Genomic DNA, 56,711 nt, shown 5'->3' on the forward strand with positions numbered 1-56,711 from the left:
GTGTCGATCAGCGCCTGATACGGTCCCACCGCCCGGGTACCCAGTCGGCGCAACGCCGCCCACATGGTCACCTGGTTGGCCGAAATCACCGGTATGCGCAGTTCCGCCTCCAGCTGCGGGATCACGTCGTAGGTCGGCAGGTTGGTGCAGGACAGGAACAGCGCGTCCGCCGCGCCGAGCCGGCCGCGCACCGCCGCCCGCCGGGCCATGTCGACCACCTCGCGGTAGGCGACCTTCCATATCTGCCGGGTCAGGCCCATGTACGCGCAGCCGGTGACCGTGACCCCGGCCTGCGCCACGTACTCCTCCAACGCCCGGGTCACCGACACGGTGTAGGGCGTCACCAGCGCCAGCCGCCGTACGTCCAGCTCCACCAACGCCTCCAGCAGTGCGCCCGAGGTGGTGATCGCGGGGACCGAGCCGGCCCTGCTCATCGCCTCGCACATGGCGTGCTCGCCCATGACCCCGCCGACGAAGCTGCCCGACGTACAGGCGTACGCGACGACCTCGGGGGTGACCTCGGTGAGGGTGCCCACGGCGTTCTGGAGGGTCTCGTGTTCGCTGATCATGCGGGCGAGGTCCAGGCTCACCTCGACCGGCACGTACGGCGTCCGGGTGACGTGCAGGGACACGTCGTCGGGCGCCCACCGCCACAACTCGCGGTCCAGCGCGAAGTCGAAGGGGGCGACCACCCCGACACCGCGCTGCGGGCCTGGTCCGCCGAGAAAGGAGACGTCCATGTCAGCACCGGCCTCACGGTGAGAGACGAGCACGCAACGGTTCGTGCAAACGACCGTGTTGACGACGGTAGGTTCGGGGTGCCAGCGTGGTCAATCCGTACATCTCAGACTTCCGGTCCTGCGGGGGAAAGGCGGCCATGACCTCTCCTCGGACGACCCCCTCGACCGGCCCTTCGACCGGCCCCTCGACCGGCCGTTCCCTCACCCCCGGGACCGCTTCCGTGCCCCTTCCCACGCTGCTCGTCCTGGACGCCGATCCGCCGCCCCGGCTGGGCCGGCTGACCGGCAGGGTCCGCGTCGAGCACGCGGACGCCTCGACGCTCGCCGAGCGGCTTCCGTCCGCCGACGTGCTGCTGGTCTGGGACTTCACCTCGCACGCGGTGCGCGCCGCCTGGCCGGGCGAGGGCCCCAAGCCGCGCTGGGTGCACACGGCGAGCGCGGGCGTGGACCATCTGATGTGTCCGGAACTCGCCGTCTCCGACACGGTCGTCACCAACGCGCGCGGTGTCTTCGACCGGCCGATCGCCGAGTACGTCGCCGCGCTCGTGCTGGCGATGGCGAAGGACCTGCCGCGGACGCTGGCGCTCCAGCGGGAGCGGACCTGGCTCCACCGCGAGTCGCGCAGGGTCGCCGGGACCCGTGCCTGCGTCGTCGGGTCGGGGCCGATCGGCCGGGCGGTCGCCGGCACGCTCGAGGCGCTCGGCGTCACCACCGCACTGGTCGGCCGCACCGCGCGCGCGGGGTCGGACGGCACCGCGGCCGTGCACGGCGCCGAGGACCTGGACCGGCTGATCGCCCGCGCCGACTGGGTGGTCGCCGCCGCGCCGCTCACCGAGCAGACCAGGGGCATGTTCGACGCCCGCCGGTTCGGGCTGATGCAGCCGTCCGCCCACTTCGTCAACATCGGCCGCGGACCGCTGGTCGTCGAGGACGCGCTCGCCGAGGCGCTGGAACGGCGCCGGATCGCGGGCGCCGCCCTGGACGTCTTCACGTCCGAGCCGCTCACCCCGGACAGCCCGTTGTGGGACGTGCCGGGACTGATCGTGTCCCCGCACATGAGCGGGGACACCCTGGGGTGGCGGGACGAACTCGGTGCCCAGTTCGTGGAGTTGTACGAGCTCTGGGCCGCCGGCAAGCCACTGGTGAACGTGGTCGACAAGCAGCGTGGGTATGTACCCGGACACTGACCCGCCCGGCGCCCGCCGGCACCCCTGACCACTCGGCACCCCTGACCACCCGGGAGCGTGGATGACCCGAGGCACCGACCACACCGACCGCACCGCCCTCACGTCCCTCACCGCCGTGCGGCTCCTCGACGGCTACCGCACCGGCGCGTTCGGTCCCGTGGCGGTGACCCGCGCGGCGCTGGAGCGGGCACGGGAGATCCAGCCGGAGGTCAACGCGTTCGTCCGGCTCTTCCCCGATCAGGCGCTGGAACAGGCCGCCGCGTCCGAGGAGCGGTGGCGGCGCGGCGAGCCGCACGGGCTGCTCGACGGGGTGCCGGTCACGGTGAAGGACATCCTGCTGCTGCGCGGCGCCCCGACCCTGCGCGGCTCGCGCGCCGTCGACCCGGCGGGCCGCTGGGACGAGGACGCGCCGTCGGTGGCCCGGCTGCGGGAGCACGGCGCCGTCTTCCTGGGCAAGACGACGACCCCCGAGTTCGGCTGGAAGGGCGTGACGGACTCCCCGCTCAGCGGCGTCACCCGCAACCCGTACGACCCGGCGCGCACCGCGGGGGGCTCCAGCGGAGGCGCGGCGGCTGCCGTGGCGCTGGGCGCGGGGCCGCTGGCGCTGGGGACGGACGGCGGGGGCAGTGTCCGCATCCCGGCGGCGTTCTGCGGCGTCTTCGCGTTGAAGCCGACGTACGGGAGGGTGCCGCTGTATCCGGCGAGCGCGTTCGGCACGCTGGCGCACGTCGGCCCGATGACGCGGGACGCGGCGGACGCGGCACTGCTGATGGATGTGATCAGCGGCCCGGACTCCCGCGACTGGTCGGCGCTGGCCCCGGCGCCCGGCTCGTTCCGGGAGGGGCTGGGCGGCGGGGTGCGGGGGCTGCGGGTGGCGTACTCGCCGTCGCTGGGCGGGCAGGTGGCGGTGGCTCCACAGGTCGCGGCGGCGGTACGGCAGGCGGTGGAGCGGCTGGCCGCGCTCGGCGCGTACGTGGAGGAGACCGACCCGGACTTCTCCGACCCGGCGGACGCTTTCCACACCCTGTGGTTCGCGGGGGCCGCGCGGGTGGTGCAGCACCTCACCCGTGAGCAGCGCGCTCTGCTGGATCCCGGGCTGCGCGAGATCTGCGCCACCGGGGCGCGCCGGTCGGCGCTGGACTATCTGGCGGCGGTCGATGTCCGGATGGATCTGGGCCGGCGCATGGGCCGCTTCCACGACACCTACGACCTGCTGGTCACTCCGACCGTGCCCCGCACCGCGTTCGAGGCGGGCGTGGAGGTGCCGAAGGGGTCGGGACACCGGCGGTGGACGGGCTGGACCCCGTTCACCTACCCGTTCAACCTGACCCAGCAGCCCGCGGCGACCGTCCCCGTCGGCACCGACGCGGCCGGGCTGCCGGTCGGCGTCCAGCTCGTGGCCGCCCGTCATGCCGACGCGCTGGTGCTGCGGGCGGCCCACGCGCTGTACGAGTCCGGGGCGGCCGGGGAGTCCTGGGCGGCCGGGGGAACCGGGCTCACGCCCGCCGGAAGCTGAGGCTCTCCCCCGCCGCGCCCGTGCGCCACAGGTCGTTGCACCCGTCGGCCATCTCCGCCAGGCCTTCGACGACCTGGCCCCAGACGATGCCGGGCACCCAGCCCACGTCGCCGTTCAGCAGCAGGTTGTTGCGCTCGTAGAACAGGGCCAGGTCCACGACCGTGGCGCCGGGGCCGACCTCGCGGTCGTAGCCGTAGGCCTTGGTGCCCAGTTCCGCGCCCGCGAAGGAGAAATAGCAGAGATCTCCCGGAATGGGGGTGACCGTCGGGTTCTCCAGCGGCGGCTCGGACGGCGCGAAAGGCGGGAAAAGGGCGTAGATCTCATTGCGGGCATATTTGGCGTGATAGACGTCGCCGGACAGGGGCAGGGAGTCCCAGACGGCCGCGCAGGTGACCGGCGCGCGATCGTCGAGCAATCGGGCCGTACAGGTGATTCCACGTTTGACCAGGGAGACCTCGACATATCGGTGAATCATGTGCCCCATCGTCCCGCATCGGTCAAGACCGCCCGACCGCCGAACGGGGCCGAAACTGGCGGGAATACTCGGCATCGATTCGGGTAGCCGCGCCGCCATGGCTCCACCACTGGGAAAACCACTGAGACGACGCGGGGAAGCGTTCGCGCCCGTCGGGCCCTCCCGCCGGTCGCTGCTCGCGGGGGTCGCGGCGCTCGGCGCACTGGGCGCGGCGGGCTGCTCGCGCGTACCCACCGAGACGAGCACGGGCGGCGGTGAACAGCTCGAACGGCTCAAGGCGGCGGGTGTGGTCCGCCTGGGAATCGCCGGCGAGATCCCCTTCGGCTACATCGACAAGGACGGCAACCTGACCGGGGAGGCGCCGGAGCTCGCGAAGGTCATCTTCAAGCGGCTCGGCGTGGATCGGGTACAGCCCGTGCCCACCGAGTTCGGTTCGCTGATCCCGGGTCTGAACTCGCAGCAGTTCGATGTCGTGGCCGCCGGGATGTACATCAACCCCGACCGCTGCGAGCAGGTCATATTCTCCGACCCCGACTACCAGATGCTCGATTCTTTCATCGTGCGCAAAGGCAACCCGAAAGGGCTGACCAGCTACAAGGACGTCGTCGAGAAAAAGGCGAAATTCGCCACCGGCACCGGATACGCGGAGATCGCGTACGCGGTCGAGGCCGGATATCCGGAGGGCGACATTCTGATCGTCCCCGACCAGGTCGCCGGACTGAACGCGGTGGAGGCCGGGCGGGTCGACGTCTTCGCCGGTACGGCGCTCACCACCCGCGAGGTGGTGAAGAAGTCCGCAAAGGCGGAGGCCACCAAGCCGTTCCATCCGATCGTCGACGGAAAGCCGCACACCGACGGCGGCGGTTTCGCGTTCCGCCCCACCGAGACGAATCTGCGCGACGCCTTCAACGAGGAGCTGGCGAAGCTGAAGGAGAGCGGCGAGCTGCTGCGGATCCTGCGGCCGTTCGGTTTCACCGAGGACGAGATGACGGATCTGACCGCGAAGGAGCTGTGCGGCGGATGACCTCAGGACTCTGGGAACTCGTGCTCAAGGGCGTCTGGGTCACGATCCAGCTGCTGGTGCTCAGCGCGCTGCTCGCGGCCGCGGTCTCCTTCGTGGTCGGCATCGCGCGCACCCACCGGCTGAAGTTCGTCCGCTTCCTCGCGGGCCTCTACACCGAGGTGTTCCGCGGCACCTCGGCGCTGGTGATGATCTTCTGGGTGTTCTTCGTGCTGCCCCCGGCCTTCGGCTGGCAGCTGGTGCCGCTGTGGGCGGGCACGCTGGCGCTCGGCCTGACCTATGGCGCCTACGGCTCGGAGATCGTGCGCGGCGCGCTGGCCGCCGTCGATCCGGCGCAGCGTGAGGGCGGGATCGCCCTCAGCTTCACGCCCGCGCAGCGGATGCGGCTGATCATGCTGCCGCAGGCGGTGCCGGAGATGATTCCGCCGTTCTCCAACCTGCTGATCGAGCTGCTCAAGGGCACCGCCCTGGTGTCGATCATGGGCATGGGTGATCTGGCGTTCAGCGCCAACCTGGTGCGTCTGGCGCTGCAGGAGAGCGCCGAGATCTACACGTACGTCCTGCTGATCTACTTCGTGATCGCCTTCCTGCTCACCCGGATCATGCGTGGCCTGGAGAAGAAGCTGAAGGCCGGCGTCGGAAAGAAGCCTGTGCCCGAACCCGATCTGGAACTGAAGCGGGCCGAGACGACCGGTGTCGGCGGGGGAGGTGTCTGATGAAGTGGGACTGGAGCGCGGTCTCCGACTTCATGCCGTATTTCTGGGACGGTCTGCTGGTCACCCTGCAGATCCTGGTTCTCGGCTCCCTGATCTCGTTCGTCCTCGGCCTGGTGTGGGCCCTGCTGATGCGGGTGCCGTCCCGCTGGGTGACCTGGCCGGTCGGCGCGGTGACGGAGTTCGTCCGTAACACTCCGCTGCTGGTGCAGCTGTTCTTCCTGTTCTACGTGCTGCCCGAGTGGGGTGTGACCTTCTCGGCGCTGACCACCGGCATCTTCGCCATCGGTCTGCACTACTCGACGTACACGATGCAGGTCTACCGTGCGGGCATCGAGGCCGTGCCGGTGGGCCAGTGGGAGGCGGCGACGGCACTGAACCTGCCGCTGCGCCGGACGTGGACCGCGGTGATCCTGCCGCAGGCCGTACGCAGGGTGGTCCCCGCGCTCGGCAACTACGTCATCTCGATGCTGAAGGACACGCCCCTGCTGATGGCGATCACCGTGCTGGAGATGCTCGGTGAGGCCCGCCTGTTCTCCCAGCAGCACTTCCAGTTCACCGAGCCCCTGACGGTGATCGGCTTCGCCTTCATCGTCATCTCCTACCTGGCCTCCCTTGCCCTGCGAGCCCTGGAGCGACGCCTTGTCCACTGACAGCACCCAGCCCAGCACCCCTCCCGTCCCCGGCGACGGCCCCGGCCCCGAGAAGGCGGCCGACCCGGCTGTCGGCACCGCCCGCGCCGCCGGCAGCGAGCTGATCCGGCTGGAGAGGGTCACCAAGCGGTTCGGGTCCAACACGGTCCTGGACAACCTGGACTTCTCCGTGGACGCCGGAAAGCACGTCACCCTGATCGGGCCGTCCGGGTCGGGCAAGACGACGATCCTGCGGCTGCTGATGACGCTGCTGAAGCCCGAGGAGGGCACGATCACCGTCGACGGGGACCAGTTGTTCCCCGCGCAGGAGAAGCAGGTCCGCGAGATCCGCAAGAAGATCGGGATGGTCTTCCAGCACTTCAACCTGTTCCCGAACATGACCGTGCTGCGGAACATCACCGAAGCGCCGGTCACCGTGCTCGGCCTGCCCAAGGACGAGGCCGAGGAGCGGGCGCGGGAACTGCTCGAGATGGTCGGGCTGACCGAGCACATCGACAAGCACCCCTCGCAGCTGTCCGGTGGTCAGCAGCAGCGGGTGGCGATCGCGCGGGCGCTGGCCATGCGGCCGCAGGTGCTGCTCCTCGACGAGGTGACCTCGGCGCTCGACCCGGAGCTGGTCGCGGGTGTCCTGGACGTGCTGCGGGACATCGCCCGCTCCACCGACATCACGATGCTCTGCGTCACCCATGAGATGAACTTCGCCCGGGACATCTCCGACCGCGTCCTGATGTTCGACCAGGGCCGGATCATCGAGTCGGCCCCGCCGGAGAAGATCTTCAACGAGCCCGAGCACGACCGGACCCGGGAGTTCCTCAGCGCGGTCCTGTGACGGCGGGGCGATGTCAGGGGGCGGGCGGTGTCCGGGGCGGGCGGTCCCGGGGCAACGCCCGAGGTCCACATGCCGGGACATCCCCTTGGCATATGCCCGTGGACCGGCGCCGCAGTTGGGAGAGCCGAAATCTCGTCAACACCCGCTCCATGAAAGCCGCTTGACGGCTATCGTGGAGAGGATTCGCTGACCGGATTGCGGCACCATGAGCGAGCGCAGGGGGAAACCGTGGCGCTGAAGCACAAGCCGACCGCCCCGCACCATTCGGTCCAGGACGCCCTGCGCGTCCTGGACACGGTGGCGCGGCACACCACCGGAGTCACCGACACCCAGCTCGCCCGGGAGACCGGCCTCGGCCCGGAGCGACTGACCACGCTCCTGCCGATGCTGCGCCGCGAGGCCTACGTGGAACAGGGCGCCGACGGCGCGTACGTCGCCGGGGAGGCCTTCACCCGCCTCGGCTCGGCCCATGAACACGAAGCGGCACTGCACAGCAAGATCCAGCGCACCCTGGACCGGCTCCGCGACCGCGTGGGCGCCGCCGTCTACATGAGCCGGTACGTGGACGGCGAGGTGAAGGTCACCCAGTACGCGGCCGGGCCGTCCCTCCCGAAGGTCCACGAGTGGGTGGACTTCCGCGACGCGGCCCACGCCACCGCCGTCGGCAAGAGCCTGCTGACCCAGCTGGACCACAACGGCCGGCGTGAGCATCTCGCCCGGCACCGGACGATCCGGCTCACCTCGCGCACCATCACCAGCGACCATGTGCTGCTGTCCCGGCTGGCGGCCCACCCGCCCACGGTGCCGGTGCTCGACCTCCAGGAGTACGCGATCGGCACGGTCTGCGCGGCGGTCCCGGTCACCGCCGGTTCCTCGGTGGGCTGCCTGGCCCTGTCCCTGCCCGTCGAGCACGCCCACCGCCTGCGCCAGGCCGCCGAAACCCTCAACCGCAACGCGGCCCAGGTGCTGCTGTCGCTGACGATCTAGGGAGCGGGGCGTGGGGGGCATGGGGGACATGGGGGGCACCGGGAGGCATCGGGCCGGCGCGCGGTCGGAAGCACCCCCCGGGAGCGGGTAGTATTTTCCGCGTCGCCGACCGCGAAAGCGGACGGCGGAGTCATGCGCCGCTAGCTCAGTTGGTTAGAGCAGCTGACTCTTAATCAGCGGGTCCGGGGTTCGAGTCCCTGGCGGCGCACAGTGAAGGGCCTCTCGTGTGAGCGAGAGGCCCTTTTGCGTGCCCGGCCGGGCGCGGATCACACCCGGCCGGGGTGCGGCGTCGGGGCTCGGTGCCGGACGGGTGACGCCGGAGAGCGCGTCAGAAGGTGACGTCCGAGCAGGCGTAGAACGCGTTGGCCGTGTCGGCGACCGACCACACCGCGAGGATGACGTGGCGCCCGCTCAGCCCGGACGGGAGCGTGCCGCTGTGCGAGAGCGTCTGCGGCGGGCGCTGTCCGTTGTAGGGCACCTTCAGGAACGGGGTGAGGTTGAGGTCGGACCGGGCCAGGTTGTGGTTCTGGTTCCAGCCCGGCTTGGTGATGTAGTACGAGAAGTCGCTGGTGGCGTGCATGGCCGTGAACTGCCACCGGAAGGTGTAGTTCTGGCCGCCCGACACCCTGGTGGCCGGCCAGGCGCCGCCCGAGGGTGTCTTCGGGCTGTCGAGCTGGGCGAACGGCGTGTTGTTGGCCGAACAGAGCCGGCCGTCGGCGGCGCCGGAGCCGGGGAAGCCTTTGGGGCCCTCGACGCTCTGCGGCTCCCACTGGATGGAACCGCAGTTGGTGACGCCGCCGTTCTGGCAGAGCTTCTGCCTGCTGATGGGGAGATCGGTGTAGCCGTGGCCGCTGGCACCGCCGGAGGAGAACACGAGCGCTCCGGTCGTGGCCAGCCCCACCGCGGCTGCGTACAGCTTGGTCTGTGTGCGCATGCTGCCGCTCCTGGGGAACGTGGGGGAGTGGGGGGAGTGTCAGTGAGCTGATGCAGGTAGGTCTAGACCAAGTTTCAGATTAGGGCCGCCGGTTGAGCATGTCCATACCAATAACGCAACCCGTTCGACGCCTTCCCCCCACCCGGCTCGCCCCGGCCACGGCAGTCCCTGCACCCTTGTCTCCCTACACCCTTGTCTCCCTACGCCCTCGTCTCTCTACGCCTCTGTCTCCCCCCGCCCTGCGCAGAACGCCACCGTCAGGTCCTTCACCAGCACCTTGCGCTCGTAGTCGTCCAGGTGCACCAGGCCTCGCAGGGTCAGCCGGGTCACCGTGTCCTCCACCGAGTCCACGACCGAGGTGAGCGCGCTCGCCCGCCGCCGGGCGTCCAGCTCGGCGATCCGGCGCCGGTGTATGGCGGCGGCCACCTCGGGGACGTACTCCACCCGGACCGGCCGCACCGCGAACACCTCGATCCCCACCGGGCCGGCGTCCGCCGCGACCAGCCGGGTCAGCGCGTCCTGCGCCGCGCCCGCCGCACCGCCCGGCTCGCCCGGCGCCTCCACCGGCACCCGGAGCAGCGCCGCCTCGACGCACTCGCGCACGTACCTCTCGTGGTCCTCGACACCCAGGGTGGCCCGCGCGGTGTCCCGCACCCGCCACACGACCAGGACGACCACCCGCAGCGCCACCCCGCCGCGGTCGGCCGCCTGCATCGGCTCACTGCGCCAGTGGCGCAGCCGTACGTCGACCCGGCGGCGCAGCAGCAGCGGGTTCACCCACAACAGGCCGGTACGCCGGACGGTCCCGCGGTAGCGGCCGAACAGGCCGAGCACCCAGGCCCGCCCGGTCCGGCCGCGCGCCAGCCCGCCGAACCCGAACAGGCCGAGAGCCCCGGCAGCCGTGTACGCCGCCCACTGCGCGGGCCCGAGCGCGACGGCCCCCACCGGTGGCAGGACGCCCGCCCACCACGAGGTGGCCACGCACCCGGCCGCCCCGCACATCCCGGCGAGCACTCCCGCGCCCCCGGACAGCACCCGGGCGGGCCGCTCCGCCGGCCCGGGGTCGGCCCCCGGTACGGGTGGCCGGGACGCTTCGGCGGCCGGGCGACGGAGCCGCGGCTGCTCCCCCGTGCCCTGCCGGCACCCGACGACCGCGGGGCGCAGCCGCGCGGGCACCGGGTCGGGGCCGTCGCGGAACAGCAGATGGACGGGGATCTCGGTGGTGGACTCGTTGCGGATCACCCGCCCGGACCGCCCCGCCGCCGGGCGCACGCTCCCGGCCGGACGCCCGGGTTCGGGAGTGCGGGAATCAGGGGCGTGCGGGTCGGGGGCGTGTGGGCCAGGAGGGCGGGGAGCGTCAGGAGTGGTCAGGGTCATACGTGCCTCCAGCCTTCACGCCGCCGGCCTTCAGCAGCTCCCAGGTCAGCGAGCCCGGCAGCCCGTCCACGGGGGTCCACCCGCGGGCGGAAGCGGTCACGCCCAGGTACCGGTACGGGACGTAGCCCGCGGAGTTGTTCCAGTAGGCGTACGGGGTGGACCGCCGGAGCGTGTTCGGGCGGGTCTGCTCGTAGGCGACGTAGGTGGTGCGCGCGCTGTCCGTCCAGCCGCCGAAGAGGACGACGTGGGAGCCGCCCTGCGGGTCGGCCGCGTTGTGGAACAGCAGCATGTCCCCCGGCTGGAGTTCCGCCTTCGTGATCTTCTGCGCGTACTGTCCGAGGCTTCCGGTCCATTCGTTCGCGGGCAGGTCCCACACCATCGAGACGAAGCCCGAGCAGTCCTGCCGGTATCCGTCGGACCAGTACGCGGACACGCTGTACGGCACCTTCGCGGCGACCCACTTCTCGGCCCGTTCGATGATGTCCGCGCGGGTGATCACGCGGACCGACGACGGGGGCGAGGGGTCCGCGGGATATGCGGGATCCGCGGGATCGGTCGTCCGGCCGTCGGGGCCGTACAGCGGCCCCCTCGGCCCCTGCGGGGTGGCGGGCCCCTCGTCGTCGGGGGCACCCCGGACCCCGGGAAGGCCGGGCCGGCCGGTGGTGTGCGGGGCGGCCAGGGCTGGGGCCGCGTACGCGCCGATCACCGCCGACACCGCGGCGGCGGCCAGGACGAAAAGGCGGAACACCGCTCGCCGACCGGCTGTACGGACGACCGGCGAGCGGGGAGGGACGAGCGCACGCCGCCCGTGCACACAGCCAGGGCAGTCGCAGTCGCTCACGGGATCGAATTCCTCGAACACCGGAGACTCCATGCGCTCCCCGCCGTCCGAGCGGCCCGGGTCATCCGGGCGGCTCTCCTCACGATTCCGGCCACATACCCGATCAAACACCTGGTGAAATAAGTCACGTCTGTGCATAAAAATCAGCTTCTCAACTGTCCACGGGGCACGCACTCTGACGGTCCGAATGATGCAAGCGCACCGGCGCGGGCGACGACGCCGGGACGGGACGCGGGACGGTATCCGGGACCCCGCCCCGGCGGATGGTCGGGAGCACCCGCCGGGGTCCGGTAGAGTTATGGGGTCAGCGAGCGCCGCTAGCTCAGTTGGTTAGAGCAGCTGACTCTTAATCAGCGGGTCCGGGGTTCGAGTCCCTGGCGGCGCACCGACAGCACGGGCTCCTCGTCACCGAGGGGCCCGTTGCCTTTGGCCGGAAATCCTCTCGCGCCCGTTGAACGTCTCCTCTTTGTCACACGCATGGAACAGGAGCCCCACGCGACTCCCCCGACCGTCACAATGGGGTCGTATGACCGGTGAGCGCCAAATTTCACAGCTTGCGATCATGATGAAACCCGTCCAACCTGGTTCCTTCACGATGCCGCGGGTTCGCGGCCGTTGGGGGGGCGGAAGACCGGATCGCGGACGGCGCGGGACAAGGGATCCCGCCCTCCGGGTGATGCCACGGGGGACGCGTTATGCAACCGTATGGAGCGCTGTGCCGTGTCTATATGGTGTGGGTGCCGTGGTGACAGCGATCCACCATTGACACGCCCGGGTCGGTCGAGGGGGACCGCACACGGGCGGAAAGAAGCGACGAAACACGCGGCGAGACCGCGTGTGGGGGGATGACACTCATGACGTCGACGCCGTCGGGCGCCCAAAGGGACGACGACCCGTCCCAGACCACCCAGCTCAGGGTGCCAGCGCACCGGACCGGAAACACGGGCGCTTTCCGCCGGATCAAGAAGACGCTGCCGAGATACGACTACGAGCACTACAGCCGGCTCGCGGGTCCCCTCACCCAGCCCGATCCGAACAAGCCGTACACGGTGCAGTACCGCTCGCTGATCTCGCAGGAGCCGCACCGCATCCGCATCGCGCTGATGCTGGCCGCGGCCCCCCTGCTGTCGGTGGTGCTGCTGGTGTGGCTGCTCCAGCCCGCGCACTGGACGGAGCGCGACTACCCGGCGTTCGACTGGCTGCCCACCCTCGACGTCGTGATGCTCGTCTCGATCGGTCTGATCGAGCTCTTCCGCTGCCTGAACGTGCTGTCCAACGCGCACGCCACGCTGGTCGCCCGCGATCCGGTCCCCGTCGTGCCCGAGACCGGCACCAAGGTCGCCTTCCTCACCTCCTTCGTGCCCGGCAAGGAGCCGCTGGAGATGGTGACGAAGACCCTGGAGGCGGCGGTCAAGATCCGCCACCGGGGCACCATGCACGTCTGGCTGCTCGACGAGGGCGACGACCCCGAGGTGAAGGAGGTCTGCGCGCGTCTGGGTGTGCACCACTTCTCCCGCAAGGGCGTCGCGAAGTGGAACCAGGCCAAGGGCCCGCACCGCGCCAAGACCAAGCACGGCAACTACAACGCCTGGCTCGACGCGCACGGCGACGACTACGAGTTCTTCGCCTCGGTGGACACCGACCACATTCCGCTGGCGAACTACCTGGAGCGGATGCTCGGCTTCTTCCGCGACCCGAACGTCGGCTTCGTCATCGGCCCGCAGGTCTACGGGAACTACGACAACTACGTCACCAAGGCCGCCGAGTCTCAGCAGTTCCTCTTCCACGCGCTCATCCAGCGGGCCGGCAACCGCTACGGCTCGCCCATGTTCGTCGGCACGTCCAACGCCGTGCGCATCAAGGCGCTCAAGCAGATCGGCGGTCTGTACGACTCGATCACCGAGGACATGGCGACCGGCTTCGAGATGCACCGCGCCAAGAACCCGGCGACGGGCAAGAAGTGGCGTTCGGTCTACACCCCGGACGTGCTCGCGGTCGGTGAGGGCCCCAACGCCTGGACGGACTTCTTCACCCAGCAGATGCGCTGGTCCCGGGGGACGTACGAGACGATCCTCAAGCAGTACTGGAAGGGCTGGTACTCGCTGCCGCCGAGCAAGCTCTTCAACTACACCATGATGATCATCTTCTACCCGATGTCGGCCCTCAACTGGATCCTGGCCGCACTGAGCTGTGCGCTGTTCCTGGGCCTGGGCGCCTCGGGTGTGAACATCGACCCCGCGGTCTGGCTGATGCTCTACGGCAACGCCTCCGCGCTCCAGATCGGCCTCTACATCTGGAACCGCCGCCACAACGTCTCCCCGCACGAGCCGGAGGGCTCCGGCGGTGTGGCCGGTATGGTCATGTCCGCGCTGTCGGCGCCGCTCTACGCGAAGGCGCTGATCGACTCCGTCCTGCGCCGCAAGAGCAAGTTCGTGGTGACGCCCAAGGGCGACTCGGCCAGCCCGGACACCTGGTTCGGCACCTTCCGCTACCACTGGTACTTCATCCTGATCTTCGGTGGCTCCCTCGCCGCCGGTTTCGTCTACGGACACGCGCACCCGGCGATGGTCATCTGGGCGATGTTCGCCCTGCTGATCACGGCCGCACCCATGTTCGTCTGGCGGCACGGTATGCGCCAGGACAGGAAGAAGCCGCCCGGCGCCCATGCGTCGGGCCGGCTCCCGGCCGACCAGTCGGCGGCGGAGCCACCGAAGGACTTCGCCCACGAGCCCGCGACCCAGCAGCTGCAGACGCTCCCGCGGGTGCAGCAGGCACAGGCGCAGGCACAGGCCCCCGGTCAGTACCAGGGGCAGCAGTACCAGGCTCAGGCTCAGCAGTACGGGCAGCAGCACCACGCCCAGCAGCAGCCGCACGCCGCGCACGGCCGGCAGGACCGGCCCAGCTGGGCCGCCTCCCACGGCGGACCGGCGGGGCAGGGAGAGCCGGAAGGCCCGGCGGGGCCGGGCGGAGCGACAGGTGCCGGGAACAGCTCCGGCAATGACCAGACGATGCAGATCGCCCTGGGTGGACTTGGGGGACGTAAGGAATGAACGACCGTGCAGGCCGCCGTCGCGCCCGTCGAATCGCGATAGGCACCACGGTGGTACTCGCGCTGGCCGGCATGAATGGACCGTGGCTGTACCGCTTCGGATCCGAGAAATACCACCAGTACAAGATCAACAAGCCGGAGTACAAGGCGGAGAACGGCCGCTGGGAGATCGTCGAGTTCCCGGAGAAGTACCGCCAGAACACCATTCACGCGGCGCTGCTGCACACCGGCAAGGTGCTGCTCGTCGCGGGTTCCGGCAACAACAAGGACAACTTCGACGCCAAGCAGTACGACACCCGTATCTGGGACCCGGTCAAGAAGACCATCAAGAAGGTGCCGACGCCGACCGACCTGTTCTGCACCGGCCACACCCAGCTCGCCAACGGCAACCTGCTGATCGCCGGCGGCACCAAGCGGTACGAGAAGCTCAAGGGTGACGTGACGAAGGCGGGCGGCCTGATGGTCGTCCACAACGAGAACCCGGACAAGCCGATCACCCTGCCGGCGGGGACCAAGTTCGTCGGCAAGGAGAACGGCAAGACCTTCGTCTCCAAGGACCCGGTGCTCGTCCCGCGCGCCGAGAAGAACTTCGACGAGGAGACCGGCGAGTTCCTGGGCAACACCCCGGGTTACGGCCGTACCTACGTCGAGGCGCAGAAGGAAGGCGCCAAGCACCAGACCGGTACGCAGGACAACTACACCGTGCAGGGTCTCAGCGGTGAGGACGCGCAGAACACGTACGGCATCGCCGAGAAGCTCGCCCTGGACAAGAAGGACTTCCAGGGCATCGACGACGCCTTCGAGTTCGACCCGGTCGCGGAGAAGTACATCAAGGTCGACCCGATGAAGGAGGCCCGCTGGTACCCGACGCTCACCACCCTGAGCGACGGCAAGATCCTCAGCGTCTCCGGCCTCGACGACATCGGCCAGCTGGTCCCGGGCAAGAACGAGATCTACGACCCCGAGACCAAGAAGTGGACCTACACGGACAAGATCCGTCAGTTCCCGACCTACCCGGCGCTGTTCCTGATGCAGAACGACAAAATCTTCTACTCGGGTGCGAACGCCGGCTACGGCCCCGACGACGTGGGCCGCGACCCGGGCATCTGGGACGTGGAGACCAACAAGTTCACCAAGGTCCCCGGCATGAGCGACGCCGACATGCTGGAGACGGCCAACACCGTGCTGCTGCCCCCGGCGCAGGACGAGAAGTACATGGTGATCGGCGGCGGCGGGGTCGGCGAGTCCCCGCTGGCCAGTGAGAAGACCCGGATCGTCGACCTCAAGGCCGACAGCCCGCGCTTCGAGGACGGCCCCTCGATGGACAAGGGCACCCGCTACCCACAGGCCTCGATCCTGCCCGACGACAACGTGCTGATCTCGGGCGGCTCGGAGGACTACCGGGGGCGCGGCGACTCCAACATCCTCGAGGCGCGCATCTACGACACGGCGGAGAACGAGCTCAGGCGCGTCGCCGATCCACTGGTGGGCCGCAACTACCACGCCGGTTCGATCCTGCTGCCCGACGGCCGCCTGATGTTCTTCGGCTCGGACCCGCTGTACGGGGACAAGGCGAACACCAAGCCCGGCGAGTTCGAGCAGCGCATCGAGATCTACACGCCGCCGTACCTCTACGGCAAGAACGCGCAGCCCGACCTGGCGGGCGGCCCGCAGACCATCGAGCACGGCGAGTCCGGCACCTTCACCTCGAAGGACGCCGCGTCGATCAAGAAGGTCCGGCTGATCCGGCCGAGCGCCTCGACCCACGTCACCGACGTGGACCAGCGCTCCGTCGCCCTCGACTTCGAGACCGACGGCGACAAGCTGACGGTGACCGTGCCGGAGAGCCGGAACGTGGTCCAGGCGGGCTGGTACATGATGTTCGCCATCACCGCGGACGGAACACCGAGCAAGGCCCAGTGGGTGCAGGTCCCGTAACCGGCCCGGCAGCCCGCGCCCGGCACGTACGGGCACACGCGTAGGGGGCGTCCTCCGTCATGGAGGGCGCCCCCTGTGCGTGCATGCGGTGCGTGGTGTTGCGGTGCGTGGTGTGTGATGCGTGGTGTGCGGTACGCGGGGCGGGGGGGTGTGCAGGGTCAGTCGCCGGCCTTGGCGAGCTTCACCGCGTAGTCCTCCCACCATTCGCCGGCCTTCGGGCCGCCCTTGCACTCGCCGTCCGACTCGCCGGGCCGCTTCACCCACAGATACGCGTCCACCAGCGGGTCCGCCGTCTTGATCGTCGGCGTCTCGCCGAGGGCACGGCCGGGCGGGTTGCACCAACGCTCGTCCGCGGCGCCCCCGGTGTACGGGCCGTTGCCGTTGCGGCTGGTGTCTACGACGAAGGGCTTGTCGCCGACCTTGGCGGAGAGCTGCTTGCCGTAGGCGATGGACTCTTCGGTGGAGTAGAAGTTGGAGACGTTCACCGAGAAGCCGTCGGCCCGGTCGATGCCCGCCCGCTCGAGCGGCTCGAAGATCTGGTCGGGGTTGCCCCAGCCGGCGTTGCCCGCGTCCAGGTACACCGTGGTGTTCTTCAGGCTCTTGAGCTTGTCGACGGCACCGTTGAGGACGTCGTAGCGCTCCTCGTGGAACTTCTCCGGCGTGCAGCCGTCGACCAGGTGGAGCACCGCGTCGGGCTCCAGGATCACGGTCGCCGTCCGGTCCCCGATGCCCTTGGCCACGCTGTCGATGAAGGCGCGGTAGGCGTTGCCGTCGGCGGCACCGCCCTGCGAGTACTGGCCGCAGTCGCGGTGCGGGATGTTGTAGAGGACAAGCAGTGCGGTGCGGCCCGCCCTGTCGGCCGCCTCGGTGAAGCCGCGGGTCTGCTCCTCCGGGTTCTCCGGGCTGATCCACTCGGCGGCGGGCTGCTCCGCTATCTTGCGGATCTGCTCGGCCTCCGGCTTCTTCCCGTCCGCTCTCAGATCGGCCATCTGCTGCGCGGCCGTGCCCTCCGGGTTGACCCAGAAGGGGTTCGCGTCCTTGGGCTGCTGCGTGATCTCCGCGCCGGCCGCCCTGTCCGGGTCGTCCCCTCCGTCGTCGCCGGAGGAACACGCTGTCATCAGCAGCGCCGCCCCCAGCATCGCCGCCGACGTCCGCCTCCTGGCGAACGCCCCGACCCCCCTGCTGCCGTACATCCAACCCCCCTTGGGTGCAATTGTTCCGTGCGTGCCGAGTCCCAATCCTGACATACGCGCTGCGGCAGCCACGAGGTCGAACCATTCTTGTCCGCGAGCTGTTACGGCCGTCGTACTGTGGTAGGTCACCTGGGGCGATCACGGAACGCGACCGGAGAGGGACGTGACGTCGGCCGCCCCGGAGCCGCGTCCGGGCCGGGTGGACGGGGTGGGAGGCGGTCGCGCTCGGGGCGGGGACGCGGTCGCGCTCAGGGTGAGGGCACAGTGGCGCTCAGGCGGTGGTGCCCGTCAGGTACGCGGAGACGACCACGTTCGCCGTGTAGCGGTCGCGTGCCGTGTCGAAGGTGCCGCCGCAGGTGATGACGCGCAGTTCGGCCCGGCCCGGGCGGCGGGGCCCGTAGGCCTGCCGGGCGTCGAACCCGTCGCGGGCCAGGACCTGGACGTCCTCGATCGTGAACTCGGCGACCTGGTCGCCCTCGCGGACCACCCGGATCTTCTGACCGGGTTTCAGCGTGCTCACCTTGTAGAACACGGCGGGCCGGGTCTCGGTGTCGACGTGCCCCACCACCAGTGCGGTGCCGGACGCTCCGGGCGCCACCCCGTCCGCGTACCAGCCGACCACGTCCGGCTGGTCGAACGGCGGCGGATCGAGCGCACCGCGTTCGTCCAGGCCTCGGGAGACCACCGGGGCCCGGACGTCCAGGCCGGGTATGTCGAGGCGCTGCGGCAGCGCCTCGCCCAGCGGGCGGTGGGCGGGCGGAAGGTCCGCCCGGGGCGGCCGGCCGGCGGCCGCCATGTCACCGGTGGAGGGGTCCGGCTCGCCGGGGCGCAGGCCGGTCGTCTCCCCGCCCCACAGCCAGAGCACGAGCAGCAGCACCACCCAGGCCACACCGGTGAGCAGCCGGCCCGGTCGTATCTCGTCGTGATCGGACACTGTCGGCCGCCTCAGCCGGTCGTTCCGCGGCTCCGCCGGACGCGGTTGCGTACGACGGCTCCCGCGGCGGCAGCCGCGAGGAAGAGTCCGGTCACCGTCTGCGCGGCGCCCGGCCCGCCCTCGTCTGCGCCGGTGCCGGTGCCGACGGCCAGCGGGGCACCGCCGCCACCGCCCGCGTCGACGGGGGCGACGGGCGAGGCGTGGGCGGTCGGCTCGGCGGTCTCCGACTTCGACGGTCCGGCGGCCTCCGGCTTCGACGGTTCGGCCGTCCCGGCGGGCAGGTGGCGGGCGGGGGCGACCTTGATCGTGCCCTGGCGGGCCCGCTCGCCGCAGTTGACCAGCACGGGGTACGTGCCCGCGGTGAGCGTGGAACGGACCCGGCTCTCGCCGACGAGTACGCCGTCGGCGACGGCGAGCCGGACCTCGGAGACGAACGCCGAGGACACGGCGAGCGCCGTCCGCTCGGCACACTCCGCCACCTTGAGGGTGACGTCGGTGCCGGGGGCGGGGACCACCGGTGTCACCGAGATGCCCGTGTCGTCCGCCGTGTCCGCCGCGTACGCCGCCGGGGTGAACGCGGCGGCGGCCAGGATTCCGGTGCAGAGAGCGAGTCGCAATGAACCCATCGTGTACCTCCAGACACCGGGAGCGTGCCCCGTCGGGTGGGGCACCGCATCCTCAGGGCGCGGTGGTTGCTCCGTACGGGTGACATCGGAGGGGGATGGGCCGGGACACCCGGGTGGTGTCCCGGGCGACGCCCGGGTGGAGGGTGTCAGACGAGGTCGACGAGGTCCGCGATGGAGTCCAGGACCTCGGACGGCCGGTACGGGAAGTTCTCGATCTGGTCCGGCCGGGTCAGGCCGGTGAGCACCAGGAACGTCTTCATCCCGGCTTCGATGCCCGCCAGTACGTCGGTGTCCATCCGGTCGCCGATCATCGCGCTGCTCTCGGAGTGGGCGCCGAGGGCGTTCAGTCCGGTGCGCATCATGAGCGGGTTCGGCTTGCCCGCGAAGTACGGCTGCTTACCCGTCGCCTTGGTGATCAGCGCCGCCACCGCGCCGGTCGCCGGGAGCGGGCCCTCGGCCGAGGGGCCGGTCTCGTCGGGGTTCGTGCAGATGAAACGGGCGCCGTCGTTGATGAGCCGTACCGCCTTCGTCATCGCCTCGAAGGAGTAGGTGCGGGTCTCCCCGAGGACGACGTAGTCCGGCTCGTGGTCGGTGAGGATGTAGCCGATGTCGTGCAGCGCGGTGGTCAGGCCGGCCTCGCCGAGGACGTACGCCGAACCGTTCGGACGCTGGTCGTCCAGGAACTGGGCGGTGGCGAGGGCGGACGTCCAGATGTTCTCGATCGGCACGTCCAGGCCCATGCGGCGCAGCCGGGCGTGCAGATCGCGCGGGGTGTAGATCGAGTTGTTGGTGAGGACCAGGAACGGCTTTCCGGACTCGCGCAGCTTCTTGATGAAGGCGTCGGCGCCCGGGATCGGCACACCCTCGTGGATGAGCACCCCGTCCATGTCGGTGAGCCACGATTCGATCGGCTTGCGGTCTGCCATCTGCGGGATCTCCTGCCTTGCGCGGTCCTGCGTGCGCTCCAGCCTAGACATGCCCGGATCTTGAGGGGAACGGCCGGTGCGACTCGGCCGGGCACGGCCGGCGTCAGCGGCGCCTGCGGGCGGCCCGCAGCAGCGCCAGGCCTCCGGCGAGCAGGGCCACCGCGGCTGCGGCAAGGGCCGCGGCGAGGATCCTGCCGCCGGCGCCGGTACGGCTGCCGGTGCGGGCGAGTTCCTCGAGGAGGGGGAGGAGCGGCGGGGAGGGGCTGTCACGGGGGGTGGGGGCGGTGGGTGCGGTGGCGTGGGGGTCGGCGGCTTCGGCTTCCGCGTCGGGATCCGTTGCGGGACCTGTCCCGGAGCCCGTCCCGGCGCCCGTGGTGATGCGGAACCGGTACTCGTCCGACTGTCCGACCCAGTCGCCGTCGTCCTCGTGCCGCTGGACGATCGCGGCCGTGGCGACGGCCTCGCCGGCCACGGCGTCGGACGTGAGGGCGAGCCGTACCTTCACGGTGAGGGTCCGGCCGGCCTCGACGGTGAACCCCTCGAAGCCCGCGTCGTCGTCGGCGAGGGCACCGACGAGTTCGTCCTCGTCGGTGGTCTCGAAGCGGACGGTGTGCGGCGGTTCCCGGTCCGTCGTGTAGAACTCCAGCACCGTCTGCGAGGCCCGTAGCGCCCGCTTGTCGTCGTAGAGCACGACGACCGGGTGGATGCCGCCGTAGGAACGGTCGGTGGTGTTGGTGAGTTCGAGGTGCCAGGTGCCGAAGCCGCCCCCGGCCCGGTAGGAGTCGGGGCCGCCGTGGATACGGGTGGTCAGCGGGAAGTCGGACTCGTCCGCGGCGGCGCAGGCGGGCGGCGGCGCTTGTGCGTGGGCCGGGTCCGGGGCCGGGGCCGCGGGGGGAAGAATCGCGGCCACCGCTGTCAGGAACAGGGACGCGGGCGTGCAGAGTCGCATGCCATATGGCCTTGCCCTTCGGCGAGCGGACACCACGGGGGCGCCTCAGATCGCCCCCGCTCGGCGGCACGATTCCCCCCGCTCGGCGGAACCCGCCGTCCCGCCCGGCCGCTCCGTCCGTCTCCCCGTCCCCTCCCTCTTGTCCCTTCCTTGCCCCTCTTGTCCCTTATCCGTCGCCCCGTCCGAACACCGGGGCCAGGACCGACTGGGCCGCTCCCTCGGCGACCCGCTGCCCACTCTCCTGGCGTCCCCCCTCCCCGCCGCCCCGCCCGCCGCCCTGCCCGCTGCCCGAGGCGATCCGTACCGGGACGGGGGTGTCCCCGGTGCGCCGGGCGCGGGCCTCCAGGACCTCGCGCACACCTCGTACGAACGTCTCCGGGGCCGCCTCGACGATCCGGCCGCCGAGCAGGACGCGGTCGATGTCCAGCAGGCCGACCAGGTTCGCCGCGCCGGTGCCCAGGACCCGGGCCGCCTCGTCCGTGTCGCCCCTGGCCACCGCGCCCAGGCACAGTGCCTCGATGCAGCCCCGGTCGCCGCAGCCGCAGCGCGGCCCGTCCAGTTGGAGAACCTGGTGGCCGAACTCCCCCGCCCCGGTCCGCGGCCCCCGGTGCACGCTGCCGCCGATCACCAGCCCCGCCCCGAGTCCCGTGCCGAGGTGCAGATAGGCGAAGGAGCCGCCCTCGCCGCCCACGGCGAGGCCCAACGCCGCCGCGTTGGTGTCCTTGTCGACGACGACCGGCACCCCCAGCCGCTGCGACAGCGCGTCCCTCAGCGGAAATCCGTCCCACTCGGGAAACCCGGTCACCCGGTGCAGCACGCCCCGGGCGTGGTCCAGCGGTCCGGGCAGCGCGACCCCGGTGCCGAGCAGGGAGAGGCGGTGGCGTCCGTGTCCGCGTACGACTCCTCCGCCCCCCGGCGCTTTCGGCTCCCCCGGCTTCCCCGGTTCCCCCGGTTCCCCCGGCGCCGTCGGTTCCACCGGCGCCGTCGGTTCCACCGGCGCCGTCGGTGCCTCCCGCGGTTCCTCGTCCCGTCCGCCCCACAGCTCCTCGACGACTCCTGCCACCCGGGTCAGTACCGCCTCCGCGCCCGCGCCCAGGTCCAGAGGGGTGTTCCGCTCTCCCACGACCGTCCCGTCGAGGTCGACCAGGACGGCCCGCAGTTCGTCCCGGTCCAGGTGCACGCCCACCGCGTGCCCGGCTTCCGGCACCAGGCGCAGGACCGTCCGGGGCTTGCCTCCGGTGGACGCCCGGCGTCCCGCGTCCGCCGCGAGGCCGTCCGCTCGCAGCCGGGCGGTGATCTTGCTGACCGCCTGGGGGGTGAGCCCGGTCCGCTCGGCGAGCTCGAGCCGGCTGATGCCCTCCGCTCCCGCGGTCCGCAGCAGGTCGAGCACGAGCGCGGTGTTGTGGCTGCGCAGGCCGAGCAGGTTGACCCCGGCCGTCGCGGCACCGGCCCTGCCCCCCGGGCCCGTACCGACCGTCGCGCCCCTGCCGTCCGGTCCGCCGTTCGTCCTGTTCACCCGCCCATTCTCTCCCGTGCTTGCACTTTGGCAACAGCGTTGCGAAAGTAGGACCATGACTGGTACCCCCCTTCGCGTCGGCCTCGTCGGCTACGGCCTCGCGGGCTCCGTGTTCCACGCCCCGCTGATCACCGCGACCGAGGGCCTCGCCCTCGACACGGTGGTCACCTCGAACCCCGAGCGGCAGCAGCAGGCCCGCACCGAGTTCCCGGACGTCCGCGTCGCGGCCACTCCCGACGAGCTCTTCGAGCGCGCCGGCGAGCTGGACCTGATCGTGATCGCGTCGCCGAACAGGACGCACGTCCCGCTCGCCACCGCCGCCCTGAAGGCCGGCCTGCCGGTCGTCGTCGACAAGCCCCTCGCCGGCACGGCGGCCGAGGCCCGTGAGCTGGCGGCGCTCGCCGAGGAGCGCGGCCTGCTCCTCTCCGTCTTCCAGAACCGCCGCTGGGACAACGACTTCCTCACCCTGCGCAAGCTGGTGTCCGAGGGCACGCTCGGTGACGTGTACCGGTTCGAGTCCCGCTTCGAGCGCTGGCGGCCGGAGCTCAAGGGCGGCTGGCGGGAGTCCGGCGACCCCGCGGAGATCGGAGGTCTGCTCTACGACCTCGGCAGCCATGTCGTCGACCAGGCGCTCGTCCTCTTCGGCCCGGTGACCTCCGTGTACGCCGAGGCGGTCGTCCGCCGCGAGGGTGCGCGGACGGACGACGACACCTTCATCGCGCTCACGCACGCGAACGGCGTCCGCTCCCACCTCCACGTCTCCGCGACCACGGCCCTGCTCGGCCCGCGTTTCCGCGTCCTGGGCTCCGAGGCGGGGTACGTCAAGCACGGCCTCGACCCCCAGGAGGCCGCTCTGCGCGACGGCCTGCGTCCCGGCACCGGCTCGGGCGCCGACTGGGGCACCGAGCCCGAGAAGCTGTGGGGCCGCGTCGGTGCCGGGGAGTCCCCGATGACCGGCGGCGGACGTGCCGAGCCGACCCTGCCCGGCGACTACCCCGCGTACTACACGGCCGTGGCGAAGGCCCTCCTGGAGGGCGGCCCCAACCCGGTGACCGCACAGGAGGCCGCCGCCGCACTCGACGTACTGGAGGCGGCCCGCCGTTCCGCCGACGAGAAGGTGACGGTGACACTGTGACGCAGCCCGCACCCACCCCCGCCCCCGTCCCCACCGTCGAGGAGCTGGAGGCGCAGGAACGCCGTCTGGTGTTCCGCCGGTTCACCCACGAGGACGCCTGGGCGCTGGGTTCCCTGCTGGTGGAGATGGCCCGGGAGCGGCAGGCCCCCGTCGCCGTCGACATCCACCGCGCCGGCCAGCAGCTCTTCCACGCGGCGCTGCCCGGCTCGGCCCCCGACAACGACGCGTGGATCGCCCGCAAGCGCCGGGTCGTCGAACGGTACGGTGCCGCGTCGTACCTGGTGGGTGCCCGGCACCGCGCCAAGGGCACGACGTTCGAGGAGTCCTCCCGCCTCGACCCCGACACCTACGCGGCCCACGGCGGTTCGTTCCCCATCACCGTCGAGGGCGCGGGCGTGATCGGCGCCGTGACGGTCTCCGGTCTCCCCCAGCTCGAGGACCACCGGATGGTGGTGGAGGCGCTGGAACGGTTCCTGGCACGGCTTTAGGGCTCCCGGGGAAAGCCGGGTCCTGTCCCGGGACGCCCTCCGGTCGGGACGTGCCGCACCCGTGACGATCAGGGACAGCACCCACCCCGTCCGGAGGAGCCGAGACCGACGGGCGACACCGCAGGCCTTTTACAGGAGGCCGCCGACCGGTACGGCATCCGGAGTATCGGACTCCGCTCGAAGGACCGGTCCGGTGCGGTGAGGCGAACTCGCCGAGACGGCGGCCGAGCCGGAGGAACCTGGCTACGGAGCCGTCCGGCTGGGCAGCAACAGGGTGGTCCAGCGGGCCCACGAGGGGTAGCGGCGGACCTGGTGCTCGTCGAGTCCGGCCAGCCCCTTCTCGGTTTGGAAGGTCTCCCCCACCCGCCATCTCGATCCGGCGCCCCGCACCAGTCCGGTCAGCAGCGCATCCGCTTCCACGGCCTCCACCGCTCGACCGCGACCCTGCTCCTGGAGCAAGGCGTCGAAGCTCGTCGTGATCAAGGAACTCCTCGGCCACGCCCACATCGGCGTCACCGCCACCGTCTACGCCCACGTCCGACTCCGCCTCCAACGCCAAGCCATCGATGCTTTGGGCCACGCCCTCGGCCCCACCGACGACGACCCCGACGACCCGCCCTCCGCACCCGTCGTCCGCTGACGTTGCCGTCAGCGTTGCCGTCAAACGCCATATGGGCCCCCGTCCGGAAGCCCTTCCGGACGGGGGCCCATATGCATTGATCTGAACGGCCAACGTCAGCGTACGACGAGAAGCTCGCTCACCAGATGGCTACTCGGAAACATTCAGTCCGATCAGTTCTGGTCGCTTCTCGGGGGACCCCCAGTCCAAGATCTCACTGAGTTTCGTGGAGAGGTTCGTAATATCGACTCCCGAATCACACAGGTCTACTTCCACGCGAGCCGGGATTTCAAGAATCTCCGCGTCTTCAGCTGCAAACTCCAGGGCCAATAGCGTGCCGTTAAGCCACACGCGCCGCAGACAGCCGTAAACCGTGAACCCCTGCTCGTTCGAGACGTTATAGGAGTCCATTCCAGACTGCACTTCCTGCTCGTCTGGCTCATAGGTGGATCGCTGGATCGAGAATGACCTCCGAACGCCAGCGTCGTCGATCCCACGGACGCCTACCTCAAGGGCCTCCTCGTCCTCGTAGTCCTCAAAGAACCCGACCTCTGTGGCGGTCAGTCTCACCTCTATCCCTTCGCTGACCATGTGCCGGCGCCCTTGACCCCGTCCCACACATACGTAACCGACACTCCCAATTCCCTGGCCATGCGGTTCGTCGCCCCCTTACACCTTGAGCAGGGCGGAAGCTGGCCCTGCATCGTCACCGCGTCACCAGGACTCAACGGGTACTTACCAGCGAACGGGTCGTCACTGTGCCGCAGCTCAGCGAGGCTGAACCAGGCGTCCTGGCCTGGCGTTCAGGAACGGCCTCCCACCCTCATACGGCAGGTTGTCCAGCACCTCGGCAACAAGCCGGCTCTTTTCCTCCGGCGTCTCGGCGTAACACCACCGGCCGTCGAAGCAAACGCTCAGGATCAGCACCCCTTCTCCTGCATTCCCTGTCATCGGCGCCGCCTACCGTGCAGCGGAGCGGAGGCTACTCCGCTTTCCCAGCAGGGAACAGCACATCCAGCATGGACCCAGGCTCAGAAAATTCAACATCCACACAGACCTCGACGCCGTCGCCGTCCAGCTCAACGGCGCCCATGCAAAACGCTCGACTGGGAAACCCAAGCCGAGCGCCTGCATAAACCGCTCGTGGCCTGATCAGCACGACCACATGTCGCGAAAAACCCTAGAAAGCGCCAATTCCGGTGCGACCTTCGAATTCGCGCTTCCAGGATCGATAGGAATCTGGGCTCTAGATAGGCCACGGAACGAATGCGATCAGCTCTTCGTCCGTGACACCACCTTCGGCCCAACTCAACAATTCGAGCTTCTGCTTCACCGACCAGCCGTATTCTTTACCGAGAGCAGATGCCGCATTGATTTTCCTGCCACCACCCTCACCGAACACACGAAGGAAGTCGGCAATTTCGACAATCGACGCCCCTTCTCTCTGCATTCGGCGCGCTTCCGCGACCCAGTCTTCCAGAGACATCATCGCGCCCCTCGGGATCTCGTAAAGATTGGCTCAACCTTGGAGTAGTTCCCAGGCTCACCGATAAGCGTAAGGGATTGAAGCGCGCCAAAGCCGCTTCTCGTAGCCAGCTTCCCTGTCCACGTTTGAAGGATCGCCTCTTCCGGTGACATGCCTCCCCCCGTGAGCGCATTAAAGGTGGCTCTATTTTCTTCAATGAGGTTGCCGTTGATGGACGTGACTCGATCGCCGAAGTGGTCAAGGGCCCTGTTGAACAACTCGATGCCTCTCACGGGACTATCCCTCGTTACCCCAGCAAGCATCGTCATTGTTCCATTCTGGTCGACCTCTGCCTCGAACAGGCTTCCTGTTCCCTCGTGCTCCCACGAGTAAGTGTTGTCGCCTAGCGTCTCGGTGCCGCAATTGTGCACGAGAACCGGCGCGGCCCCTGCCAGCACGTAGTACGTGTGCAGTGTGCTGACGGTGAGGTTGTGGACCGTGGTGTCCGGTGCCGTCCGGCGTTCGACCGCGGTGATCTGGACCAGGGTGCCGGCGCTGGTGCGCAGCCATTCGCCGGACTTCAGGTCGGTGGCGTCGATCCAGTCGTCGAGTTCGGGGACCCAGAAGGGGTGTTTGTCGGTCGCGGTGACCTCGGCGGTCTTCGAGCCCTTCTCGCCGTCGGTTCCGACCACCCCGGAACCAGCAGGCCAAAGCCCGACGGGCCGCATCATGTCATCGCTGACATGATGCGGCCCGTTTCACAGACCTCCCTGCTCACCTCTTGATCGAGGCGACTTCGGGAGACTCAGTTCAGTCCGTCCTCCTCAAAGGACCGAAGCGGGACGGGGACATCGCGGTGCCTTCGTCCTCGTGCCATTCGCAATGGGTGGCATAGAGGTACCCCCTCCCTGAATTGATGGTGTACCACTGCCCACGAGTACCGGCCGGAATCTCCACCTTCGGCGGATTAAGGCCTTCTCCCGTACGAATCTCAAGTCGCGAACACGTCGTGGGCATCTGGAGAAAGAAGACGTTCGAGAAAAGAACATCCACTCGAGCCGGAGAGGCGTCATCGCGGAGGCTGCGAAGCAGCAGCGAGTTGAAGCTCACCGAGAAATGCCACATTCGGAACGGCCTCTCCCAGGCCGCGATCAAGGTCACTACGAACCTCCTAGGTAATTGGAATCCTTGAGGACCTCCGAAGTGACGTTACTACCCCCCAGGTAGAACCTGAGTCGACTGCTGTCAAGGTTCCCCACCCGGAAGGCTCGCTCCAGGAACGCCATCTCCCGTTGCGTCGTAAGCCAGTTGTCGCCGTGCCCCTGCTGCACTGCGTAGTCGAATACCTCCGCCGGATTGCCCGACCTTTTGTTCTCCAGCGTGAATCCGTCAAGACGTACGTGGATGGTGGCCTCAGGGTGGTAATTCATCGCATCTGCGGCGCTCGAGATGGAACCATCACGTGTCTCCCCCATGAAATGGGTGTAACCGTTTTCATTCGCCCAGTCCTCCAGCCCGTGGTCCGACGTTCCGAGGGCAACATCGGTGAGCTTCTTGCCACAGTTGTGGACCAGGACCGCCGTGGCGCCCGCCAGCACGTAGTACGTGTGCAGCATGCTGACGGTGAGGTTGTGGACCGTGGTGTCCGGTGCCGTCCGGCGTTCGACCGCGGTGATCTGGACCAGGGTGCCGGCGCTGGTGCGCAGCCACTGGCCCGGCTTCAGGTCGGACGCGTCGACCCACTTGCGAATGAACGGAACCCAGAAGGGGTGGCCTTCCGTGGCCGTGATCTCGGATGTGGCCGAGCCCGCAGGTCCGTCCGTGTCGACCGTGAGCTTGACCAGGTGCTTGAGGCCCTCGCCCTTGATCTCGGCCGTGACCGTCCCGACCCGGGTCTCGCCCGTCTGCTCGTCGGTCGCGACGACTTTGTCGACGGCCTGGGCCTGCGCACTGTGGGACCAGGCCTGCCGCGACATGACCCCCGGCTCCTACGTCCAGGACGGCCTGGCCGAGGGCGACGAGACCCCGGGCGCGGTCTCCTACGCGACGTTCTGGTCCAACTGCGACGAGATCATCAACCCGGACGACAGCGTCCCGCTCGCGGACGCGACGAACGTCCTGGCGGGGTGCCTGGAACACAACGACTTGGGCGACGACGCGGTGTCCCAAGGGGTACGGGACTTCGTGGGCTGAGCCGACCGAGTCCTGGCACGCCCACTAAAACGGCGGCTCGTCAACTGATCCCCGTTTGTCGTGCGAATTGTGATCCTTCCCGCGCCCGTCGGAGGGGAGTGGATCGGTAGGGGGTTCCATCAACATGCGCCCTTGCTCCCAAGACGCCAACGCCTCGGAGGCCAAACTTCTATGCTGTTCGCTGGAGCTTTGCGCTAGAACGTTCTCCATCAAAGGAGTCAACCTCCTGCGGCGCATCGCCAATGCCGGGGACTCCAGAAATCGAACGGCCGCAACAAGAGCCGCCTCAACCACTCTCGGATCAGAGTCATCAAAGTAGGAGGCGACGCCCGGAAAAGCTTCCGGGTAAATACTCCTGATGTTCAGGAAATCGGGAAATGGCTCGGTCGGCGAATATTCCCCCCACTCTCGAATGCGCTGCTCCTGTTCAATGCTGACATCGAAGGCCACGTCGGCCAGCCATGAAAGGAGCTTGCCTCGAAGTGGGAATTTTTCCCCATCCCATGAGGGAGTGAGTGCGGCTCGACTTTCGCGGTCGCCCAAAAGTGCGGCGACATACCTGAAAGCCGGCGCGGTCGCAGAGTAGACGACTCCGTCGTTGAGGAGAGCGTCATACAGGTGGTTGAGTGAACTCGTTACCGCGGAAAAGTCACCCGACGCCAAGTCGCGCAGCTTGGTCGGAGTAACCGGGAAGGCCGATCCGTCGGCATTCTCGAGCTCAGCCCAGTCGGTGATATCGATGATCGCGCATGGATTCAACTTATCGCCGTTCATGTCTATAAGGCCAGCATAGTGGCCTGCAGGAAAGCAGCCAAGGCGCGGCAACTGGGCCGCGCCCTGGCGAATGCTTCAGAAGGGTACCTCACTGAAAACTTGCCCGCGCTGAGATCGAACCGCTAGCGATGAGCCCCCCGGCAACATTCCTGCCACGTTTGGCGTGCAGAAACCGCATGGCCCGCCAGGCTTTGAAACCATCAGTCGGCCAGTCAAACCCCCGGATCCCGACTGTTTGGCCAGAATCCTCATGATAGTGGCCGCCTGAACCTCGACATGCGAGCCAAAGAACTTACCGCCGCCGGGGCTCGCCGCAGCAGGAATCTCGCCCATGTTGGCTCTGATCAACGGATGGAGCCGATCGGAAGCCAGGTCAAACTCTCCGTGCCCCTGAACCCAGAGGTACCCGCCGGTAGCAACGTCCGGCCTGCTGGAATATGCAGCATTCTCCGATGCTCTGGCATGCGCCCGTTCATCCGCAGTGGAGCAGTTGTGAACGAGTGCTGAGGTCCCGCCTGCGACCACATAGTACGTGTGGGTGTTGCCGACGGTGAGGTTGTGGACCGTGGCGTCCAGTGCCGTCCGGCGCTCGACCGCCGTGATCTGGACCAGGGTGCCGGCGCTGGTGCGCAGCCATTCGCCGGGCTTCAGGTCGGTGGCGTCGATCCAGTCGTCGAGTTCGGGGACCCAGAAGGGGTGTTTGTCGGTCGCGGTGACCTCGGCGGTCTTCGAGCCCTTCTTGCCGTCGGTGTCGATGGTGACCTTGACCAGGTGCTTGACGCCCTTGCCGAGGATCTCGGCGGTGACCGTCTGCGCCGTTGTCTCGCCGGTCTCCGGGTCGGTCGCCAGGACCTTGTCGCCGGCCTTGACGTCCTTGATCGCCTTGGTGGTGCCGTCGGCCATCAGGACCCGGGTCTCGGGCGTGAAACTGTTGGTCGTGCAGGACGGAGCCGACTCCGAACCGGATCCACCGTCCCCGCCCGAGTCCTTCCCGCCCGAGTCCTCCTTGCCCGACCCGTTCCGGGACCCGCCGGACTTGTTCTCGGCCTTGCCGCCGCCCGCAGACCCCTTGGACTGGGCCTGGGTCCGGGCCTTGACCTGGACCGGGTTGCCTCGGGCGCCCTTGGAACCGGTGTGGGACTTCTTCTTGGCCGCCTCGGCGGCGCGTTTCGCGGCTGCCCTGGCCTTTCGTTTGGCCTCCGCCGCGGCCGCCTCCGCCGCCTTCTTCGCCTTGACCAGCGCCGCCCTGGCCGCCTTCGCCGACTTCATGCCGATCTCGGCCGCGCGCTTGGCCGCACGGAACGCCTTGACCGCGCTCATGGTGCCCTGGAAAGCGCGCCACATCTTCTTGCCCTTGGAGAAGACGCTGGTCCACGGGATGGCGTCCATCAGGAGGCTTCCGCAGGCCCACAGGTCGCCCTGGCTGAAGCAGCCGACCACGTCGTTCCAGCCGACGAACTCCTTGAACACGGCCCAGCCGGTCGCGAGGATCACGTCGCCGATGGAGCGGTTCAGGGTCTTCTGGTACTCGGCGATCTTCGCGTCCAGCGCCGCGATCGAGGCGTCGAAGCTGGAGGCGGAGGACGTCAGACCCGACGGGTCCGCGTGCGTGACCGGGTTGTTGTTCGCGTACGAGTAGCCGTTGGCCTGGAGCGGATCGCTGTCGTCCAGGACCGGGTCCGCCGAGATGAAGCGGCCCGTCCCCGGGTCGTACTCGCGGGCGCCCAGGTGGGTCAGGCCCGTCTCCACGTCGTCGTCACCCGTGTGGAAGCCGGTGTGCGTGCGCATGGTCATGCTCACCGCGCGGTCCTCGCCCCACGGGTCCCTCTTCTGCACCCGGACCTGCATCCCGCCGTCCAGGCGGACCTCCGCCAGCGGGGTGCCGTTGAGGTCGGTCGCCTGGGCGAACAGCTGCTCGCTGACGCCGGCCGTGTTGTCGGCGCCCTCGCGGAACCGGGTCACCGACGGGCCGCCGATGCCGGCGTACGTGCGCTCGACGTAGCGGACCTTGCCCGTCGTGGTCAGCGAGACCTTGGCGTCGGGAAGGTTCAGGACCGCGCCGGCGCCCGTGCGTTCCAGCAGGCGGTTGCCCATCGCGTCGTAGACGTACGTCGTCTTCGACGCGGGCTTCCACAGCTGGCCGGCGACGGTGGAGTTGCAGGCCGTCAGGGTGAGGTCGGTGCCGACCGCCGACGCCGGGGCCGACAGGCACAGGTTCGTCGAGGTGCCCGTGACGTACTTGACCTGACCGGTGCTCAGGGTCTGCCAGCGCTGTGCCGCCGCGGCCTTGTCGCACGCCTGGATCAGGACGGCCGAACCCGCGGTGGCGCCGCTCGGCTGGAGGCACTGCCCGCCCACGACGAGCTGGCCGATCGTCGCGTCCTCGACCGTGCCGTTGTCGTCGGTGTCGGTGGCCTTGAGGCGGAACTGCTGCGACTTGTTGCCGTTGCAGACGTAGATCTGGATGGCGGTGCCGGCCGTCGTGGACCCGCCCGACAGGTCCATGCAGAGGCCGCCGACCCCGGTCCAGGCGCCGGAGCCGTCGGTACCGAAGCCGGTGACGGACTCGACCTTGCCGTCCCAGGTCCAGGTCATGGTCTGGGCCGTGTCGCCGCCGGTGGAGCGCGACTCCATCTGGCCCGCGGCGTCGTAGGTCTGCGTCGAGCGGGTGGTGATCGCCGCGCCCGCCGCCGTCGTCGACGACGTGGTGTACGAGGTCAGCGTGTGCGGCTGGTCGTTCTTCGCGGTGGGGCTGGTGCCGTAGAGGTAGTCGGTGACGACGTCGCCCTTGGTGTCCCGCACCCCGGAGGTGAAGGTCGGGTCGGCCTTGTGCGCCGTCTTCCTGGTGCGGTTGCCGAGCGCGTCGTAGTCGTACGACTGCCAGTACCCGCTGTTGGCGGACGAGACGTTGACCTTGCCGTCGGAGTACACCGGCTCGGCGGTGGTCTTGCCGGAGGCCGTGCAGGCGCCGCCGCCCGGCGTCGTCCACGCCTCCTTCAGCTGGCCGAGCACGTCGTACGTGAAGCACTGCTGGTCGGTGACCGGGCCCATCCTGTCCGCGACGGACAGGACGTTGCCCGACGGGTCGTAGGCGTAGGAGCGCTTGCTGACCTCGCTGCCGGGGACGACGGCCTGGTCGGTGGCGTTCTCCCGGACGAGCCTGCTGGTCAGCAGCTCACCGGTGGACTCGTTGAAGGTGTTCTCCTGCCACAGCCGGTGGCCCTGCTCGCCGGTGGTGGAGCGGAGCACCTGGCCGTAGGGGGAGTACGCGGCCTCGGAGGCGTACCAGTCCTTGCCGGAGACCGAGACCGGCAGGCCGGCCTTGTTGTAGCGGGTGATCACGTCCTCGGCGTCGAGGCCGCCGGCCGCGGGGGCCGTGTAGGTCTCCAGCTGGCCGTCGGAGTTGTACTTGTACGTGTACTTGTACTGGGTGGCGAAGCCCTCTGCCGTCAGGCCCGCGGTGGAACCGGGCGGCAGCGCCGTGGTCATGTCCGTGGGCTGGTAGTCGGCCGTGTAGCCGCCGATCGTGGTGGTGTACGCCTTGCCGTCGGTGTAGCGGGTCGCCGAGGAGAGCAGCCCCTTGCCGCCGGTCGCGCCGTCGTAGGCGTAGGCCTGCGCGAGGGTGGAGGCCGTGGATCCCTTCGGGGTGGCCTTGACCTGCTCGACGCGGTTCAGGCGGTCGTAGGTGTAGGAGGCGGCCTGGCCGCGGGCGTCGATCGCCTTGGCCACGCGGCCGTAGGCGTCGTAGTCGGTGCGGGTCGCCCCGGTGTCCAGGTCGGTCGTTTCGGTGACCCGGCCCAGCGCGTCGTACGTCCAGGTCCGCGTGTTGCCGACGTCGTCGATGCTGGTCACCATGTCGCCGCGGAGGTCGTACTCGTACGTCGTGCTGATCGCGCCGGCCTCGGACAGGGCGGTGTCGCTGAAGGTGTCCTGGCGGGTCGTGCGGCCCAGCGTGTCGGTCCACACCCGTGAGGCGGGCGTGCCCTTGGGCTGGCGGATCACCGTGTGGTCGAGTCCGTACTCGTAGCGGGTGCGGCGGTCGGTGGTGGTCACCTTCTTGCCGCCGTTGTCGAACGACTGACCCGTCTGCGGGTAGGAACGGTGCACCGGAGTGACCGTGAGCACCCGGCCCAGACCGTCGTACGTGTACGAGGTCGCGTTGGGGACCAGCGACTCGGAGGCGGGGACGACCAGTTCGGTGCCCGGGTCCTTCTCCATGTAGTACGCGTTGCGCGTGTAGCGCACCTGGCCGGCGCTGTTGTGGAGCGTGTCGGTGATCAGCCGGCCGCTGCCGACCGCCGGGGTCTGGGTCTGCCGTTCACGGCCGAGGCCGTCGTAGATCGTGGTGGAGGACTCGTACGTCCCGTCGCCGGCGGCGGTGCTGGGGTTGTCGGAGAGCGACCGCACCACCACCGACACCGGCTGCTTCAGGTCGATGTTGTACGTGTAGGTGACCGTCGGGTCGTCGGTGGCGGGCTGGGTGGGGTCCCAGGCGGCCACGGCGCGGCCGAGCGGGTCGTACTCGTAGGACTCGACGCGGTTGTTGGCGTCGGTCGACTTGAGGGTGACCCCGCGGCCGGGCTCCACGAGCGTGGTGTCCTTGAAGCCCGGGACCTCGGCGCCGTCGACGACCTTGTTGCCGGTGATCGTCTCGATCTTGTAGACCTGACCGCCGGCCGGCGTGTACGTCGTGGTGTTGTACACGCCGGTCGGGTCGGTGACCTTGGTGACGCGGCCGGTGGAGTCGTACTCGGTGCGCGACTCGGGGTGGGCGGTCTCCCAGCCGGTGCCGGCGCCGTTCGGTGTCTCCGTCTTCGTCACCAGGCCCTTGGTGGGCGTGGCGGTGGAGGAGGTCGCGCCGTCGTAGTACATGCGTGAGGCGCTGACCAGCTTCGAGCCCGTGGCGCTGGACAGGTCGGTGGAGCAGGTGCTGGTCCCGGTGGTGGTGACGGTCCGGGCGACCAGGCCGACCAGGTGGTTCGTGCCGGATGTGTTGTGCTCGTACGAGGTGGCGGTGCACGACTCGTCGCCGGAGACGGCCGTGTCGCCGTGGTCCTTGACCTTCGTGGGCAGGCCGTACGTGGCGTCGTGCTCGGTCTCGGAGGTCACCGTGCGCAGGTACGAGCCGTCCGGGCCCTTGACCGAGGCCTTGGAGATGGTCGACGTCCTGCCGAGCGTGACCCGCTCGGAGGTCACGTCCGGGCCGTCGGTGCGGTCGCGGGTGGCCAGGCGGACCGGGGGGTCGGGGATGTTGACCGTGCGGGCGATCCAGCCGGTGGCGGTGTCGGAAGATCACCTCGAAGTCCTTCGCCTACGGCTGGAAGTCCAACAGCGCCTGCCCGGACGCCTACGTCAACTTCACCGTCACCTCACTGCTCCAGGACGCCGCCGACGACGGCGTGACCAGCTTCAACCTGGGCCTGGTGGCCTCCACCTCGTCCTCCGCCCCGACCGGTTCCGCCAGCAGCCTGGAGACGGACACCTACTCCTGGAAGAAGTTCAAGGCCGAGGAGAACGGCTCCCCCACGCTGGCCGTCACCTACAACCGGAAGCCGAACCGGCCGACCTCCGTCACCATGAGCCCTGGCTCCTGCGACACCTCCGCCTCGCCGTACATCAAGATCGGCAAGGGGGACACCATCACCATCAGCGGCAAGGCGACCGACCCCGACAGCGACCTGGCCAAGCTGGAGTTCGAGCTCTGGCAGACCGGCAAGTCCGAGACGAAGAAGACCTTCACCAAGACGGTGGACGACGGTGAGGTCGGCGGGGTCTCGATCAAGTCGCACCTGACCAACGGGACCACCTACTCGTGGCGCGTACGGGCCTGGGACGCCAAGGCCAGCAGCGGCTGGGCGCCCACCGGCGGGGACGGCGTGTGCCGCTTCACCTACGACACCACGCTGCCCGACTCCCCCGCGGAGGTCGTCTCCCCCGACTTCCCCGGTGACAACGACGGCGACGGCGTACCCGGCGTCTGGTCCGCCAAGCCCTTCGGCAACTCCGGCAGCTTCACCTTCGAGGTCGGCTCGTCCTCCGAGAACGACATCGTGAAGTTCGTCTGGTCCATCAACTCCACCAACTACGCCGGCTACGCCTGCGCCGGCGGCTCACAGGGCACCTCGGGCGGTCTCACCAAGTCCTGCACGACGGCCGTCAAGAAGGCCACCGTCACCGGCATCAAGCCCCCGGCCGCCGGCCCCAACACCCTGTACGTCAAGTCCGTCGACGCGGCGGGCAACATATCCCCCAATCCGCGCAAGTACTTCTTCTACGTCACACCGCGCACGGTCGCCGACGGCCCCGGCGACCTCAACGGTGACGGCGGAGCCGACTTCGGCAACGTGACCGAGGCCGGAAACCTCTGGATCAACTCGATGTCGCAGCAGGGCACCTGGCTGTCCAACGCCTACGGCACCCACGACAAGGGCACCCTGCTCAGCGGCCGCCGCACCGCCCCGCACGTCTGGGACGGCACCGGCACCTACTCCCTCATCACGCACAACGGCGACTTCTTCAACGGCGACGGCATCACCGACTGGGTGATCCGCACGTCCGAGGGACGTCTGTTCATCTACCCGGGCGACGGCTATGGCGCGATCGACGTCACCAAGCGCGTCGAGGTACGCCTCCCGGCGAACGCTCCCGCGCCCTCCACCTTCTCGGAGATCAAGTCGGCGGGCGACATCACCGGGGACGGCCGGCCGGAGCTGTTCGTGGCCGGCGGAGCGGCCGGCAACGAGCTGTGGATCCTCAGCGGCTACAGCGGCGGCACGTTCGGCAAGGCGGCCAAGATGACCTCCTCCGCCTGGGGCGACAAGGAGCGGGACTTCGTGGCGATCGCCGACTACAACGGCGACGGGGCGGCCGACCTGACGTACCGCACCGCGGCGGGCAACATCCAGCTCCGCAAGGGCATCCCGGACAGCGACGGCAAGGGCACGGTCCTCGCCAGCCTGGGCACGTCCGCCGCGAGCCTGGACGGCGACCGCGTCTACGTCTCCGGCACCTGGACCTACGCCGCGCACCCCCTGGTCTACGGCAGCCCCGACGTCACCGGCGACGGCATCCCCGACGTCTTCGCCACCAACGCCGCCGGCGACCTCCAGCTCCACACCGGCACCCCCACCGCCCTCGGCAGCGCGTCCACCCTCCGATCGGGCTCCTGGGCCACGGTCAAGCGCATGGGCTGACCCGCTGCCCGCTTCCCCCGGAGCCCCCTTCCCCGCCCTCTCCCGGGCGGGGAAGGGGGCTCCTCCAGTCCTGTCCACCGCTTCGGGCGACCCGTTCACGTACTGGATCAGCGCTCCGCGGTCGACCGCCGCTCACCGTGGGCCCGCCTCCGCGGGCCCACGCCTTCACGAACGCGTCACCGGTGGAGCGCGGCTCGTTCCACCACGCCCCACGCCATGCTGGTGACCACGTACAACGCGGTGGCCAGCGGCACCACGGCCACGGTGACAAGCGTGAAGAACGACAGGAACGGCAGCACCTTGGCCACCGCCCCCGTCCCGGGCACCGCGGCGGGTTCCGTGACGCCCCCGCCCTTGCCCCCGCCCCTTCCGCCACCGCTGCCGCTACCGGCACCGCTACCGGTACCGGTCAATGCCGGGTTCGCCGCCATCGACCGCTTGGTCAGCCGGTAGCTGAAGGTGGCGACCGCCACGACGACCGCGAACAGCCCGGCGTACACGAGCCCCGCCCCGCCGAGCGGTCCCCCGTCCCCCAGCGCGTCGGCCCAACGCCCGCCCAGCGGCGCGGTGAACAGGTCATGGCCGAGCAGTTCGTTGGGCCGCCCGCCGATCGTGGTGTTCGAGAACAGGTAGAACAGCAGGAAGAAGGCGGGCAGTTGGAAGAGGCTGGGCAGGATTCCGGCCAGTGGCGACACCTTCTCCCGGGTGTGCAGGTCGAGGAGGGCCCGCTGGAGCTTCTCGGGGTTGCGGCCGTACCGGCGCCGCAACTCGGCGATCTTCGGCTGGAGTCGGGCCTTGGCCTTCTGCCCGCGCGCGGCGGCCCGGGACAGGGGGTGGACGAGGAGACGTACGAACGCGGTGAACAGGACGATCGCGGCGGCTGCCGCGGAAAGGCCGAACAACGGCTGGAGCAGGTCGGCCAGTCGTTCGACCAGGCCGGCGAAGACGGACATGGGTGAGCCCTCCGAGGGTCTCGTCGTGCCGAAGGCCCCGGGCGTACCGGGACGGGAGAGGGGAATGACGGCATGACGACCCACGCGGGGCGTGGTGGACGAATCCGAGAACGGGTGCCCTACGCGACGGTCGTCGGGAGGGCGTGTCCGGGAGCTCTGGGCCGGGTGCGGCCCCTGGCGTCGGGGTCGCGCTGCGGCAGGAAGGCGGTACGCCGGTCGCGGTCGCGGAGGGCCGTACGCACCCGGGTGGGCGGCACGACGGGCACGCTGCGCGCGAGGACGACGGCGCACACGGTGAGCGTGGCGGCGGCCGCGGTGGTCGCGGCGAGCGCGACGGTGCCGGAGAGTCCGGAGAGGCCGCCGGTGGCCGGCAGCATGAGCAGGGCGACCTGGAGCAGCGGGAGCAGCACCGCGACCGCGGCGAAGGCGGCGCGCACGTCGCCGCGGCCGGGCATCGCGACGCGTATCGCGGTACGGATCACCGACACCCCCTGTCCCTTCGCCTCACGCCCGGTCGGACCCGGTCGGGCCCGGCACGATGCACGATCCAGCCCTGTCCACCATTCCAACGTCCGGGACCGGCACAACAGTTCCGCGCGGTTCCATGCGGTTCCGCGAAGTTCCGCGAAGTTCCGCGAAGTTCCGCGAAGTTCCGCGAAGTTCCGCGAAGTTCCGCGAAGTTCCGCAGGAGCTGTGTCCGCCGTCCGCCCTCCCGGTCCCGACCGTGCGGACCGGGAAGGCGGACCGGGAGGCGGGAGGGCGGACCGGCCGCTGTCACACGGTGAACCGGTGGTTTCCCGATCCCACCTCGAAGACGGCGAAGCCGTCCTCCGCGCGCACGAGGGTTCCGTGGGTGTGCTTGACGCGCTTGGGGTTGTCCGTCGGGATCCACACCTCGGCGGTGGTGTTCGCCGGCACGCCGCACGACAGCCGGAAGCGGCCGGACCGCTGCTCCCATGCGGTGGACACCGGGCCGTAGAGGGAGGTGAAGGTCGCCCGGGCGGAGGTGACCTCGCCGCCCGGACGCGGGCGGATGACGACCTGCCGGTAGCCCGCCCGGCCCGGCGCGATGCCGGCGATGTTGGCGTACATCCACTCCCCCACCGAGCCGTAGGCGTAGTGGTTGAAGGAGTTCATGCCCGGGGACTGGAACTCGCCGTCCGGCTGGAGGGAGTCCCAGCGCTCCCACATGGTGGTCGCGCCCTTGTCCATCTGGAAACCCCAGCTCGGGAAGGTGCGCTGGTGCAGCAGGCGGTAGGCGACCTCGGTGTGGCCGGTGTCGGTGAGGACGGGCAGCAGGCGCGGGGTGCCGAGGAATCCGGTCGACAGGTGCCAGTCCCGTGCTTCGATCAGGGCGACGAGGCGGTCGGCCGCGGCCTTGCGCAGGGCGTCCGGGACCAGGTTCATGGACAGGGCGAGGACGTAGGCGGTCTGGGTGTCTCCCTTCACCCTGCCGTCGGCCGTCACGTACGCCGCCTGGAACGCCGTGCGTACGCGTGTGTGGAGGTCGGCGTAGGGTGCGGGGTCCTCCCCCAGTTCCGTCGCGATCCGTGCCGCGAGGTCGGCGCTGTGCGCGAAGTAGGCGGTGGCGATGACGTCCTTGGGCGTCTCGTCGGACACGTTCAGCCAGTCGCCGTATCCCGCGGCCGGGCGCAGCAGACCGGTGCTGTTCTGCTCCAGGTGACGCAGCCAGGCCTGGACGGACGGCCAGGCATCCTCGAGGACCTGCCGGTCGCCATACGTCTGGTACAGGGCCCACGGGACCGTGACCCCCGCGTCTCCCCAGCCCGCGACGCCCTTGCCGATGTCGCCGACCTGCGGGGCCACGTCCGTGAACGCGCCGTCGGACGTCTGTGCGTCGCGGAGATCGACGAGCCACTTGGCGAGGAAGCGGGCGGACTCCATCGTGTAGGTGGCCGTGGGTGCGAAGACGTTGATGTCGCCGGTCCACCCCAGTCGTTCGTCACGGGCCGGTGTGTCCGTCGGGACGGAGAGGAAGTTGCCGCGCTGCCCCCAGGTGATGTTGCTGTGCAGCTGGTTGAGCATCGGCACGTCGGTCTCGAAGGTGAGCGTGAAGGGTGCGGAGGTGTGCATGACCCGCCCGGTCACGGCCGACGCCGGCGGCGTGCCGGGGAATCCGGTCACCTCGACGTAGCGGAAGCCGTGGAAGGTGAAGCGCGGTTCGTAGACCTCCTTGCCTGTCCCCTTCAGGATGTAGGTGTCCGTCGCGGCGGCCGACCGCAGGTTGGCGGTGTAGAGGGTGCCGTCGGGGTTGAGGACCTCGCCGTGCCGCAGCCGCACCGCGGTCCCCGCCTTGCCGGACACGCGCAGCCGTACCGAGCCGACCATGTTCTGGCCCAGGTCGAAGACGAAGACGCCGGGCTTGGGTTCGGTGACCTGCTGGGTGCGGAGTTCCTTCTCGATGCGTACGGGGCCGTCCACCTGCGCGACGATCCGCGGCGGGGCGGCGGCGTCGGCGTCCCGTACCGGACGCCAGGCTCCGGCGTCGAATCCGGGCGAGGTCCACCCGGCCGTCTCCTTGCGCGCGTCGTAGGTCTCGCCCGCCAGCAGGTCGGCGGAGACGATCGGGCCCTGGGCGGCGCGCCAGTCGGGCCCGGTGGTGATGCGCTCGCTCGTCCCGTCGGCGTACTCGACCTCCAACTGCGCGAGAAGCGCCGGGTGTTTCCCGTACTGGTGCGGTCCGAACCAGCAGATGTTGCCCGCGTACCAGCCGTGGGCGAGGTGGACGCCGAGGGCATTGGCTCCCGGGCGGAGCGCGTCGGTCACGTCGTAGGTCTGGTACTGCACGCGCTTGTTGTAGTCGGTCCAGCCGGGTGCCAGTTGATCGTTGCCCACCCGCTTGCCGTTGAGGTGGGGTTCGTACACGCCGAGGGCCGTGGCGTACAGGCGGGCGCGTGCGACCTTCTTGCGCGGCAGCCTGAACTCGTGGCGGAGCTGGTGGGCGGCGAACAGCACCGGCTCGACCTCGCCCCACGGCCCGGCGCCCCAGGCGGCGGCCACCTTGGCGGCCCGCCACCCGGTGTCGTCGAAGTCCCGCTCGCGCCAGTCGTCGGCCGGCTCCCGGTCGGTGGACCTCCACGCGCTGTCGGTGACGATCCTGCGCTCGCCGGAGGCCGTGGTCAGGGCGAGTACGCCGATGAGGCCGGCGGGGCCGACCGTGCGGTTGGTCGCGGAGACGGCCAGGACGTTCGTGCCGGAGCGTACGTGCTCGAGAACGTCGATGACGTCCGGGCGACGCCATCTCCGCTCGTCCGAGTCCAGTGCGGTGCTCGCCACTTCGGTGCCGTTGACGGAGGCGACGTAGGCGTCGTCCGCGCTGAGCACCAGCGTGGCCGCGGTGACGGCGTCCGGGAGGTCGACGGAGAGACGGAACCACCGGGTGTCCGCCGGCACGCTCTGCGTCGGTTCGCCCTCGGGGAACCAGATCCACGAACTGCCTTCCAGGGAAGGGGGTTCGGTGAGGGAGGCGGGAGCGGATATCCACCGCGCGGACCATTCGGCCTCGTCCATCAGGCCGGTCTCCCACCAGGACGGTTCGCTCCACGGCGAGACGGCTCCGTCGGCGTCCCAGACACGCACCGACCAGTGGTAGCGCGTACGCGGCTCGAGCCGGGGCCCGTCGTAGGAGACGAGAACGGACTCGGCCGAGGCGACCTTGCCGCTGTCCCACACGTCCGGGCGGGGCAGGCGGGCGACGCTCGACGCGATGCGCACCTGGTAGGCGCTCTGCCGTTGCCCCGGCGCGGTCGCGGTCGCGGTCAACGGCCAGCTCAGACGCGGTCGGGCCACGTCCAGACCCAGGGGGCGGCGCACGTACTCGACGGTCGGAGAGGCCACCCGTAAGGCGCTCCCTCCCTTGCGCGCGGCGGAGGGCGCGGCGGAGGGTGCGGCCCCCGCCGGCGCCGCTCCCATGGTCACGGCGCCCACCGTGGCCACGGCGCCCGCGAGAATGTTCCTTCTACTGATCACAGCGGCTCCATCGAAGAGAGGGCGAGTCGTAGTGGGTGGGTCGTAGAGGGTGGTGATCGAGGGTGGCACTCGAGAGTGAATCGATTCATGCGAACGTAAAGGGAACGCGAGACACCGTCAATAAGCGTGCGTGGCCTTTCGTAAAGCCCGCCAGGTAAACGATGGAAGCGATGAAGGCGGCCCATTTCGGCCAGGTTCGGGAAATTGAACCCTTTCAAAATGATCAAGAATAGTGGCACCGGCGACGGAAATGGGGGCCCGGACGCTCCCTCCCCGCCGACCCCCTCGACGAGCCCGGGTACCGGCTCCGGCACATCGGCACGGTCTCTTCGCTGTCACCGGTCGGCAGTACGGTGTCACCCATGCGCCCCGACACGCCCGCCGAAAACGTCGACCACACCGCCGAAGCGGCACGCCTGGAGCGGACCGCCGGCCTCCATCCCGAAGACGCCGAAGCCCTGCTGCTACGGGCCGCCGCCCATCTCGAACTCTCCGGTGACCGCACCGCCGCGGCCGCCCTCTACGACCGGCTGCTGGCCTCCGACGCCGAGCTGGAGAGCCCGCACCTGGTCCGCGCCCTGAAGGCCTCGAACCTCTGGGAGTACGGCCACGAGGCGGAGGCCCGCGCCATCATCGACGGCATCCGCGCCGCGGCCCCGCGCGATCCGGCCCCCTGGGTGATCGTCGCGGAGTCCCTGGAGGCCCACGACGAGCTGGAGCAGGCGCACGAGATGTTCACGGAGGCGGTACGCCTGCTACTCACCGACGTACCGGAGCCCCCGCTCTCCGCCCTCCCGCTCCTCTTCGGCCGCCACCGCGTGCGCAGGATGCTGGGCGCGGCGCACGACGAGTGGGACGCCCTGGCGGACACCGTCCACACCCTGCCGATCACCCTGGACGAACTCCACGACCCGAAGCGCGTCTGGTCGCTGGGCTCGGAGAACCCGGAGGAGCTGGAGGCGGAGATCTCCCGTCTGCGAGCGGAGGTGGGCGCGTACCGGACGGCCCTGTCCCGCCCCTTCCCGGTGGCGGTCCTGCACTGGCCGGCGGACGAACTGACCGAACTCCTGGAGGCCTACCCCTCCCTCGCCGTCGAGTACCCGTCGCACGAGGAGCACCTGGCCACGATAGAGACGGCCCTGCGCGAACTGGCCGCCTCCGGCATTCCCAACCTGGGCATCGTCCCCGGCACCGTCCCCTCGTACGAGGCCTTCGCCGCCTCCGAGGGCACCACCCCCGACGACGCCGACCTCCTCCCCCAGTACGCCACCACCCTGGCGGCCCGGGGCCGCGCCCTTCCCTGGCCGCCGCAGCGGTCGGCCGCCTGCTGGTGCGGCTCGGGCCGCACGTACGGGGAGTGCCACGGCGTGTGAGCGGCGGGCGGTCGGGGCGACAGCTCCGCCCCGACCGGCGAAGAACCCGACGGCCGTCATGAGGGGCCGAGCCCGGGGCTGCCCCGTCAGCCGCGGTGGACCGGCGCGCGGCGTCGGATGCGGTGCATCGCAAGGCGCGGAAGCGTCCGCGTACCGGGTGTACGCGGACGCTCCGGCCGCGCGGCGAGGTGCCGTGACCGGGCGCCGCGCGCCCGCCGGGGGCTGGGAGCTGTCGGGTGGCGGGGCAGCCCTCAGTGCTGGAGCTTCGAGGTGAGTTTCGCCTGCATCTTCTGTGTCGCCTGACGCAGGGCTTGGGTGAGTGCCGTCTCGGACGGGGTGCCGGGATCGTCGCGTGTGAAGCACAGACGTGCTTGCGGTCCTGAGATGGTGATGGCGATGGGCGGGTACCCCTGCGGGGTGGGCAGAGTCTGCGCGAGTGCCGCGATGCCGGGTTGGGTCTCCTCGATGTTGCGCGCGTAGCCGCGCTGCCGGACGTTCTCCAGCTCCGTTTCGAGGGCCGTGCGGGTCGGGGTGACGGTGTTCGCCCCGTGCGGGAGGGGTTCGTTCGGGTAGATCCGGCGGAGCTGGTCGGTCGTGAGGGTGGCGAGGAGGGCTCGTCCGCAGGCTGCGGTGTGCGCGGGAAGGATCGTTCCCGCCCGGGCTTCGATGCGCATGTGGTGCTGTGAGGCGATGCCGTAGATGTAGCGCACCGCCTGCCCTTCGAGGACCGCGAACTCCACGGTCTCGCCAGTTGCCGCCTGCAGCTCGAGCAGGTCGTCCTGGACGAGGTGGGTGAAGTCCGTGTCGGCGTGGGCGGGGCGGGCGCCGGTCATGGCCGGGCCGAGGCGGTAGCCGGGGCCGTCGAGTGAGCGGCGCACGAAGCCGTGGGCCTCGAGGGTGGCCAGCAGCCGGTGGGCGACGGAGGTTCCCACGCCCAGTTCGTCGGCGGCGCGGGCGAGGGTGACGACCGGCTCCTGCTGGGCCAGTGCAAGCAGTCGAAGTGCCCTGTCCACAGTTTGAAGAGTGTTCACATCCCGATGTTCCCACATACAGGGAATGATTGACTAGCCACTCCCTGATAGTGGATTCTCTCGATGTCCGCAGGTGAACGCACACTCGAACGAGTGTCTTTGCGTGACACGGACTCCTGGGCGCGAGATCACCCCCTTGCCTGCCCGTGGCGTAAGTGGCCGCTGAGGCGTGAACCGCCCGTCAGCTCATGTGACGTGCCGCGCAGTGAGGACACCAAGGAGAGTGAAGCAATGAGAGTCAGTGGACTCGATGGGCAGGCCGAAGCGACTCAGCCGGACACGGCACCGGAGGGTTCCGGGGGCCCGGAGGGCGGGAGCGGGAAACCCACCGCCCGACGCGCGGTCGTCAGTGGCTCGCTGGGTTCCGCACTGGAGTGGTTCGACTTCTCCGTGTACGGCGCGTTGTCGGCCACGGTGTTCCCGCATCTGTTCTTCCCCGACCTCGCGCCGGGCACCGCGCTGCTGGCGTCGTTCGCGACCTTCGGAGTCGGGCTGGTGGCACGCCCCTTGGGCGGCCTCGTGTTCGGCATGCTGGGTGACCGGCTCGGCCGCCGGAACGTCCTCATGTTCACGCTGCTGCTCATGGGCGTGGCATCAGTGCTGATCGGCCTGCTTCCGACCTACGCCACGGCGGGAATGGTGGCTCCGACCGCGCTGGTGGTCCTGCGTTTCCTGCAGGGCTTCGCCCTGGGGGGCGAGCACACCGGGTCGCAGCTCATGGTGATGGAACACTCGCCGAGCCGGCGCCGCGGTATCGCGGGTGCTCTGATGTCGGTGGGATCGCCGATCAGTCAGGTACTCGCCACACTCACACTGACCGGACTCGCCGCGTGGCTCACCGAGGACCAGTTCACCAGCTGGGGCTGGCGGATTCCCTTCTTGATGAGCGTGGCGATCATCGCCGTCGGGTACTACATCCGGCACCGCGTCGAGGAGACTCCGGTCTTCCTCGCCAACGAGGGCAAGAGCGAGCAGCCGACGCGCGGGCTGCTGAGGCAGCACCGGAAGACCGTGATGCTGCTGGTGCTCGCGTGGGCCGCGCCGGGAGCGCTGTACTACATCACCGTCACCTTCGCCATCAGCTACCTCACGGGCCAAATCGGATTCGACAAGAGCTCCACCTTCGGGCTGATGGTCGTCGCGAACTCGATCTCCATCGGGGCAAGCCTGCTCGGCGGCTGGTCCAGCGACCGGATCGGGCGAAAGCGCGTCCTCTTCACGGGTCTCGCGGTGCTGCTGGCCTTCCTCGTCCCGTTCTTCCTGATCCTCGACACGGGCAACTGGTGGATGGCCGCGCTCACCATCACGGGTGCGCTGTGCGGTGTGCAGTTCATGACCGGATGCCAGGGAGCCTTCTACGCCGAGGCACTGCCGACCCCCGTCCGGTACACCGGATCGGCTCTCGGGCTCACCTGCGGAAACATGATCTTCGCCGCACCGGCGCCCCTGCTCGCGACGTGGCTGATGCAGATCTCGGGGAACGGAACCCTGCTGATCACCGCCTACGGCCTGCTCACGATCCTGATATCCGCCGTGGCGATCCGCCTGCTCCCGGACCGTACCGGCCGGCAACTCGAGGCGTGACAGGGACCGCGCCCTGCCGTACGCGCCCCTCCGTTCCTCTACCTGCCTGAATCCTCACCCAAGGAAGAAAAACAATGACTGACGATGCAGTTCGCGCCGACAGCGTGGTGACCGCCGACAGCGTGGTGACCGAGGAGGACCTTCGCTTCCTGAGGGAACTGAAGGTCAAGGACCGGCTGCACGACCTCGAGGTCGCCTACTGCCGCGGGATCGACCGGCGTGACGCCGAGCTGCTGAAATCGATCTACTTCGAGGACGCCTTCGTCCGTCTGGGCGACATGAAGGAAGGCGGGGTGGACGAATGGGTGAACTGGATCATCGACGAGTTCAAGCCCCGGTTCGAGAACACCACCCACTACCTGCTGAACGAGTGGTACAAGGTGGACGGCAAGACCGCCGAGGGGGAGACCCATCGCCTCTCGTACCACCGGTTCGGGGACCCGTCACGCGAACTGATCGCCGCCAGCCGCACGTTCAACCGGTACGAGGAGCGGGACGGCGTCTGGAAGATCACCTTCCGTGAGGTCATCCGGGACTGGATCCACGAACGCCCCGTGGACCGGGACCTGTTCACCGGCGGGTTCGCGATGGAGATGAGCGAGCCCGGCCCCGCGGACAAGAGCTACGAGGTGCTCTCGATGTTCGGCCGCGGTCCGCTGCGGCCCGAGTGACCCCTGGTTCCGAATCCGGCCACAGCCCCGCCGACCGCGGGACAGGCCCGGTGGGGGAGCCCCCACCGCCATGAGCACCGATGACCCCGCCCTTTCCCCTGGGGGCGGGGTCATCGGCTTCCCGGCGCCACCGCCCGCTCAGCCGTACCCCGGCCCTCCCCTCCGCCGTCTCCCCCCTGCGGGGGAGGCGGTTCCCCCGCGCACGGGATCTCCCCGCGGCATCCGGCGGCTGTACTGGAGGCATCCGACGTCAAGGGAAGGACACCCGATGCACCTCTGGACGAGACGACGCTTACTGCTCTCGACCGCCTCGGCGGCCTCGGCGGCCGGTCTCGCCGCGGCGGCGTCCGCACCGGCCCACGCCCTGACCGAGGCGTCTCCCGCGCCCGCCGACGACGACCTCGTGCGGCGTCTGGGCTCCCTGCCGGGTGTGCGGATCGTGGAGGAACGGCCGGACGCCGAACCGGGATACCGCCTCTTCGTGCTCGGACTGCGCCAGCCGGTCGACCACACCGACCCCTCGGCCGGCACGTTCGAGCAGCGCCTCACCCTGCTCCACACATCCGCCGAGCGCCCCACCATCCTGTTCACGACCGGCTACGCGGCCTCGCTCACGCCCCGGCGCACCGAACCGACCGTCCTCCTGGGCGGCAACCAGCTCCAGGTCGAGCACCGCTACTTCGGCACCTCACGCCCCAGCGCCCACGGCTACTCCCACCTGACCGTCCGCCAGGCCGCCGACGACCACCACCGCGTCGTCCGCACCTTCCGCCGGCTCTACCCCGGCGCGTGGATCTCCACCGGCGGCAGCAAGGGCGGCATGGCGAGCGTGTACCACCGCCGTTTCCACCCCCACGACGTGGACGGCACCGTGGCCTACGCGGCCCCGAACAACGTCGACGACCGCGACGACTCCGCCTACCTCCGGTTCCTGGAGACCGTGGGCACGGCCACCGACCGCGAGGCGATCAGGACCGCCCAGCGCCGGCTCCTGACCCACCGCGCGGAACTGGTCGCCCGCTACGAAGCCGCGACGACCGCCGCCGGGGACACCTTCCGCATCATCGGCAGCGCCGACAAGGCGTTCGAGATCGCAGTGCTGCGCGTCCCCTTCATGTTCTGGCAGAACGGCGGCAGCGCGGAGGACCTCGCCGCCGTTCCCGGCCCGGACGCCACCACCTACCAGCTGTACACCTGGCTGGACGACACCGCGGGCCTGGCCCTCTACGCCGACACGACCGCCCGCGTGTACATCCCGTACTGGTACCAGCTCGCCACCGAAATGGGCTATCTCGACGTCCCCACCGCCCACCTGGACGGTCTGCTGCGCCACCCGGGCGCCATCGAGCCGCGCTCCTTCGTCCCCCGCGACATCCCCCTGCGCTTCGACCCGGACGCGATGCCGGACATCGACCGCTGGGTCCGCCGCAGCAGCACCCGCCTGCTGTTCGTCAACGGGACACAGGACCCGTCGACCGCCGAGTCCTTCCCGCCCGGCCGCCACGACTCCCGCGTCCTGTGGGTCCCCGGCGCCAACCACCACACCACCATCGCCGCCCTCCCCACCCCGGACCTCGCCGAGGCCACCGCCATGCTCACCCGCTGGACCGGCCTCGCCTGAAAGCCCTGACCGCACCAGCAGTCAGCCGCCTGCTGGTGCGGTCAACCCCCCTTAGGGCCCGTCCGGCGGATCATGCCGGAGACGTGGGTCTGGCACGTCCTCCCCCCGAGCTCTTCGAGCAGGGGGTGTCCCCAAGCGGCGTTGTCGTCGGTTGCCGACTCCCCCCGCTCGGCTCCGCTCGAACAGGGAGGGGCCCCCAGGACCCCACTCACCCCAGCTCCATGGATACCGCCGGTTGCCTCCGACCTGATCCGCCGGACAGACCCTGGTGGCCGCGGAAGCCGCTGGCGGTGATGTCGCGGAGGCCGGCTCCGGAGAAGTCCACAGGCTCACGTTTCGACGTCAGAGATATCCGCGGGCGCGAGATCAGACGTCTTCCGTGGACAGTTCGGTGCCTTCCGGGCCGTCGAGGGGCGGGCCACGGCGGTCCGTACAGCGGGGTCTGCCCGTTCGGACCGACTTCCCTGACCTTCCGTACCTGGCGGTAGCCGACCGCCCGAGGTATCCAGGAGTCACCGTACCGCGTTCCCTCCCAGGAAGGGTTTGCATGCACATCCACGACGACGCAAGCACCAAAGAGCGTCGGGCCGCTCGCACACCCGTCAGAGCGGATCACGCCACGACATCGCCCGGCCCTGTCCCGGCGGCGCTCGACCCACGCTCCAGGGGGGCGCTGAGCCCGGGCATGGTGACCGCGATCCAGCGTACGGCGGGGAACACGGTGGCCACGCGGATGATCCAGCGGACGCCGACCGAGGACGGCCAGCACCGCGCGACGCAGTCGCACGAGGCGTACGAGCAGACCGTGGACGAGTACACGAAGAGCGGCGGCCCGGCCAAGCTGTACCGGGCGATCCGGATCGCCACGCAGATCAAGCGCCGCGAGAAAAACTCCGAGATCATGGCCAAGGCCGACGGCGACCTGGGTGCGGGGCTCTCGCCCGCCGCGGAGGTGACGAGGCTCTATCAGACCCTCAAGAACTGGCCCGAGGCGAAGGACATCGAACCCGTCGATGCGAACGCGACGTTCACCGTGGGCCACCATGTGGGCGGGGACAACTACGGCACGCAGTACATCTCCTTCAGCCCCCACCAGGACCGGTCCGTCAGCTACGCCAGATACAACTTCAAGACGGGCCCAGCCGAGAACCTGGACTACCACACCCCGAAGCCACGTCTAGTGAAGAACTGGGCGCCGGTGATCGAGATCGACGTGAACAAACTCGGTTCCGGCGTCCGGCTGGTGAACCTCGCCAACCCCGCCGTCTTCGGTCAGACGAACCTGTCGGAACGGCTGGAGATCGGCTCCATGGCCCAGGGCGACGGTGAGGTGCTCATCAAGGGGACGATCCCGGCGGGCGCCGTCACGAAGGTGTTCGGCGTCGAGGACGCCATCAAGGAGATGGACCTCACGGCACGCAAGGAACTCATCGAAAAGGATTTTGCATACGGCCCCCGGCCGCGGCACGAGGGGGCGGAGCAGCAGGACTGGGACCGCGTGCTCAAGCGCACCGTCCCCGAACACCTCCAGCAGTACTTCGGGCACCTCACCGAGCAGCCGGAAGAGGACGAGTACGTACCGTCGTCCATGTCCGTCGCCGAACGCCACAAGCGGCGGGCTGCGGAACATACCCCGCCCGAGCCGGAGTCCTCCGAGCCGGTCGTGAAGAGGCCGGCCAAGAAGAGAAAGAAGCAGACCGCCAATCTGCTGAGCTTCAACATGGACGAGGATTAGTGGCACTGTCCGGCGGATCATGGGTGGAGCCATAAGCGGATCGCTGCTGCGGTGACCGTACCGTGGAAGACGTAGGCCCTTTTGTCATAACGGGTGGCGACCGCGCGGGAGTTCTTGAGCCGGTTGATGGTTTGCTCGACCTCGTTCCGTCGCCGATAGCGGTCGCGGTCGAAGCCGGCGGGGCTGCCGCCCGTGCTGCCTCTGCGCCGGCGGTTGGCCCGCTGGTCCTTCGGCTCGGGAATCGTGTGCTTGATGCGGCGTCTTCGCAGTTAGCGGCGATTGCGGCGGGAGCTGTAAGCCTTGTCTCCGCTGATGTGCTCGGGCCGGGTCCGGGGCCGTCCGCCCAGCGGGCGGGGAACCCGGGTCCGGTCCAGGATCTCGATCATCTGCGGGGCGTCACCCCACTGACCTGGAGTGACCAGCAGGGCCATGGGGCGGCAGCCGCCCTCGCCGGCGAGGTGGATCTTGCAGGTCAGGCCGCCCCGGGACCGTCCGAGTCCCTCGTCGGGGCGGTGGTGCCGGGGCGTCGTCCTTTTCGGGATCCGCGGCCTGGCCTTGCGGGCGCCGGCCGCGTGCTGGTGGGCCCGGCAGGACGTCGAGTCGACGCCGACCATCGACCAGTCGATCCGCCCGGAAAGGTCGGCGTCGGCCTGGACCGCCTGCAGGAGCCGGTCCCAGGTGCCGTCCGCCGACCAGCGGCGATGCCTCTCGTAGACGGTCTTCCAGGAGCCGTAGCGTTCGGGCAGGTCACGCCACGGGACACCGGTGCGGATCCGGAACAGGATCCCGTTGAGCACGGTGCGGTGGTCGTTCCACCGGCCGCCTCGGCCACCCGAAGGCGACAGATGCGGCTCTAGCAGCGACCGCTCGCGATTCGTCAGATCCCCCCGGCCCATGACCCATCCAACGAGCGACCGGTCGGAAAGTCACATGATCCGCCGGACAGTGCCTAGGCGCCGAAGCCGTTGCTCAGGGTCAGCGAGGGGTGAGGAGGCAGAACTCGTTGCCCTCCGGGTCGGCCAGAACCGTCCAGGGGACGTCGCCCTGACCCACCGACGGGCGTCGCGCCGAGGTCCTTCAGCCGCTCGACCAGCTCCGCCTGATGGGCTGTCGAGGTGGTGGCCAGATCGAGGTGCACCCGGTTCTTCACCGTTTTGGGTTCCGGGCGGACGACGACGTCGACGCAGACTGCCACGGGGTCGGGACAGGCGAAGCCCACGGGTTCGAGGTTGGTCACACCGGGCGCCTCACTGTCGACACCCCAACCGAGTGCCTCCGCCCAGAACCGGCCGAGCACGGAGTCGTCCTGGGCCTTCATGTTGATCTGCACGAGTCTCGTTGCCATGCGCAGATCCTAGAAGCTGCGCCGGTCCGGGCCACCGAGATCAGACATGTGCCAGGCCCGGCGCTGATCGTGGTCACCCTCGTCGAGACCGTGCGGGTCCTTGGTCGTGTGGACTGACGACGCGACGGTGGCTGCCGGCCACAGCAGAGAGCCCGCACGTCACGGAGAAGGGATCCGGACCCGTCCTCGGACCGGACCCCTCACCGCGTACTGCTCCTCGCTAGGCCGCTCGGCGCGCCGGGTGGAAGTTGATGCGTTCTCTGACGACGGGGAAGCCGGCCTTGGCGAAGTTCGCGGCCATGGGGAAGTTGCCCTGGTCGGTCCCTCCGCTGATGAACTCCGCACCCTTCTCGACGAGGAAGTGGGTGCACTCCGCGAGGAGGTCGTAGGCGTAGCCGTGACCACGCTGTTCCGAAACGACTCCGATGAAGCCGATGGTCGGGCCGGAAGGGTTGTGGACCGGGATGTGGACGCCTGCCAGGTCGCCCTCCGGCGTGTACGCGATCTGCCACCACTCCCGTGGGGAGGGGCACCAGTGGAAGAAGTCGAGTTCCTCCTGGGCGGCCTGGTCGAGGCCGCCCTCCTCGATGGCCCTGAGCGCGTGGGCGTCCAGAGTGACGGAGTGGATGCGGCGCAACGCGTCGAAGAACACCGTGTCGTCGGGTTCGGCGCCGAAGCGCAGGCGTCCGGGCCGCTCGGGCAGACCTCGTTCCGGGGTCCAGCGGTACAGGAAGCGTTCCACCAGGAGTTCGTACCCGGCGGCTCGTGCGGCGGCGAAACGTGTCTCGGCGGCGGCGCGCAGGTCGGGCTCGTCCCGCCAGCCGGCAGGCAGATTGATCTCGAGTTCGACCTGCCAGGGGGCGGAGCGCAGGAGTTCGGCCCCCGCCTCCTCCGCGCCCTCGGACACGTCGAACCAGTTGATGTTGACGGGCTCCGAGTCGTCGGGGCCGCCCCACCACGCGCCGCGTGCGACGACCTCGCCGTCGCGCAGGGCGACGCGCATCCAGTCGGGGCGGAACCGGGTACGCCGATGGCCTTCACGGGCGCCCAGTGGGTCGGGGAGTTCGTCGAAGAGACGGGCGTCGCTCGCGGAGAGCGCGCGGATGACCGGATCGGTCATGGATTCCTCCGGGATACAGGCTGCTCGGAGCGCTCCCGGTCAGAAGTGACGAACCACGCCGGGACAGCGGAAAAGGGAGCGCTGGAAAGGTGTGAACCGCACGGCACTCGCCTCCTTCCATCCATCTCAGGGCGTGGAACCGCACAGTACGTGCTCTTCCGCGGGTCCGTCCATGGATTTCCGCGGCCCTTGGAAGGAGGAGTTCGCGGGACGGTGCAGAGCGCTCTCAAAGGCCTGTGGGGCCTTGATACTCCGCCCATAGATCGTGATCTTCATGCCTGACGCGATGTCAACGCCGCTGTCGGCGGACGAGTACTCGAGTCGGTGAGCTGTGCCTGTCGAGTGGCAGGACAGGGGCTGCAGGTGGTCTGCAGGCAGGCACTCGCAGGGCCCCATCGATGCTTGACCTCAACCAGACTTGAGTTTTCAGGTTCCTTCCAGAGCCGCAGGAACCGACCAGCGGTGCCTTTTCAAGGAGGTTCGCCGTGACCGAGCACACGGCCCCCATCGAGATTCCCGACCGCTACCGCTATGCCGTGATCCCGCACATCATGGTCGACGACGCCACCGCGGCGATCGATTTCTACCAGCGGGCGTTCGGTGCCCGTGAGGACTTCAGGATCGACGCTCCGGGCGGCGGAATTCTGCACGCCGAGATCACCATCGGACGATCAACCCTGATGCTGGGCGACGCCGGCGTGGACGAGGCGGAGGCCGCCTCCTTCGCCGCGCCGACCTCGCTCGGCGGAGGTACGTCCGTCACGCTGCATGTCTTCGTGCCGGACGTCGACAGCCTGGCGGAGCGCGCAGAAGCCGCCGGCGCCGAGATCCTCCAGCCGCCGAAGGACATGTTCCACGGTGACCGCACCGTCATCCTCAAGGACCCTTCCGGTCACATGTGGGTCTTCCTGACCCACCTGGAAGACGTCTCGCAGGAGGAGCTTCGACGCCGCCTGGCCGCTGCAGGGTGACTGGATCCCGTAGCGGCTACTGGCGACAGCACCTCACCGCCCACGGCCCCGCCAACAAACTCCTACTCGCCTTCCAGAACCAGCACCGACTACCGGCCCGCTTCAGCGAGATCCTCGGCTTCCCCCTGGGTACGGCTCTGAGCATCCTCCAGGTCCTGGGCGACGACTCGCTCCCCCACCTCCTCATCGCCCTGACCCTGTCGATCGCCGCCACAGCAGCAGTCCTGACCACGCGCTACGGACGGCTCGTGCTGTCGTCACTACGGGGCGGACTGGGTAAGCGGTAGGACACCTCTCCTGATCTCGCACTGTGATCACGCCTCTGATTTGTCAGTGCCCCCTGTTAAAACTGAGGCACATATCGCCGTGGTGATCGAGAGGATTCTGGTGGGAGACATAGAAGAAGGGACACAACCGGCCGCGGGAGTCTACGAGAAGTTGATCACTGACGGTGTGCGTGACGAACTGAGGCAACTCGAGGCCGTGGGGTGGAAAGCCATCGAGACCGAGGTCAGCGCAGAGTCCTCACCTCATGTGCTGGCTCGGCATATAGGTGAAAGCGTGGCTCGCCGCCTCCAGCAGCTACCGCCCCACCAGCAGGTTCCCTTCGCCAACCAGATCCTGGCGTCCCTAGACGTCAACACTGGTGATCAGAGCGACACCGCACCCGGTGGCACCATCGTGGACGGGCCTCGCCAGTTGCTGGCCCTCGCCAAGCAGGAGGCTCCGGGGGCCTACGTGATCCGTCCGCTCACGCCCCTGTCCGAAACGTCACTGCTCACCAACTCACCGGAGGATCTCAGCCTGGGTTCAGAGCTGAGGGCCGAATTGGCCACCGCGGACCGGATCGATCTGCTCTGTGCCTTCGTGAAGTGGTACGGCATCCGCGTACTGGAAGACTCCCTGCGTGCCGCAAAAGAGCGGGACGTTCCGATCAGGGTCATCACCACCACCTACATGGGTGCGACGGACCGCCGCGCACTCGACCGTCTCGTACGGGACTTCGGTGCGACCGTGAAGGTCAACTACGAGATCCGCTCGACACGGCTGCATGCCAAGGCGTGGCTCTTTCGCCGTAAGACGGGGTACGACACCGCCTACGTCGGCAGCTCGAACCTGTCACGGGCCGCGCTGCTGGACGGGCTCGAGTGGAACGTACGCCTGTCGTCCGTCGCCACGCCCGCGGTGTTGGACAAGTTCGAGGCGACCTTCGACGCGTACTGGAACGACACCGCCTTCGAGACGTACGACCCCGATCTCCACGGTGAGCGCCTCGACGGAGCTCTGGCACAGGCGAGTGGGACCACCTCGACGACCGACCTGAAGATCAGTCTTTCCGGCCTCGAAGTACGCCCTTACCCCCATCAGCGGGACATGCTGGAGCGGCTGAGCGTCGAGCGTGAGCTCCGCGGACGCCACCGGAACCTGCTCGTCGCGGCCACCGGCACGGGAAAGACCGTGATGGCCGCCCTCGACTACCGCAGCATCTGCCGGACGGCGACCGGCGATCGGCCACGGCTGCTGTTCGTCGCCCATCGCAAGGAGATCCTCAAGCAGTCCCTGCGCACCTACCGAGAGGTGCTGGACGACGCCTCCTTCGGGGAACTGCTGCACGGCGGCGCGGACCCGCGCGAATGGAACCATGTCTTCGCCAGTGTGCAGTCGCTCAATATCCAAAGGTTGGAGCAGTTGGCTCCCGACCACTTCGACGTCATCGTCATCGATGAGTTCCACCACGCCACCGCCACCACATACCGACGCATCATCGAACACTTCACGCCGAAGGAGCTGCTGGGCCTGACCGCCACCCCGGAGCGGATGGACGGGCTCAACGTTCAGGACGAGTTCTTCGAAGGCCGCATCGCTGCCGAAATGAGGCTCTGGGAGGCGCTGGAGAACGACCTGCTGTGCCCCTTCCACTACTTCGGCATCCCGGACGGCACAGACCTGACGAACCTCAACTGGCAGAAGGGTGCCTACTCCGATCTGGAGCTCGGCAATCTCTTCACGGGCAACGAGGCCCGAGCCCGCATCGTGGTCAAGCAGATCCAGGACAAGGTCTCCAACCCCGGCGCCATGCGGGCGCTTGGCTTCTGCGTCACCAAGGCGCACGCCCACTTCATGGCGGAGTTCTTCCGCAGGGCCAACTTTCAGGCCGTAGCTCTGGACAGTGATTCGCCTGCGGACGTGCGCTCCCAGGCACTGTCCGATCTGCGGGACGGCAAGCTCCAGGTGATCTTCTCGGTGGACCTGTTCAACGAGGGGCTCGACATCCCGGACGTCGACACCTTGCTCCTCCTGCGGCCCACCAACAGCGCCACTGTCTTCCTCCAGCAGCTTGGGCGAGGGCTGAGGCGCACCGAGACGAAGCCCGTACTCACAGTGCTCGACTTCATCGGACAGCACCGGGCGGAGTTCCGCTTCGAGCAGCAGTTCCGAGCCCTGACCAACCTCTCGCGGAACCGGCTCGTCGAGCACATCGAGCGGGACTTTCCACAACTGCCGTCCGGCTCCCAGATCATCCTGGAGGGCAAGTCGAAGGATCTCGTCCTCGACAACATCCGGACCCAGCTGGGCGCCACGATCAAGACGTTGGTGAAGGAGGTCAAGGAGTACAGCACCCCGCGTCTCGCTGACTACCTGCGGGAGAGCCGTCGAGAAATCAAAGAGTTGTACAAAAGCAGCAACTCATGGACGGCCGTCCTTCGTCGAGCCGGTCTGCTCAACGATGCGGGCCCGTCGGGTGAGGCCGCCTTGCTCAAGCGTGTTCATGCCTTCCTGCACGTAGATGACCCTGAGCGCGCTCAGGCGTACCTGCGCCTCCTGGAAGACGACGCTCCGCCATACGAAGCGCTGGACCCGTCCGACCAGGCGTATGCCCGCATGTTGTTCTTCAACCTGTGGGACGACGCCGGCGGGTTCACGAGCTTCGAGGAAGGCTTGGCGTCCCTGCGCCCACAGCAAGCGCTCCGGGACGAACTCCGGCAGGTGGTGTCGTACGTCATCCAGGAAGCCGATCACTTCCCGATCTCCTTGTCGGGCCACCTCAGCCAGGTTCCGCTGAAGGTCCACAGTGCGTACAACCGGTCGGAGATCCTGGCCGCTCTCGGTGTCGCGCGCTTCGGCGGACAGATGCCCAGGACCTTCGCGCAGGGCGTGCAGTGGGCCGATGAGCTCCAGACGGACGCGTTCCTCATCACTCTGGAGAAGAACGAGAAGGACTTCTCCCCCACCGTCCGCTACAAGGACTACGCGCTGAACGCGTCCCTCTTCCACTGGGAGTCCCAGAACTCCATTGCAGCCGACTCCCCCACGGGCTTGCGCTACCGGCAGCATGCACAGCGCGGCAGTCACGTCCTGCTGTTCATGCGCCGCTACAAGAACACGGACACAGGTAAGTCCCAGCCATGGATGCTCCTCGGCCCGGCGACCTATAAGAGACACACCGGCAGTAAGCCGATGGCGATCACCTGGCGTCTCCACCACGACCTCCCCGCCGACGTGTGGATGTACTCGGCCGCCGTCAAGGCAAGTTGATCCGGTCACGCCGGTCCAGGAGCCGCCTTCCTCAGAAGAATCGAGCCTCGGTCTCAGCCTCGAAGTGGGCTTGGGCCTGGTCCAGTACGTCGTCGGCGTCTCGTCCGTACACACGGCACCAGTAGAGGAGATCGGTGATGATGCCGATCGCCGCGTCTCGGGCAACCGCCGTTTCCAACCGACTCTGACCAGGCCCCAGCGGCGGTGACACCACTCCGCCGTACAAGCTCAACAGATCCGCGGCTCGGGCCAGGCGGGGAAGCGCTGCGTGCCGGCCTACCCTGCCAGCACTCACCCGCAGCTCACACCAGGTGGCCTTCCGGTCGCCGCTGAGGTCGACTCCCCAGCGGTCGCTGACGGCCTCGATGAGCGCCATCCCCCGCCCTGCCTCCGCCTCGACGCCCGCACGGACAAGAGTGGGGAGCGCACGGGGATCGGGGTCGTGTACCGCAATGCGCAGGTGGGTGCTGTTCAGCGAGACCACGAGCGTGGACGGCGTCCCAGGCCCG

46 protein-coding genes, 2 tRNA genes and 4 pseudogenes (2 of these 52 only partly in view) are annotated in these 56,711 nt (G+C 69.2%); 24 read left to right on the top strand and 28 right to left on the bottom strand.

From position 1 onward, the window contains the following. Nucleotides 1-740: the 5' portion of an aspartate/glutamate racemase family protein gene (locus ACFYQA_RS21310; RefSeq protein WP_388919944.1), read on the bottom strand. The gene continues 253 nt to the left of window position 1, outside the view; only the first 740 of its 993 coding nucleotides appear in the window; it begins with the start codon at nt 738-740; its stop codon lies off the left edge, out of view. Nucleotides 741-961: 221 nt separating this feature from the next. Between ACFYQA_RS21310 and ACFYQA_RS21315 the strand changes: the two genes are divergently transcribed. Beyond that, complete coding sequence (locus ACFYQA_RS21315) at nt 962-1,927, top strand: D-2-hydroxyacid dehydrogenase (protein WP_388919947.1); 966 nt, start codon at nt 962-964, stop codon at nt 1,925-1,927. Nucleotides 1,928-1,988: 61 nt separating this feature from the next. Continuing rightward, nucleotides 1,989-3,443, top strand: coding sequence for an amidase (locus ACFYQA_RS21320; protein ID WP_388919950.1), 1,455 nt, complete (start codon nt 1,989-1,991; stop codon nt 3,441-3,443). Here the strand turns inward: ACFYQA_RS21320 and ACFYQA_RS21325 are convergent. Then, nucleotides 3,424-3,918: a DUF3830 family protein gene (locus ACFYQA_RS21325; protein WP_332427934.1), complete on the bottom strand. Its 495-nt coding sequence runs from the start codon at nt 3,916-3,918 to the stop codon at nt 3,424-3,426. The two genes, ACFYQA_RS21320 and ACFYQA_RS21325, sit on opposite strands and share 20 nt — an antisense overlap. Nucleotides 3,919-4,015: 97 nt before the next feature. Here ACFYQA_RS21325 and ehuB point away from each other — a divergent pair, with 97 nt between their 5' ends. The 6 genes from ehuB (at nt 4,016) to ACFYQA_RS21355 (ending at nt 8,329) form a co-directional block, all read left to right on the top strand. Then, nucleotides 4,016-4,942 (top strand): ectoine/hydroxyectoine ABC transporter substrate-binding protein EhuB, encoded by a 927-nt coding sequence (gene ehuB, locus ACFYQA_RS21330; RefSeq protein WP_388919954.1) that lies wholly within the window; start codon nt 4,016-4,018, stop codon nt 4,940-4,942. Next, on the top strand, nt 4,939-5,655 hold the full coding sequence (gene ehuC, locus ACFYQA_RS21335; protein WP_388919957.1) for an ectoine/hydroxyectoine ABC transporter permease subunit EhuC: 717 nt from the start codon (nt 4,939-4,941) through the stop codon (nt 5,653-5,655). The genes ehuB and ehuC overlap by 4 nt, the downstream gene beginning before the upstream one ends. After that, nucleotides 5,655-6,305: an ectoine/hydroxyectoine ABC transporter permease subunit EhuD gene (gene ehuD, locus ACFYQA_RS21340; RefSeq protein ID WP_388919960.1), complete on the top strand. Its 651-nt coding sequence runs from the start codon at nt 5,655-5,657 to the stop codon at nt 6,303-6,305. Before ehuC ends, ehuD begins: the two co-directional genes overlap by 1 nt. Further along, on the top strand, nt 6,295-7,134 hold the full coding sequence (gene ehuA / locus ACFYQA_RS21345) for an ectoine/hydroxyectoine ABC transporter ATP-binding protein EhuA (protein ID WP_388919963.1): 840 nt from the start codon (nt 6,295-6,297) through the stop codon (nt 7,132-7,134). The genes ehuD and ehuA overlap by 11 nt, the downstream gene beginning before the upstream one ends. 228 nt (nt 7,135-7,362) lie before the next feature. Then, nucleotides 7,363-8,121, top strand: coding sequence for an IclR family transcriptional regulator (locus ACFYQA_RS21350; protein ID WP_388919966.1), 759 nt, complete (start codon nt 7,363-7,365; stop codon nt 8,119-8,121). Between the two features lie 134 nt (nt 8,122-8,255). Next, nucleotides 8,256-8,329: transfer RNA gene (locus ACFYQA_RS21355), tRNA-Lys, on the top strand. A gap of 120 nt (nt 8,330-8,449) precedes the next feature. Here the strand turns inward: ACFYQA_RS21355 and ACFYQA_RS21360 are convergent. From ACFYQA_RS21360 to ACFYQA_RS21370, 3 genes are all read right to left on the bottom strand, one after another. After that, nucleotides 8,450-9,055: a lytic polysaccharide monooxygenase gene (locus ACFYQA_RS21360; RefSeq protein WP_388919969.1), complete on the bottom strand. Its 606-nt coding sequence runs from the start codon at nt 9,053-9,055 to the stop codon at nt 8,450-8,452. A gap of 216 nt (nt 9,056-9,271) precedes the next feature. Then, a complete protein-coding gene (locus ACFYQA_RS21365; RefSeq protein ID WP_388919972.1) occupies nt 9,272-10,432 on the bottom strand; it encodes an SPFH domain-containing protein in 1,161 nt (386 codons plus the stop codon). Continuing rightward, nucleotides 10,413-11,294 carry an NlpC/P60 family protein gene (locus ACFYQA_RS21370; protein ID WP_388919975.1) on the bottom strand — a complete coding sequence of 294 codons (882 nt, stop codon included), beginning with the start codon at nt 11,292-11,294 and terminating at the stop codon, nt 10,413-10,415. Before ACFYQA_RS21370 ends, ACFYQA_RS21365 begins: the two co-directional genes overlap by 20 nt. Before the next feature lie 290 nt (nt 11,295-11,584). Between ACFYQA_RS21370 and ACFYQA_RS21375 the strand changes: the two genes are divergently transcribed. From ACFYQA_RS21375 to ACFYQA_RS21385, 3 genes are all read left to right on the top strand, one after another. Beyond that, a tRNA-Lys gene (locus ACFYQA_RS21375) sits at nt 11,585-11,658 on the top strand. 469 nt (nt 11,659-12,127) lie between these two features. Beyond that, nucleotides 12,128-14,323, top strand: coding sequence for a glycosyltransferase family 2 protein (locus tag ACFYQA_RS21380; protein WP_388919978.1), 2,196 nt, complete (start codon nt 12,128-12,130; stop codon nt 14,321-14,323). After that, a complete protein-coding gene (locus tag ACFYQA_RS21385) occupies nt 14,320-16,260 on the top strand; it encodes a galactose oxidase-like domain-containing protein (RefSeq protein ID WP_388919981.1) in 1,941 nt (646 codons plus the stop codon). Before ACFYQA_RS21380 ends, ACFYQA_RS21385 begins: the two co-directional genes overlap by 4 nt. 158 nt (nt 16,261-16,418) lie before the next feature. Here the strand turns inward: ACFYQA_RS21385 and ACFYQA_RS21390 are convergent, their stop codons facing one another. From ACFYQA_RS21390 to ACFYQA_RS21415, 6 genes are all read right to left on the bottom strand, one after another. Continuing rightward, on the bottom strand, nt 16,419-17,453 hold the full coding sequence (locus tag ACFYQA_RS21390) for a glycoside hydrolase family 6 protein (protein WP_388919984.1): 1,035 nt from the start codon (nt 17,451-17,453) through the stop codon (nt 16,419-16,421). Between the two features lie 271 nt (nt 17,454-17,724). After that, nucleotides 17,725-18,387 carry a class F sortase gene (locus ACFYQA_RS21395; RefSeq protein ID WP_388919987.1) on the bottom strand — a complete coding sequence of 221 codons (663 nt, stop codon included), beginning with the start codon at nt 18,385-18,387 and terminating at the stop codon, nt 17,725-17,727. Between the two features lie 11 nt (nt 18,388-18,398). Next, on the bottom strand, nt 18,399-19,013 hold the full coding sequence (locus ACFYQA_RS21400; RefSeq protein WP_388919990.1) for a hypothetical protein: 615 nt from the start codon (nt 19,011-19,013) through the stop codon (nt 18,399-18,401). A gap of 146 nt (nt 19,014-19,159) precedes the next feature. Continuing rightward, nucleotides 19,160-19,939, bottom strand: a complete 780-nt coding sequence (locus ACFYQA_RS21405; RefSeq protein ID WP_388920091.1) for an HAD-IIA family hydrolase — start codon at nt 19,937-19,939, stop codon at nt 19,160-19,162. A gap of 103 nt (nt 19,940-20,042) precedes the next feature. Further along, nucleotides 20,043-20,888 carry a hypothetical protein gene (locus ACFYQA_RS21410; protein WP_388919993.1) on the bottom strand — a complete coding sequence of 282 codons (846 nt, stop codon included), beginning with the start codon at nt 20,886-20,888 and terminating at the stop codon, nt 20,043-20,045. A 166-nt stretch (nt 20,889-21,054) separates the two neighbouring features. Further along, complete coding sequence (locus tag ACFYQA_RS21415; RefSeq protein ID WP_388919996.1) at nt 21,055-22,404, bottom strand: ROK family protein; 1,350 nt, start codon at nt 22,402-22,404, stop codon at nt 21,055-21,057. Between the two features lie 55 nt (nt 22,405-22,459). On the opposite strand from ACFYQA_RS21415, the gene ACFYQA_RS21420 reads away from it, so the two are divergent. Continuing rightward, a complete protein-coding gene (locus ACFYQA_RS21420; RefSeq protein ID WP_388919999.1) occupies nt 22,460-23,539 on the top strand; it encodes a Gfo/Idh/MocA family oxidoreductase in 1,080 nt (359 codons plus the stop codon). After that, on the top strand, nt 23,536-24,027 hold the full coding sequence (locus tag ACFYQA_RS21425; protein WP_388920002.1) for a heme-degrading domain-containing protein: 492 nt from the start codon (nt 23,536-23,538) through the stop codon (nt 24,025-24,027). The genes ACFYQA_RS21420 and ACFYQA_RS21425 overlap by 4 nt, the downstream gene beginning before the upstream one ends. A gap of 264 nt (nt 24,028-24,291) precedes the next feature. On the opposite strand, the pseudogene ACFYQA_RS21430 reads toward ACFYQA_RS21425, so the two are convergent. After that, a pseudogene (locus ACFYQA_RS21430) lies at nt 24,292-24,429 on the bottom strand (IS701 family transposase); the annotation flags it as partial. A gap of 73 nt (nt 24,430-24,502) precedes the next feature. Here ACFYQA_RS21430 and ACFYQA_RS21435 point away from each other — a divergent pair. Continuing rightward, nucleotides 24,503-24,667, top strand: coding sequence for an integrase (locus ACFYQA_RS21435; protein WP_388920005.1), 165 nt, complete (start codon nt 24,503-24,505; stop codon nt 24,665-24,667). Nucleotides 24,668-24,796: 129 nt separating this feature from the next. Here ACFYQA_RS21435 and ACFYQA_RS21440 read toward each other — a convergent pair whose 3' ends face one another. The 6 genes and pseudogenes from ACFYQA_RS21440 to ACFYQA_RS21465 all read right to left on the bottom strand — a co-directional run. Continuing rightward, nucleotides 24,797-25,237 (bottom strand): Imm10 family immunity protein, encoded by a 441-nt coding sequence (locus ACFYQA_RS21440; protein ID WP_388920008.1) that lies wholly within the window; start codon nt 25,235-25,237, stop codon nt 24,797-24,799. Beyond that, nucleotides 25,219-25,350 carry a hypothetical protein gene (locus ACFYQA_RS21445; protein WP_388920094.1) on the bottom strand — a complete coding sequence of 44 codons (132 nt, stop codon included), beginning with the start codon at nt 25,348-25,350 and terminating at the stop codon, nt 25,219-25,221. The genes ACFYQA_RS21440 and ACFYQA_RS21445 overlap by 19 nt, the downstream gene beginning before the upstream one ends. Before the next feature lie 64 nt (nt 25,351-25,414). Next, the gene (locus ACFYQA_RS21450; RefSeq protein ID WP_388920011.1) at nt 25,415-25,573 is read right to left on the bottom strand and encodes a hypothetical protein; all 159 of its coding nucleotides are present in this window, start codon (nt 25,571-25,573) and stop codon (nt 25,415-25,417) included. 319 nt (nt 25,574-25,892) lie between these two features. Next, the gene (locus ACFYQA_RS21455; protein WP_388920014.1) at nt 25,893-26,135 is read right to left on the bottom strand and encodes a hypothetical protein; all 243 of its coding nucleotides are present in this window, start codon (nt 26,133-26,135) and stop codon (nt 25,893-25,895) included. Between the two features lie 389 nt (nt 26,136-26,524). After that, nucleotides 26,525-26,800, bottom strand: a pseudogene (locus tag ACFYQA_RS21460) (polymorphic toxin-type HINT domain-containing protein); the annotation flags it as partial. Nucleotides 26,801-27,271: 471 nt separating this feature from the next. Then, a pseudogene (locus ACFYQA_RS21465) lies at nt 27,272-28,042 on the bottom strand (polymorphic toxin-type HINT domain-containing protein); the annotation flags it as partial. A 43-nt stretch (nt 28,043-28,085) separates the two neighbouring features. Here ACFYQA_RS21465 and ACFYQA_RS21470 point away from each other — a divergent pair. Beyond that, nucleotides 28,086-28,304, top strand: coding sequence for a hypothetical protein (locus tag ACFYQA_RS21470; protein ID WP_388920016.1), 219 nt, complete (start codon nt 28,086-28,088; stop codon nt 28,302-28,304). A 24-nt stretch (nt 28,305-28,328) separates the two neighbouring features. On the opposite strand, the gene ACFYQA_RS21475 is transcribed toward ACFYQA_RS21470, so the two are convergent. Together ACFYQA_RS21475 and ACFYQA_RS21480 are read right to left on the bottom strand one after the other, a co-directional pair. Further along, the gene (locus ACFYQA_RS21475) at nt 28,329-29,078 is read right to left on the bottom strand and encodes a hypothetical protein (RefSeq protein WP_388920019.1); all 750 of its coding nucleotides are present in this window, start codon (nt 29,076-29,078) and stop codon (nt 28,329-28,331) included. 75 nt (nt 29,079-29,153) lie between these two features. Beyond that, a complete protein-coding gene (locus ACFYQA_RS21480) occupies nt 29,154-34,274 on the bottom strand; it encodes a ricin-type beta-trefoil lectin domain protein (RefSeq protein WP_388920022.1) in 5,121 nt (1,706 codons plus the stop codon). Nucleotides 34,275-34,477: 203 nt separating this feature from the next. Here ACFYQA_RS21480 and ACFYQA_RS21485 point away from each other — a divergent pair, with 203 nt between their 5' ends. Next, the gene (locus tag ACFYQA_RS21485; protein ID WP_388920025.1) at nt 34,478-36,271 is read left to right on the top strand and encodes an FG-GAP repeat domain-containing protein; all 1,794 of its coding nucleotides are present in this window, start codon (nt 34,478-34,480) and stop codon (nt 36,269-36,271) included. Nucleotides 36,272-36,447: 176 nt separating this feature from the next. On the opposite strand, the gene ACFYQA_RS21490 is transcribed toward ACFYQA_RS21485, so the two are convergent. The 3 genes from ACFYQA_RS21490 to ACFYQA_RS21500 all read right to left on the bottom strand — a co-directional run bounded on the left by ACFYQA_RS21490 (nt 36,448) and on the right by ACFYQA_RS21500 (nt 41,214). Further along, entirely contained in the window at nt 36,448-37,224 is a 777-nt protein-coding gene (locus tag ACFYQA_RS21490; protein WP_388920028.1) for a YidC/Oxa1 family membrane protein insertase, read from the bottom strand. A gap of 119 nt (nt 37,225-37,343) precedes the next feature. Further along, nucleotides 37,344-37,679, bottom strand: a complete 336-nt coding sequence (locus ACFYQA_RS21495) for a DUF6412 domain-containing protein (protein ID WP_388920097.1) — start codon at nt 37,677-37,679, stop codon at nt 37,344-37,346. Between the two features lie 319 nt (nt 37,680-37,998). Next, entirely contained in the window at nt 37,999-41,214 is a 3,216-nt protein-coding gene (locus ACFYQA_RS21500) for an alpha-L-rhamnosidase (protein WP_388920031.1), read from the bottom strand. A 362-nt stretch (nt 41,215-41,576) separates the two neighbouring features. Here ACFYQA_RS21500 and ACFYQA_RS21505 point away from each other — a divergent pair, with 362 nt between their 5' ends. Further along, nucleotides 41,577-42,587, top strand: coding sequence for an SEC-C domain-containing protein (locus tag ACFYQA_RS21505; RefSeq protein WP_388920035.1), 1,011 nt, complete (start codon nt 41,577-41,579; stop codon nt 42,585-42,587). 251 nt (nt 42,588-42,838) lie between these two features. Here ACFYQA_RS21505 and ACFYQA_RS21510 read toward each other — a convergent pair whose 3' ends face one another. After that, nucleotides 42,839-43,600, bottom strand: a complete 762-nt coding sequence (locus ACFYQA_RS21510; RefSeq protein WP_388920038.1) for an IclR family transcriptional regulator — start codon at nt 43,598-43,600, stop codon at nt 42,839-42,841. Between the two features lie 249 nt (nt 43,601-43,849). On the opposite strand from ACFYQA_RS21510, the gene ACFYQA_RS21515 reads away from it, so the two are divergent. The 4 genes from ACFYQA_RS21515 (at nt 43,850) to ACFYQA_RS21530 (ending at nt 49,229) form a co-directional block, all read left to right on the top strand. Further along, the gene (locus ACFYQA_RS21515) at nt 43,850-45,202 is read left to right on the top strand and encodes an MFS transporter (protein WP_388920042.1); all 1,353 of its coding nucleotides are present in this window, start codon (nt 43,850-43,852) and stop codon (nt 45,200-45,202) included. Nucleotides 45,203-45,276: 74 nt separating this feature from the next. After that, nucleotides 45,277-45,873, top strand: a complete 597-nt coding sequence (locus ACFYQA_RS21520) for a nuclear transport factor 2 family protein (protein ID WP_388920044.1) — start codon at nt 45,277-45,279, stop codon at nt 45,871-45,873. A gap of 268 nt (nt 45,874-46,141) precedes the next feature. Beyond that, entirely contained in the window at nt 46,142-47,494 is a 1,353-nt protein-coding gene (locus tag ACFYQA_RS21525) for a S28 family serine protease (RefSeq protein WP_388920046.1), read from the top strand. Nucleotides 47,495-48,179: 685 nt separating this feature from the next. Then, a complete protein-coding gene (locus tag ACFYQA_RS21530) occupies nt 48,180-49,229 on the top strand; it encodes a hypothetical protein (protein ID WP_388920049.1) in 1,050 nt (349 codons plus the stop codon). A gap of 17 nt (nt 49,230-49,246) precedes the next feature. On the opposite strand, the pseudogene ACFYQA_RS21535 reads toward ACFYQA_RS21530, so the two are convergent. From ACFYQA_RS21535 to ACFYQA_RS21545, 3 genes and pseudogenes are all read right to left on the bottom strand, one after another. After that, nucleotides 49,247-50,125, bottom strand: a pseudogene (locus tag ACFYQA_RS21535) (IS5 family transposase). A 53-nt stretch (nt 50,126-50,178) separates the two neighbouring features. After that, complete coding sequence (locus tag ACFYQA_RS21540) at nt 50,179-50,574, bottom strand: VOC family protein (RefSeq protein WP_388920052.1); 396 nt, start codon at nt 50,572-50,574, stop codon at nt 50,179-50,181. Between the two features lie 220 nt (nt 50,575-50,794). Then, entirely contained in the window at nt 50,795-51,694 is a 900-nt protein-coding gene (locus ACFYQA_RS21545) for a GNAT family N-acetyltransferase (RefSeq protein ID WP_388920055.1), read from the bottom strand. A 485-nt stretch (nt 51,695-52,179) separates the two neighbouring features. On the opposite strand from ACFYQA_RS21545, the gene ACFYQA_RS21550 reads away from it, so the two are divergent. From ACFYQA_RS21550 to ACFYQA_RS21560, 3 genes are all read left to right on the top strand, one after another. Beyond that, the gene (locus tag ACFYQA_RS21550; RefSeq protein WP_388920058.1) at nt 52,180-52,665 is read left to right on the top strand and encodes a VOC family protein; all 486 of its coding nucleotides are present in this window, start codon (nt 52,180-52,182) and stop codon (nt 52,663-52,665) included. Continuing rightward, nucleotides 52,662-52,952 carry a hypothetical protein gene (locus tag ACFYQA_RS21555; protein ID WP_388920061.1) on the top strand — a complete coding sequence of 97 codons (291 nt, stop codon included), beginning with the start codon at nt 52,662-52,664 and terminating at the stop codon, nt 52,950-52,952. Before ACFYQA_RS21550 ends, ACFYQA_RS21555 begins: the two co-directional genes overlap by 4 nt. A 97-nt stretch (nt 52,953-53,049) precedes the next feature. Beyond that, complete coding sequence (locus tag ACFYQA_RS21560; RefSeq protein ID WP_388920100.1) at nt 53,050-56,202, top strand: DUF3427 domain-containing protein; 3,153 nt, start codon at nt 53,050-53,052, stop codon at nt 56,200-56,202. Between the two features lie 31 nt (nt 56,203-56,233). Here ACFYQA_RS21560 and ACFYQA_RS21565 read toward each other — a convergent pair whose 3' ends face one another. Then, nucleotides 56,234-56,711 carry the 3' portion of an ATP-binding protein gene (locus ACFYQA_RS21565; protein WP_388920064.1) on the bottom strand. Its footprint extends 194 nt past the window's final position, so 478 of the gene's 672 nt are visible here — the last part of the coding sequence; its start codon lies beyond the right edge, outside the window; it ends in the stop codon at nt 56,234-56,236.

The sequence above is a fragment of the Streptomyces sp. NPDC005774 genome, from assembly GCF_042871645.1.
GTDB classification, from domain to species: Bacteria; Actinomycetota; Actinomycetes; order Streptomycetales; family Streptomycetaceae; genus Streptomyces; species Streptomyces pratens.

Excerpts from the sequence above, each read along its gene's own strand:
- ACFYQA_RS21445 (WP_388920094.1), bottom strand. The coding sequence starts at position 25,350 with ATGCAGGGCCAGCTTCCGCCCTGCTCAAGGTGTAAGGGGGCGACGAAC.
- ACFYQA_RS21390 (WP_388919984.1), bottom strand. The coding sequence starts at position 17,453 with ATGTACGGCAGCAGGGGGGTCGGGGCGTTCGCCAGGAGGCGGACGTCG.
- ACFYQA_RS21540 (WP_388920052.1), bottom strand. The coding sequence starts at position 50,574 with ATGGCAACGAGACTCGTGCAGATCAACATGAAGGCCCAGGACGACTCC.
- ACFYQA_RS21470 (WP_388920016.1), top strand. The coding sequence starts at position 28,086 with ATGACCCCCGGCTCCTACGTCCAGGACGGCCTGGCCGAGGGCGACGAG.
- ACFYQA_RS21420 (WP_388919999.1), top strand. The coding sequence starts at position 22,460 with ATGACTGGTACCCCCCTTCGCGTCGGCCTCGTCGGCTACGGCCTCGCG.
- ACFYQA_RS21325 (WP_332427934.1), bottom strand. The coding sequence starts at position 3,918 with ATGATTCACCGATATGTCGAGGTCTCCCTGGTCAAACGTGGAATCACC.
- ACFYQA_RS21505 (WP_388920035.1), top strand. The coding sequence starts at position 41,577 with ATGCGCCCCGACACGCCCGCCGAAAACGTCGACCACACCGCCGAAGCG.
- ACFYQA_RS21475 (WP_388920019.1), bottom strand. The coding sequence starts at position 29,078 with ATGAACGGCGATAAGTTGAATCCATGCGCGATCATCGATATCACCGAC.
- ACFYQA_RS21360 (WP_388919969.1), bottom strand. The coding sequence starts at position 9,055 with ATGCGCACACAGACCAAGCTGTACGCAGCCGCGGTGGGGCTGGCCACG.
- ACFYQA_RS21520 (WP_388920044.1), top strand. The coding sequence starts at position 45,277 with ATGACTGACGATGCAGTTCGCGCCGACAGCGTGGTGACCGCCGACAGC.
- ACFYQA_RS21405 (WP_388920091.1), bottom strand. The coding sequence starts at position 19,939 with ATGGCAGACCGCAAGCCGATCGAATCGTGGCTCACCGACATGGACGGG.
- ACFYQA_RS21515 (WP_388920042.1), top strand. The coding sequence starts at position 43,850 with ATGAGAGTCAGTGGACTCGATGGGCAGGCCGAAGCGACTCAGCCGGAC.
- ACFYQA_RS21380 (WP_388919978.1), top strand. The coding sequence starts at position 12,128 with ATGACGTCGACGCCGTCGGGCGCCCAAAGGGACGACGACCCGTCCCAG.
- ACFYQA_RS21365 (WP_388919972.1), bottom strand. The coding sequence starts at position 10,432 with ATGACCCTGACCACTCCTGACGCTCCCCGCCCTCCTGGCCCACACGCC.
- ehuC (WP_388919957.1), top strand. The coding sequence starts at position 4,939 with ATGACCTCAGGACTCTGGGAACTCGTGCTCAAGGGCGTCTGGGTCACG.
- ACFYQA_RS21530 (WP_388920049.1), top strand. The coding sequence starts at position 48,180 with ATGGTGACCGCGATCCAGCGTACGGCGGGGAACACGGTGGCCACGCGG.
- ehuD (WP_388919960.1), top strand. The coding sequence starts at position 5,655 with ATGAAGTGGGACTGGAGCGCGGTCTCCGACTTCATGCCGTATTTCTGG.
- ACFYQA_RS21495 (WP_388920097.1), bottom strand. The coding sequence starts at position 37,679 with ATGCCCGGCCGCGGCGACGTGCGCGCCGCCTTCGCCGCGGTCGCGGTG.
- ACFYQA_RS21545 (WP_388920055.1), bottom strand. The coding sequence starts at position 51,694 with ATGACCGATCCGGTCATCCGCGCGCTCTCCGCGAGCGACGCCCGTCTC.
- ACFYQA_RS21410 (WP_388919993.1), bottom strand. The coding sequence starts at position 20,888 with ATGCGACTCTGCACGCCCGCGTCCCTGTTCCTGACAGCGGTGGCCGCG.
- ACFYQA_RS21525 (WP_388920046.1), top strand. The coding sequence starts at position 46,142 with ATGCACCTCTGGACGAGACGACGCTTACTGCTCTCGACCGCCTCGGCG.
- ACFYQA_RS21320 (WP_388919950.1), top strand. The coding sequence starts at position 1,989 with ATGACCCGAGGCACCGACCACACCGACCGCACCGCCCTCACGTCCCTC.
- ACFYQA_RS21400 (WP_388919990.1), bottom strand. The coding sequence starts at position 19,013 with ATGGGTTCATTGCGACTCGCTCTCTGCACCGGAATCCTGGCCGCCGCC.
- ACFYQA_RS21455 (WP_388920014.1), bottom strand. The coding sequence starts at position 26,135 with ATGATGTCTCTGGAAGACTGGGTCGCGGAAGCGCGCCGAATGCAGAGA.
- ACFYQA_RS21490 (WP_388920028.1), bottom strand. The coding sequence starts at position 37,224 with ATGTCCGTCTTCGCCGGCCTGGTCGAACGACTGGCCGACCTGCTCCAG.
- ACFYQA_RS21385 (WP_388919981.1), top strand. The coding sequence starts at position 14,320 with ATGAACGACCGTGCAGGCCGCCGTCGCGCCCGTCGAATCGCGATAGGC.
- ehuB (WP_388919954.1), top strand. The coding sequence starts at position 4,016 with ATGGCTCCACCACTGGGAAAACCACTGAGACGACGCGGGGAAGCGTTC.
- ACFYQA_RS21440 (WP_388920008.1), bottom strand. The coding sequence starts at position 25,237 with ATGGTCAGCGAAGGGATAGAGGTGAGACTGACCGCCACAGAGGTCGGG.